The 57,671-nt window shown below is 47.2% G+C and carries 46 protein-coding genes (1 of these 46 running past the window's edge); 22 read left to right on the top strand and 24 right to left on the bottom strand.

The annotated features are described in order from the left end of the window. Positions 1-682: the 5' portion of an AraC family transcriptional regulator gene (locus QUA25_RS11080; RefSeq protein ID WP_333037550.1), read on the bottom strand. It extends 212 nt beyond the left edge of the window; 682 of the gene's 894 nt are visible here — the first part of the coding sequence; its start codon is at positions 680-682; its stop codon lies off the left edge, out of view. A gap of 649 nt (positions 683-1,331) precedes the next feature. Here QUA25_RS11080 and QUA25_RS11075 point away from each other — a divergent pair. Beyond that, positions 1,332-3,476, top strand: a complete 2,145-nt coding sequence (locus tag QUA25_RS11075; protein WP_333037548.1) for a peptidase domain-containing ABC transporter — start codon at positions 1,332-1,334, stop codon at positions 3,474-3,476. 17 nt (positions 3,477-3,493) lie between these two features. Continuing rightward, entirely contained in the window at positions 3,494-3,769 is a 276-nt protein-coding gene (locus QUA25_RS11070) for a hypothetical protein (RefSeq protein ID WP_333037546.1), read from the top strand. On the opposite strand, the gene QUA25_RS11065 is transcribed toward QUA25_RS11070, so the two are convergent. After that, complete coding sequence (locus tag QUA25_RS11065; RefSeq protein ID WP_333037544.1) at positions 3,755-4,342, bottom strand: Uma2 family endonuclease; 588 nt, start codon at positions 4,340-4,342, stop codon at positions 3,755-3,757. The genes QUA25_RS11070 and QUA25_RS11065 overlap by 15 nt on opposite strands. Before the next feature lie 101 nt (positions 4,343-4,443). Here QUA25_RS11065 and QUA25_RS11060 point away from each other — a divergent pair, with 101 nt between their 5' ends. Continuing rightward, positions 4,444-5,766 (top strand): 3-isopropylmalate dehydratase large subunit, encoded by a 1,323-nt coding sequence (locus QUA25_RS11060; protein ID WP_333037542.1) that lies wholly within the window; start codon positions 4,444-4,446, stop codon positions 5,764-5,766. A gap of 213 nt (positions 5,767-5,979) precedes the next feature. Here the strand turns inward: QUA25_RS11060 and QUA25_RS11055 are convergent, their stop codons facing one another. Beyond that, positions 5,980-6,378 (bottom strand): transcriptional regulator, encoded by a 399-nt coding sequence (locus QUA25_RS11055; protein WP_333037540.1) that lies wholly within the window; start codon positions 6,376-6,378, stop codon positions 5,980-5,982. Next, positions 6,362-6,661, bottom strand: coding sequence for a type II toxin-antitoxin system HigB family toxin (locus tag QUA25_RS11050; RefSeq protein WP_333037538.1), 300 nt, complete (start codon positions 6,659-6,661; stop codon positions 6,362-6,364). Before QUA25_RS11050 ends, QUA25_RS11055 begins: the two co-directional genes overlap by 17 nt. Before the next feature lie 546 nt (positions 6,662-7,207). Between QUA25_RS11050 and QUA25_RS11045 the strand changes: the two genes are divergently transcribed. The 3 genes from QUA25_RS11045 (at position 7,208) to QUA25_RS11035 (ending at position 9,630) form a co-directional block, all read left to right on the top strand. After that, positions 7,208-7,969 (top strand): DNA-binding protein, encoded by a 762-nt coding sequence (locus QUA25_RS11045; protein WP_333037536.1) that lies wholly within the window; start codon positions 7,208-7,210, stop codon positions 7,967-7,969. Between the two features lie 345 nt (positions 7,970-8,314). After that, the gene (gene aqpZ / locus QUA25_RS11040) at positions 8,315-9,013 is read left to right on the top strand and encodes an aquaporin Z (protein WP_333037534.1); all 699 of its coding nucleotides are present in this window, start codon (positions 8,315-8,317) and stop codon (positions 9,011-9,013) included. A gap of 128 nt (positions 9,014-9,141) precedes the next feature. Then, the gene (locus QUA25_RS11035; RefSeq protein WP_333037532.1) at positions 9,142-9,630 is read left to right on the top strand and encodes a gluconokinase; all 489 of its coding nucleotides are present in this window, start codon (positions 9,142-9,144) and stop codon (positions 9,628-9,630) included. A 324-nt stretch (positions 9,631-9,954) separates the two neighbouring features. Here QUA25_RS11035 and QUA25_RS11030 read toward each other — a convergent pair whose 3' ends face one another. Then, positions 9,955-10,932, bottom strand: coding sequence for a carbohydrate kinase (locus tag QUA25_RS11030; protein ID WP_333037530.1), 978 nt, complete (start codon positions 10,930-10,932; stop codon positions 9,955-9,957). A 443-nt stretch (positions 10,933-11,375) separates the two neighbouring features. Between QUA25_RS11030 and QUA25_RS11025 the strand changes: the two genes are divergently transcribed. From QUA25_RS11025 to QUA25_RS10990, 8 genes are all read left to right on the top strand, one after another. Continuing rightward, positions 11,376-11,651: a photosynthetic electron transport-dependent transcriptional regulator PedR gene (locus QUA25_RS11025; RefSeq protein ID WP_006633901.1), complete on the top strand. Its 276-nt coding sequence runs from the start codon at positions 11,376-11,378 to the stop codon at positions 11,649-11,651. Positions 11,652-11,685: 34 nt separating this feature from the next. Further along, entirely contained in the window at positions 11,686-11,967 is a 282-nt protein-coding gene (locus QUA25_RS11020; protein WP_333037663.1) for a hypothetical protein, read from the top strand. A 130-nt stretch (positions 11,968-12,097) separates the two neighbouring features. Further along, the gene (hisS, locus tag QUA25_RS11015; protein ID WP_333037527.1) at positions 12,098-13,375 is read left to right on the top strand and encodes a histidine--tRNA ligase; all 1,278 of its coding nucleotides are present in this window, start codon (positions 12,098-12,100) and stop codon (positions 13,373-13,375) included. A gap of 273 nt (positions 13,376-13,648) precedes the next feature. Next, positions 13,649-14,398, top strand: coding sequence for a Uma2 family endonuclease (locus QUA25_RS11010; RefSeq protein ID WP_333037526.1), 750 nt, complete (start codon positions 13,649-13,651; stop codon positions 14,396-14,398). Between the two features lie 96 nt (positions 14,399-14,494). Further along, the gene (locus tag QUA25_RS11005) at positions 14,495-15,595 is read left to right on the top strand and encodes a DNA cytosine methyltransferase (RefSeq protein WP_333037525.1); all 1,101 of its coding nucleotides are present in this window, start codon (positions 14,495-14,497) and stop codon (positions 15,593-15,595) included. Between the two features lie 141 nt (positions 15,596-15,736). Then, entirely contained in the window at positions 15,737-16,267 is a 531-nt protein-coding gene (locus QUA25_RS11000; RefSeq protein WP_333037524.1) for a deaminase domain-containing protein, read from the top strand. Positions 16,268-16,407: 140 nt separating this feature from the next. After that, a complete protein-coding gene (locus tag QUA25_RS10995) occupies positions 16,408-17,055 on the top strand; it encodes a hypothetical protein (RefSeq protein ID WP_333037522.1) in 648 nt (215 codons plus the stop codon). A gap of 117 nt (positions 17,056-17,172) precedes the next feature. Further along, on the top strand, positions 17,173-17,364 hold the full coding sequence (locus tag QUA25_RS10990) for a DUF433 domain-containing protein (RefSeq protein WP_333037520.1): 192 nt from the start codon (positions 17,173-17,175) through the stop codon (positions 17,362-17,364). Between the two features lie 146 nt (positions 17,365-17,510). Here the strand turns inward: QUA25_RS10990 and QUA25_RS10985 are convergent, their stop codons facing one another. Both QUA25_RS10985 and QUA25_RS10980 read right to left on the bottom strand, forming a co-directional pair. Continuing rightward, a complete protein-coding gene (locus QUA25_RS10985; RefSeq protein ID WP_333037519.1) occupies positions 17,511-18,725 on the bottom strand; it encodes a class I SAM-dependent methyltransferase in 1,215 nt (404 codons plus the stop codon). A 240-nt stretch (positions 18,726-18,965) separates the two neighbouring features. Next, on the bottom strand, positions 18,966-20,150 hold the full coding sequence (locus QUA25_RS10980) for an NAD(P)H-quinone oxidoreductase subunit H (RefSeq protein ID WP_333037518.1): 1,185 nt from the start codon (positions 20,148-20,150) through the stop codon (positions 18,966-18,968). Positions 20,151-20,207: 57 nt separating this feature from the next. Between QUA25_RS10980 and rsmH the strand changes: the two genes are divergently transcribed. The 3 genes from rsmH (at position 20,208) to QUA25_RS10965 (ending at position 24,265) form a co-directional block, all read left to right on the top strand. Then, the gene (gene rsmH, locus QUA25_RS10975) at positions 20,208-21,110 is read left to right on the top strand and encodes a 16S rRNA (cytosine(1402)-N(4))-methyltransferase RsmH (protein ID WP_333037517.1); all 903 of its coding nucleotides are present in this window, start codon (positions 20,208-20,210) and stop codon (positions 21,108-21,110) included. A 562-nt stretch (positions 21,111-21,672) separates the two neighbouring features. Further along, positions 21,673-23,346 carry a SpoIIE family protein phosphatase gene (locus QUA25_RS10970; protein ID WP_333037515.1) on the top strand — a complete coding sequence of 558 codons (1,674 nt, stop codon included), beginning with the start codon at positions 21,673-21,675 and terminating at the stop codon, positions 23,344-23,346. 496 nt (positions 23,347-23,842) lie between these two features. Then, entirely contained in the window at positions 23,843-24,265 is a 423-nt protein-coding gene (locus tag QUA25_RS10965) for an ATP-binding protein (protein WP_006633914.1), read from the top strand. Between the two features lie 347 nt (positions 24,266-24,612). Here QUA25_RS10965 and QUA25_RS10960 read toward each other — a convergent pair whose 3' ends face one another. After that, a complete protein-coding gene (locus tag QUA25_RS10960) occupies positions 24,613-25,047 on the bottom strand; it encodes a nuclear transport factor 2 family protein (protein ID WP_333037513.1) in 435 nt (144 codons plus the stop codon). A gap of 17 nt (positions 25,048-25,064) precedes the next feature. On the opposite strand from QUA25_RS10960, the gene QUA25_RS10955 reads away from it, so the two are divergent. After that, positions 25,065-25,292, top strand: a complete 228-nt coding sequence (locus QUA25_RS10955; protein WP_333037512.1) for a hypothetical protein — start codon at positions 25,065-25,067, stop codon at positions 25,290-25,292. Between the two features lie 102 nt (positions 25,293-25,394). Here the strand turns inward: QUA25_RS10955 and QUA25_RS10950 are convergent, their stop codons facing one another. After that, positions 25,395-26,357 (bottom strand): orange carotenoid protein N-terminal domain-containing protein, encoded by a 963-nt coding sequence (locus tag QUA25_RS10950; RefSeq protein WP_333037511.1) that lies wholly within the window; start codon positions 26,355-26,357, stop codon positions 25,395-25,397. A 209-nt stretch (positions 26,358-26,566) separates the two neighbouring features. On the opposite strand from QUA25_RS10950, the gene queG reads away from it, so the two are divergent. Beyond that, positions 26,567-27,532 (top strand): tRNA epoxyqueuosine(34) reductase QueG, encoded by a 966-nt coding sequence (gene queG / locus QUA25_RS10945; protein WP_333037510.1) that lies wholly within the window; start codon positions 26,567-26,569, stop codon positions 27,530-27,532. Positions 27,533-27,703: 171 nt separating this feature from the next. Beyond that, positions 27,704-28,342: an HAD-IA family hydrolase gene (locus QUA25_RS10940; protein WP_333037509.1), complete on the top strand. Its 639-nt coding sequence runs from the start codon at positions 27,704-27,706 to the stop codon at positions 28,340-28,342. A gap of 150 nt (positions 28,343-28,492) precedes the next feature. Here QUA25_RS10940 and QUA25_RS10935 read toward each other — a convergent pair whose 3' ends face one another. The 3 genes from QUA25_RS10935 to QUA25_RS10925 all read right to left on the bottom strand — a co-directional run bounded on the left by QUA25_RS10935 (position 28,493) and on the right by QUA25_RS10925 (position 33,330). Then, complete coding sequence (locus QUA25_RS10935) at positions 28,493-29,320, bottom strand: SWIM zinc finger family protein (protein WP_333037507.1); 828 nt, start codon at positions 29,318-29,320, stop codon at positions 28,493-28,495. Positions 29,321-29,562: 242 nt separating this feature from the next. Then, positions 29,563-32,943 carry a DEAD/DEAH box helicase gene (locus QUA25_RS10930; RefSeq protein ID WP_333037506.1) on the bottom strand — a complete coding sequence of 1,127 codons (3,381 nt, stop codon included), beginning with the start codon at positions 32,941-32,943 and terminating at the stop codon, positions 29,563-29,565. A gap of 177 nt (positions 32,944-33,120) precedes the next feature. Beyond that, on the bottom strand, positions 33,121-33,330 hold the full coding sequence (locus QUA25_RS10925) for a hypothetical protein (protein WP_333037505.1): 210 nt from the start codon (positions 33,328-33,330) through the stop codon (positions 33,121-33,123). Positions 33,331-33,391: 61 nt separating this feature from the next. Here QUA25_RS10925 and QUA25_RS10920 point away from each other — a divergent pair, with 61 nt between their 5' ends. Then, on the top strand, positions 33,392-35,545 hold the full coding sequence (locus tag QUA25_RS10920) for a polyribonucleotide nucleotidyltransferase (RefSeq protein ID WP_333037503.1): 2,154 nt from the start codon (positions 33,392-33,394) through the stop codon (positions 35,543-35,545). Between the two features lie 359 nt (positions 35,546-35,904). Here QUA25_RS10920 and QUA25_RS10915 read toward each other — a convergent pair whose 3' ends face one another. From QUA25_RS10915 to QUA25_RS10880, 8 genes are all read right to left on the bottom strand, one after another. Next, positions 35,905-37,158, bottom strand: a complete 1,254-nt coding sequence (locus QUA25_RS10915) for a Rid family detoxifying hydrolase (RefSeq protein WP_333037502.1) — start codon at positions 37,156-37,158, stop codon at positions 35,905-35,907. Between the two features lie 267 nt (positions 37,159-37,425). Next, on the bottom strand, positions 37,426-42,738 hold the full coding sequence (locus tag QUA25_RS10910) for a response regulator (protein ID WP_333037501.1): 5,313 nt from the start codon (positions 42,736-42,738) through the stop codon (positions 37,426-37,428). 51 nt (positions 42,739-42,789) lie between these two features. Then, a complete protein-coding gene (locus tag QUA25_RS10905) occupies positions 42,790-43,728 on the bottom strand; it encodes an HNH endonuclease (protein WP_333037499.1) in 939 nt (312 codons plus the stop codon). 11 nt (positions 43,729-43,739) lie between these two features. Further along, entirely contained in the window at positions 43,740-46,835 is a 3,096-nt protein-coding gene (locus QUA25_RS10900) for a methyl-accepting chemotaxis protein (protein ID WP_333037498.1), read from the bottom strand. Positions 46,836-46,982: 147 nt separating this feature from the next. Then, on the bottom strand, positions 46,983-47,516 hold the full coding sequence (locus QUA25_RS10895; RefSeq protein WP_039887356.1) for a chemotaxis protein CheW: 534 nt from the start codon (positions 47,514-47,516) through the stop codon (positions 46,983-46,985). Then, the gene (locus QUA25_RS10890) at positions 47,516-47,698 is read right to left on the bottom strand and encodes a hypothetical protein (RefSeq protein WP_333037497.1); all 183 of its coding nucleotides are present in this window, start codon (positions 47,696-47,698) and stop codon (positions 47,516-47,518) included. The genes QUA25_RS10895 and QUA25_RS10890 overlap by 1 nt, the downstream gene beginning before the upstream one ends. Positions 47,699-48,214: 516 nt before the next feature. Continuing rightward, positions 48,215-49,453 (bottom strand): response regulator, encoded by a 1,239-nt coding sequence (locus QUA25_RS10885; RefSeq protein WP_333037496.1) that lies wholly within the window; start codon positions 49,451-49,453, stop codon positions 48,215-48,217. A 220-nt stretch (positions 49,454-49,673) separates the two neighbouring features. After that, complete coding sequence (locus QUA25_RS10880; RefSeq protein WP_333037494.1) at positions 49,674-49,964, bottom strand: hypothetical protein; 291 nt, start codon at positions 49,962-49,964, stop codon at positions 49,674-49,676. A 1,116-nt stretch (positions 49,965-51,080) separates the two neighbouring features. Between QUA25_RS10880 and hmpF the strand changes: the two genes are divergently transcribed. Further along, entirely contained in the window at positions 51,081-52,826 is a 1,746-nt protein-coding gene (gene hmpF, locus QUA25_RS10875; RefSeq protein ID WP_333037493.1) for a pilus motility taxis protein HmpF, read from the top strand. Here hmpF and tilS read toward each other — a convergent pair. The 4 genes from tilS to QUA25_RS10855 form a co-directional block, all read right to left on the bottom strand. After that, entirely contained in the window at positions 52,823-53,968 is a 1,146-nt protein-coding gene (tilS, locus tag QUA25_RS10870; protein ID WP_333037491.1) for a tRNA lysidine(34) synthetase TilS, read from the bottom strand. The genes hmpF and tilS overlap by 4 nt on opposite strands. 127 nt (positions 53,969-54,095) lie before the next feature. Beyond that, positions 54,096-54,521: a KGK domain-containing protein gene (locus tag QUA25_RS10865; protein ID WP_333037490.1), complete on the bottom strand. Its 426-nt coding sequence runs from the start codon at positions 54,519-54,521 to the stop codon at positions 54,096-54,098. Between the two features lie 282 nt (positions 54,522-54,803). Continuing rightward, entirely contained in the window at positions 54,804-55,874 is a 1,071-nt protein-coding gene (ccsB, locus tag QUA25_RS10860; RefSeq protein WP_333037489.1) for a c-type cytochrome biogenesis protein CcsB, read from the bottom strand. A gap of 144 nt (positions 55,875-56,018) precedes the next feature. After that, the coding region (locus QUA25_RS10855) for a CHAT domain-containing protein (protein WP_333037486.1) at positions 56,019-57,671 on the bottom strand (1,653 nt) is incomplete at its 5' end.

Here is a 57,671-nt window from a genome sequence, read left to right as displayed (position 1 = left end):
GGTAGGGACTGAGTTGGGCGAGCGCTGCCAGTTCATCTAAATGAAATTCCCGTTCCAAATAATCGTTGATATAGTCTTGAACCCACCTCAATTTGTGTGGACACATTCCCCCTTTGCACTCGAAGTTTCGAGTTCCTTGCGTCGAATAATAGCGCAATAAATGTACGGCAAGGGCATTAGCCATTGTCTCTGCATAAAGCCGGCTGCCCCCGCCATCTGATTGCGCTTCTGCCTTGAGTGCCAGTCCAATTTGCTGGATTAACGGATCTTGAAATGCCATCGGCCACAATAACTCAACTTGCTCGGTATTGAATAACTCCAGTGCGCTGCGAACTAAGAATTCGTGTTCGAGATTGAGAGAGAGCAAATTCATTTCACTATGCCAGCGAAGTTCGTGAGATAGATTGAACGGACAAAGACCGATCGCACCTGGCAATACTTGCGATGTTTCCCACCTGCGGTCAATCTTTCGTTCCAATTGGAAACTCTGTCCGAGGTTGATGGCGATCATGTGAGAACCGATCGCATATTCAGTAGTTTCAAAGGGTGGCTGGCGGTGGTATTCTAAACTGATACCAGTCCAAATTGTGCGATCGCTCTTGATGATGGGGAACTGAGGAAATATCTCGGAGAAGTGGTTTTCTTGATTTGAATCGACAAAAAGAACTTTACCTTCAGACATGATTTTATCTCCCGCGCTACAAAACAATCTTTCTCTTGAAAAGTTTGGATGTAAGGATTCATGTAGCTGAAACGTAGTCACAGAAAAAATTCTAGGTTTTAAGCATTCGTTAAATCAACAGCTTAATTCTCAATAGGTACGAAACTAAAAGCTTTCATGGTTTCTTAATAAGAATGAATGTTTGATAATCATTCCATTAAATGGTTACACCGTATAGGTTTTACTGCTTTTCACATGACCTGAATCCTTACGTTTTGATTTACGCAAAAACAGCCTTTCCCGACTATTGGTAGCGGTAAGGTGCGGTGTGTTTCACCCTACAGAGAGAGTTCGTGCGTAAGTCCTAATAGTGCAACTTTACGGTTTTTTAAATTTTACGTTTGATAAGGCAACCAACCACTAAAATTTCTGAATAGACGATAGAAGTGAAAAGCCAGTCAAGGGCCGACAGAATGACTAACCCCATTGGTGTCAACTTAAGCCTAAAACCTTTGATAAATCTCGCTTATAGCCGAGTCTAGCTCCCCCTCGCATCCCCCTTAAGAAGGGGAACTTTGATAAAACTCTTGTCCCCCCAACCGTTCTAGCAGAAGGCCCAGAGAAACGAAAAATCAACAGAGGAAATCAGCCTGTAAGCTTCAAACTTGTTATGAAATATCCGATCGTTCTCCAACACAGCGAAGAAGACTGCGGTGCCGCCTGTCTGGCCACCGTTGCCAAATCCTGCGGGCGCACGTTGGCCATCAACCGCGTCCGCGAAGCGGTCGGCACCGGACAATTGGGCACAACGCTGCTGGGATTGCGCCGCGGGGCAGAAGCTTTGGGATTTAACGCCCGTTCCGTCAAAGCCACGCCCGAATTGATCGATCGCCTCAACGAAGCCCCGCTGCCCGCCATCATTCACTGGAAAGGCTATCACTGGGTTGTCCTCTACGGCCGCCGGGGCAAAAAGTATGTGGTTGCCGATCCCGGTGCAGGCCTGCGCTACCTCACCCGCGAGGCACTCACAGAGTCTTGGAACAATGGAGTGATGCTGCTGCTAGTGCCGGACGAAAACCGTTTTTACGCACTGCCAAATGACCGAATCGGGGGATTTGGGCGCTTTTTGCAGCGCGTCTGGCACTACCGCGCCTTAGTTGCGGAAGTTTTGCCGTTGAACATGGCGATCGGCCTGCTTTCTCTGGCATTCCCCCTGCTGATTCAGGTACTCACCGACGACGTATTGGTGAGGAGAGACACGGAACTGCTAATTACGATCGCGATCGCCACCGCCGCCACACTCCTCTTCACCAGCCTGCTAAGCCTAGTTCAGGCGAATCTAGTAGCTCACTTAGCTCAACGTTTGGAACTAGGACTCGCACTCGAATTCGGTCGCCAAATCCTGCGCCTTCCCCTCAGCTACTACGAATCGCACCGCAGCGGCGAAATTGTCAGCCGCCTGCGGGACATCCGGGAAATCAATCTGCTAGTCTCCCAGGTAGTAACCAGCCTGCCTAGCCAATTCTTCATCGCCCTAGTATCCCTGGGATTTATGCTGGTCTATAGCTGGAAACTGACTGTCGCTGCCGTCGCCGTCTCGTTTTTCACAACTCTGTCAGCCCTAATTTTCCTGCCAGCCCTGCAACAGAAAACCCGCGACGTTTTGGTCACAGATGCGGAAAACCAAGGCATCCTAGTTGAGAATTTCAAAGGCGCCTTGACTTTAAAAACCAACAATGCCGCGCCTCAAGCTTGGGAAGAAGTGCAAAGTCGCTTCGGTCATCTGGCAAACGCCACATTCGGCTTGTTACAAATCAGCATCCTCAACAGCGTCTTCTCTACTCTGGCCTCCGGCGTCGGTTCCCTTGCCGTCCTCTGTTTTGGCAGCATTCTGGTAATTCGCCAAGAACTCACCGTCGGTCAACTGCTGGCATTCAACGGCATGAACCGCAACTTTACTGCCCTAATTAGCAGCGCCATCAACTTGACGGACGAGTTCGCCCGCGCTCAAACTGCTACCCAGCGTCTCGGCGACATCATCGACACCGCGCCAGAAATGGGGGACAACGCCCCGCGCGATCGTGCCGAGATTCCCGCTGATGCCGATATTACTTGCAAAAACCTCAACTTCCACCACATCGGCCGCGTGGATTTGCTGAAAGACTTTTCTCTAACGATTCCCGGCGGCAAGGTGACAGCTTTGATTGGCAAATCCGGCTGCGGCAAAAGTACGCTGGCAAAACTGCTTGCCGGTTTGTATGCGCTGCAATCCGGCAATATCCGCTTCGGACAGTACAATCAATCCGATTTGTCCCTAGAATGCCTGCGCGAACAAGTCGTGCTCGTGCCGCAGGAAGCTCACTTTTGGAGCCGATCGATTGTCGAGAATTTCCGCTTTTGTTACCCTAGCGCGACTTTAGAACAAATAGTAAAAGCTTGCCAAATTGCCGGTGCCGACGATTTTGTCAGCGGACTTCCCGACACGTATCAGACTGTTTTGGGCGAGTTTGGCGCGAATCTTTCTGGCGGACAAAGGCAAAGATTGGCGATCGCCCGCGCCCTTGTCACCGACCCGCCCGTCTTGATTTTAGATGAATCTACTGGAGCCCTCGATCCCGCAACTGAAACCGAAGTGCTCGATCGATTATTAGCCGATCGTCAGGGCAAAACGACAATTTTAATCAGCCACCGTCCCCGAGTCATTCAGCGCGCCGATTTGATTGTACTGCTCGATCGGGGCGAACTAAAACTAACTGGAACTCCCGAAGAGTTGAGCCAAATTCCTGGAGAACATTTAGATTTTTTGCATCCATAATTATAGCATCCGACTTCGTGTCTTCGCGGTTCGTTATAACACCCAAGCGCGATCGGCAATCGGGTCTGGTAAAACTATCATTTAACCAAGAGCGATCGCCTCTTAATTTTGACGACCAACAATCCCAATCCTGCAACAATCATGGCAGCAATGCTGCTGGGTTTTGGCACTGCTTGGGCAATCATGAAAGAATTTATCCCCAAAGCGCGAGATCGCTGAGAACTGCTATAGACGAGCCGCCAAATGTTGGCAACATCACTGCGATCGCCTCTTATAGTTCAATCGGTAAATAATGGAACTTCCAGCACAAATCCAGGTAAAACATCTTCTCCAGAAAGTTGTGTGGGTAAAGAGCGAACCTCTTTTGTTTGTCCCTGTCGGTAAATTTCTACTTGCTGATTTTGTGGATTAAACAACCAACCCAATCGCACCCCACTTTGCAGGTATTCCAGCATTTTATCTTGTAAAGTTTGCAGATTATCCGATCGCGATCGCAGTTCAATGACAAAATCCGGCGCTATGGGGGGAAATTTCTGCCGTTGTTCTGGAGTGAGTGCTTCCCAGCGAGACAATTCCACCCATGCTACATCAGGAGAACGAGATCCTCCACCGGGCAATTTGAATAGCGTGGAAGAACTAAAGACCTTACCTAGTTGGGTTTGGCGATTCCAAATATAAACTTCACCACCGAGCTCCATCTCGCGACTACCGCTATCGCCGCCAACTGGAGACATCACAATTAACCTTCCTTCAGCATCGCGCTCGATGGTTAATTCAGGATTACTGAGACAGAGTTGATAAAACTGCTCATCGGTAAATTGAACGCGATCGAGATTAACTTTTAGGGGTAACGTCAGCAAGGTCATCGTCATTACTCCCGATTTTTGAGACCTGATAATTTCAATTTTAATAGAATGTTTCGCTTACAATACACTTGTAGCATCTAATAAAAAAGAGCGATCGCACTATGGGAATGACTCTGACCGAAAAAATATTAGCCAAAGCATCAGGGCGCACTAAAGTCGAGCCCGGAGAAAATATCTGGGTAGAAACAGATGTGTTGATGACCCACGATGTCTGCGGGCCCGGTACCATCGGCGTTTTCAAACGCGAATTCGGTGAGAATGCTAAAGTCTGGAACCCAGACAAAATCGTCCTCATTCCCGACCACTACATTTTCACCAACGACGAACGCGCTAACCGCAACGTCGATATTCTCCGCGATTTTGCCCAAGAACAAGGGATAAAATACTTTTACGACATCACGGATCGATCGGACTTCAAAGCAAATCCCGACTACAAAGGAGTTTGCCACATCGCCCTAGCACAAGAAGGTCACACCAGACCGGGCGAAGTGCTCTTCGGCACCGATTCCCACACCTGCAATGCCGGCGCTTTCGGACAATTCGCCACCGGTATCGGCAATACAGACGCGGCTTTTATCATGGGAACCGGCAAACTGTTAATCAAAGTTCCCGCAACCATGCGCTTTGTGTTCAACGGTGAACTGCCGGATTATTTGTTAGCAAAAGACCTAATTTTGCAGATTATTGGTGATATTAGCGTGGCTGGTGCTAACTACCGGACGATGGAATTTGCCGGCGATACAGTTGAGCGTTTGACGATGGAAGAACGGATGACGCTGTGCAATATGGTGATTGAAGCTGGCGGCAAAAACGGCACGGTTGCACCCGACAAAACTACGTTGGATTACGTTACTTCGCGGACTGACAAACCCTTCGATTCATTTTACAGCGATGGGGATGCTAAATTTTATAGCGATCGCACCTACGATGTCACCCAATTAGAACCAGTCGTCGCCAAACCGCACTCTCCCGACAACCGCGACTTAGCCCGCAACTGCCGCGATGTCAAGATCGATCGAGTTTACATCGGTTCCTGCACCGGCGGCAAAACCTCCGACTTTCTGAATGCCGCCCGCATTCTCAAAGGAAATCAAGTCAAAGTTCCGACTTATTTAGTACCAGCAACTCAGAAAGTTTACGAAGATTTGTTTGTCACAAAATACGATGGTCAAACGCTTTCGGAAATCTTCTTAGCTGCCGGCTGCATCGAACCCGCTGCGCCTTCTTGCGCCGCTTGTTTGGGCGGCCCGAAAGACACTTTTGGGCGGATGAACGAACCGGAAATTTGCGTGTCTACAACTAACCGCAATTTCCCCGGCCGGATGGGGAATAAAGAAGCGCAAGTTTATCTAGCTTCGCCTTATACGGCGGCGGCTTCTGCGCTGACTGGGTATGTCACCGATCCGCGCGAATTCCTGTGTTAGAGAGTTGCTTTTACCAGTTGTAGGGTGCGTCAGACTTTCACTCTAGAATTAATCGACGGTTTCGGATATGACGCACCTTATATTATGTTCGATCGATTAGTCTCGATCGGGGCGGGGCGGGTTTATTGTATTGTCGATTCTAGGCGATTATTGTCGCCCAAGCCGCCCCTACAAGACATGGAATTAGATTGTAACCAATCGATTCATCTTAAATTAAATGAACAAGCTAGGTGAGATTTGAAAATAATCGCCGAGTGCCTTAGCTTGTGCTTTGCTAATGGATCGCTTGCCGTTCACAACTTCAGATACTACGCCGCTAGATCCAATGATACCTACCAAGTCTGCTTGGCGGGTGTCGCTGGATTCCATGATATGTTGCAAAATCTCATGAGGTTCGGATGTGTCTATGGGATAGTTTGCTGTCTCGTAAACTTCTATCAAAGTGACTAACAACTTGTATAAAACTTTCTCCTCTGGAGTGAGGTTTTTAGTAAATGTTAGCCTTTCTGCAACTGCCAGGAGGCGATCGTATTCTTCTTCAGTTTCGATCGCCTTGGGAGCAATTTCTGCCAGCAAGTTGCTGTAAGTCGTTCGGTCAAAAGTAAGGGTCATTTTTCCATTTTTCTTTGTCGTATTCAGAGTGGCTTAGGAAATATTTGTATAAAACAGTTTGGTTCTCATAGTTAATCCCAACAATCAGGCGATAGTCGTTGCCTTTGATATTAAAGACGGTAAAGTTTCCTACTGCTTCGGCATCCCGATAAATTTTGCGAACATCCTCCAAATTCTGCCATGCCGCTTTGTTGACAGTTTCTTTCCAAATCTCAATTTTATTTTTGACATCCGGGTATTTAGCAGCATCATCACGGAGGTTGCGGATCGAAATTAGGTGCATTTGTTTTTAGCTTTTTGGTGTTTTTGTATTGCATCTCTTTCGCTTCCCTAACGTGGCTTATTCCATCACTTTATACAGGACTTACTCACAGATTTTATCTATAGCAATCCTTGCAAGAGTCATCAACTTTTTACCCCACCCCAACCCTCAGACCGGGTTCGGGGAGGGAGTAAGAAATTCACAAATGATGCGAGGATTGCTATATAGAGCGATCGCTGTCCACCAGAACTCTACAGGTGATGTCAAAGTTCAGTTATGCAGCGTTATACCAAATCCGGGTTAGGCATCCCCTTTATTGTCATTGCGAGGGAAGCAAATCAATCGCAGAGACGCAAGCGATTGCTTCGCTTCCCTCGCAATGACGGAATATTTATAACAGGGGTGGTAAACTCGGATTTGGTATAAGTCCTGCTGGTATACTTATACTCTCATTTTGAGAGGAAAGTGTCAAGGGTCGATCGGGTAAACATTTTTTAAGCCACGTAGGTGAGTTGTGTTTGTGCAGTACGCACTGTGCACCCTACTTGAATTGACAGGAGATTTACTTTGAAAACACTATTTTTGGCTTGGCAAAGCCCGGACAGCGGTTCTTGGTTTCCGATTGGTCGATTGACATTTAACGGTAAAGAATACCAGTTCAATTATACAAATGGTGTTTTAGAGGCGAAACTTAAGTGCGGGTTTCTGCCTTTGCCATCTTTCCCGGATTTCAATAATGTTTACACTTCACAGAAACTGTTTGCGTTGTTTTCTAATCGAGTGATGGCGCGATCGCGCCCTGACTACCCTGAATTTGTACAATGGTTGAATATCCCTGAACACGAATATGACCCAATTGCTTTATTGGCGCGCAGCGGAGGCAAACGGGCAACGGATAAATTTGAGGTGTTCCCTTGTCCCGAACCAGATGAAAATGGACGTTACTTTATCCATTTTTTTGCAGATGGACTGCGATACCTTTCAAAGTCGGCAATTGAACGGATTAATCGGCTTCAAGTGGGCGAACTTTTGTATTTAGCCCACGAATTTCAAAATTCGCGCGCTTCCCGTTTGCTTTTGTGTACTAAAGATCACTGGATTGTCGGCTATTGTCAGCGCTATCTTGTGGATGATATTTTTGAAATTATTTCGCAGCATCCAGAATTGGTTTGCGTAGAAGTCGATCGCGTCAATCAACCCCCAACGCCGCTACAGTTCCGCTTGCTGTGTAAGATGACTGCCGATTGCCAGCAAGGCTTTCGCCCCTTCAAAAGCCCGATGTACCAGCCGATTAGCAGTGATATTTTAGCTGCAAGTGCGATCGGATAATCAGCAACAATAAGTAAAATTACAATTGCATAATTAGGGAAGAACTCAAGTTAATTATTGTGAATTGAATACAGATTGAATACAGAAAATTGCACCATTTAGACGAATAATTAGCTAAGTGTTGACATTTTTTACATAATAGAGTATGTTTGAGCTAATTTATCGATTCCCAATTTCGCATTCTCAGTTAAGCTCATACAATTTATCAAAATTAGAGCTATATGTTGCTAATGATTTTGATTAGTATTGTTGCGCTTAGTGAAACAAATTCGATTTCTAATTTTTATAAATAGAACTCGTATGGGTGTGAAATTGACCGATTAGAAACTTGAGATAATTGTGAGTATGAACAAAAAAATAAAGATTGGGGTTGCTGAAGCTTTTGGTACTTTTGTGTTGGTATTAGGTGGATGTGGCAGTGCGGTTTTAGCTGGAGACAAAATCGGCTTTTTGGGAGTTTCGATCGCTTTTGGTCTATCCCTCTTAATCATGGTTTATACGATCGGCCCTATCTCTGGATGCCATATTAATCCGGCGGTAAGCATCGGTTTAGTAGTTGCCAAACTGATCGATGCTGTTTTGCTTCCTTATTATATAGGCGGTCAGATTGTAGGGGGAATTTTAGGCGGTCTTGTTTTGTATATGATAGCATCAGGAAAACCAGGCTTTGATGCGGCGGCTTCTGGATTTGCATCTAACGGTTTTGCAGAACATTCTCCCACTGGTTACGGACTTTTGGCAGCAGCTTTGACGGAAATTGTACTGACTGCTTTTCTGTTATTTACAATCATGGGTACTACCCATCCCAAATATCCCGTCGGTTTGGGCGGAATTCCGATCGGCTTAATGCTGGTGTTGATTCACTTAATCGGAATTCCCGTAACAAATACTTCAGTTAACCCAGCTAGAAGTATCGGTGTCGCACTTTTTCAAGGCGGATGGGCAATCCAACAGTTATGGGCGTTTATTGTATTCCCAGTGATCGGTGGAGTTATCGGCGTTTTGGCTTATAATTTCATTAAACCCACTATGGAAGAAATTTGATCTAGAACCAAAAATAAACCGGGTTTATTGAAATTTTTAGGGTGGTAGAATTCATCCGGCAACTTAAGAAACCCGGTTTGTCGATCGCACAACTTGATAAAATTGCAAGTATTCGGTAAATAAGTGCCATGATTACGATCGTGATGGGAGTCTCAGGTTCTGGCAAAACTACTGTTGGTAAGTTGCTGGCGCAATCTCTCAACTGGGATTTCAGCGATGCTGACGATTTTCACCCATCAGCTAATATCGATAAAATGAGTCGGGGCATTCCTTTAGAAGATGCGGATCGCCTTCCTTGGCTATTACAATTGCAAGCCGCAATAGACAGGTGGCTGTTAGAAAATAAAAATGTGGTTTTGGCTTGTTCTGCTTTAAAAGCATCCTACCGCGAAATGCTCTACCGAGACCAAAAGCGAATGAAGATAGTTTATCTCAAATGTTCTTTTCAGCTATTAGCCACAAGGTTAAAAAATCGCGAAAATCACTACATGAAAGCAGACTTGCTGTTAAGTCAGTTAGACAGTCTCGAAGAACCTGAAGATGCAATTATCATAGATGCTTCGCAGCCGTTAGAGTTAATCTTGCGCCAAATTAGAATTCATCTGATGTGCGGTTAATTGCCCACAATAAAACCTCTGATACCAAATCTGGCTTCAATACCCCTTGATTTCTTAGTTTCTCTCAGCTAGAAGGAGAGTTTGTATAGCAATCCTCGCATCATTTGTGAATTTCTTAATCCCGAGCGAGCTGGTTCGGGGAGGGTTGCGCGGGGGTAAAAAATTTACGACTCCTGCAAGGATTGCTATAGAGTATGGATTTCAAACAGCCGGATTGAGGTTTTTTAAGGCGGATTTAGTATAAAAGTTATTTTTTTCTGATAAACCGAGTTTCTGAACCAAATTTAGCCCCCTCTCCGTTTCCATGCTGATAGGTTTGCGGCCTTAATTTTTGTACAAATATAAGAAAGCTTCTACTTCAGCCGCAGTAGGTTGAGATCTAATTGCGCCCGGTTTCATCGCTGTCATGGCACCTACCGCACTGGCATAAGTTACAATTGTTTGGGCTATTTTGGGATCGGCTAAATTCTTAATTCCCTGCTTGCACAACTGTCGCACAAAACCAGCCAGAAATGCGTCGCCTGCCCCTGTTGTATCCTCAACATCTACTGTAAATGCAGGAATTTTTCCTTCATTTTCCGAGATACAATAAGCGCAACCTTTTTCGCCCGCAGTCACCAAAACGCCTTCTACAGAATCGAGACGGTAGGTAATAGCTCCAGCATCGGTAGTGTCAAACAACCATTCGGCTTCTTCCTCAGATAACTTGACAAAATCAACTTTTTTTAAAATTTTTCTAATGCGCGCTTTTGCTTCGTCTGGATTTGGCCAAAACACGGGACGCCAATTGATGTCAAGTATAATTTTAACGTCATACTGTTCTGCTAGTTCGATCGCTCGGACGATCGCCTCTCGACTTTCAGGATAAGCTAATTCTAAAGTACCTAGCACTAAATATTCGGCATTTTCAAACAACACTTCGGGTAGTTGTGCAGCAAGGAGGCGGGTGTCTGCAAAATCCGCAGTATCAAATTCGCCAAAACCGGCAAAATTTCGATCGCCCGCTTCATTCCGCAAGACATAAACTTGCCGCGTCGGCGCACTTGGATGTCGCTGCACTCCAGCGATATCAACCCCTACTTCTTGCAATACCTGCACTAGGGAATTCCCCAATTCATCCGCACCTACAGCACCGATAAATCCCGCCGCCGTCCCCAATTTAACCAAAGCACAGGCAACATTAGCAGGAGCACCGCCGGGATATGCCGTCCAAGATTCTACCTCTTCGAGAGATACTCCTGGTTTGTCTGCTAAACAATCAAATAAAACTTCACCCAGACACAGAACGCGAGGATAAGTCATAGAAATTTGAGATTTTAGATTTGAGATTTTAGACCAGCAGTAGACAGGTCAATAATGATTTTTAACCCATCCCAGAAAAATTGCAAGCTATTTTTTTATGGCTGCTCCTATAATATCAGACTTACTGATATTGGCAGTTACTCCCTAAAGGCTGAAATATAGTGCGGTCTTATAAGTTAGTTGTTTTACGCGCAAACATCTGCAGGTTGGGCCCGGATGTCAGATGCGCGTAGGTAAAGGCAGCATCTGCCACCCGACGCACAAGCAGTGGTGGCTGCGCGTCTTGCCGTGTGCGCGCTGGGTTTGCACTCCTGGCCATTCTACAAGCGAGTTTGTGCTTCGGGCCCGAAAGAGTAGCACAGCAAATTTAATTTTCTCTTCATACTCGATCCCTCATCCTTTAGAATTGTAGATAGGTAAATATGCAGACATAGGAAAAATTTATGAGTGGGATTGTCTCTGGGACCCCTGTCACCCTGTCGGACAGAGAATTGCAAGTGGTAGAGTTAGTAGCGGCCGGATTGACTAATGAGAAAATCGCCGAAAAGTTAGAGATTAGCAAGCGTACAGTTGACAACCACATTAGCAATATCTTGAACAAGACGCGCGCTGACAATCGAGTTACGCTTGTACGCTGGGCGTTGCAGTGGGGAAAGGTATGTTTGGACAATATTAACTGCTGTCCTCTACCGCGGCCGATCGATAAAGAAGTATCTTAAGTAGGGATTTTGGTTGGGGACAGGCAAAGAAATGATGCAAACGGCACAAGAAAAACAACTCCGCTATCAAATTCAATGCCCTGGATTGCCACTGGCGGTGTATCGCGAAGTGGCGATCCATTTGCGTCAAGTTGAAGGGGTGGAAACCGGTTTAATTCCGCAGCAGTCGCAGCGGTTTGATTACTACGAGAGCCAAGTTGGGGGTTTGTGGATACAGTATCCTGAAGGGTTCGATTTGGCAGGTCGCGAGCGGGTCGATCGCATTTTGGCTTATTATGGCGATCGTTACGGAGCGTGGGAATTATTAAGTCATTAGTTATTGGGAATTGTTAGTTGTTGACTGTTGACTGTTAACTGTTAACTGTTAACTCTTGACTAATAACTAATGACTAATGACTAATTACTAATCACAACTGACTACTGCCAACTGACTACTGACTAACAAAATGAGTGCAATTAAAACTTTACCGGGAACGCGGGATATTTTGCCCGCTGAAATTCAATATTGGCAAAATATAGAAGAAGTCGCTAGAACAATTTTGAAAAAAGCGGCTTATCGAGAAATTCGGACGCCAATTTTTGAACAGACATCTTTATTTGAACGCGGCATCGGCGAAGCTACCGATGTCGTAGGCAAAGAAATGTACACTTTTAAGGATAAGGGCGATCGATCGACTACTTTGCGCCCAGAAGGCACCGCCGGGGTAGTCCGAGCTTTTATTCAAAACAGTTTGTACGCGGCGGGAGACGTGCAGCGTCTGTGGTATGCGGGGCCGATGTTTCGCTACGAACGCGCGCAAGAGGGAAGACAGCGGCAGTTCAATCAAATTGGCGTGGAAGTCTTGGGGAGTGCGAATCCTCGTGCGGATGTCGAAGTAATTGCGATCGCCTGCGACATCCTGCAAACTCTCGGTTTAAAAAATTTGCGACTAGATATTAACTCTGTCGGAAATAAGGAAGACAGACAAAATTATCGGCAAGCATTAATAGATTATTTTACACCGTACAAAGACGAATTAGACGCCGATTCCCAAGACCGCTTGACTCGAAACCCGCTGCGGATTTTGGACAGCAAAAATCAGCGTACTCAAGAAATTGTAGCTGGTGCGCCGAGTATTTTAGAATATTTGGGAGAGGAATCGCGATCGCACTTCGAGCAAGTGCAGCTTATGCTCACAAATTTAGGAATTAGCTATCAGTTAAATCCTCGATTAGTGCGCGGTTTAGATTACTATACCTACACCGCCTTTGAAATTATCTCCGACGATTTGGGAGCGCAAGCCACAGTTTGCGGAGGCGGCCGCTACGACGGTTTAGTAAAGGAATTGGGCGGCCCAGATACGGCGGCAGTCGGTTGGGCAATGGGTATCGAAAGGTTGATTATCCTGCTGCAAAAGTTGCAACCTTTGCCCGCGCCCAAGTTAGATTTCTATTTGGTATCCAGGGGCGAAAAAGCAGAACAGCAATCAGTATTGTTAGCTCAAAAATTGCGAAGTGCCGGGTTTAGTGTAGAGATAGATTTGAGTGCTAGTGCTTTCGGCAAACAGTTTAAAAGAGCCGATAGAAGCGGTGCAGTTGCGTGTTTAGTTTTGGGAGATGCGGAAGCTGAAAACGAGACGGTACAATTGAAGTGGTTGGCGAGTGGTGAACAAAGTGCGATCGCACAATCAGAACTGCTAGCAATGACCACCGAACTAAAGCAGAAGATCGTAGCTGCATATTAAGTCCGACAGGGAATGAATTCCCTGCCTCAAAGCGAAAGTCCTCGCTATGAGGACTAATTATTTTAACAGTCTTCTTCTCAGTCCTCTTAAGAGGACTTTCGCTATTAGCCAGGGGTTTCAACCCCTGGCGGACGGTCGGCTTAAGTCGTTACTAATTGGCTCTGCCCGGTAACGCATACCCAGAGGCTCTGCCTCGTCATTAAGCCATTAACATTAATCCCAAAAACCAAGAGATATAATTTAAGCATTAAAACATTTAACCTCTGATAAACTATGTCGGTAGGAACTAAAAACCTAGAAACAAAACTCACAATCACCTGGCCGCTACTACCAGAAGATTTTCAACTACCAGACGACCCCGTGGAAGACGAAAGCCAACCATTATTAGCCGCCGCTTTGCGCCAGCCGCTAACAGCATTTCCAGAATTAATGCAGGATGCCTTAATTGTTTCCAACTTTGCCTTGTGTGCAGGCCTAAGTTTCCCAGGTTCAAGCAGCGACGAACAGCGCATTATCTGCAAAGCACCCGATTGGATGTACGTGAAACCCGTCAATCCAAAAAATGTCTCTCAAGTACGCCGCAGTTACACGCCACACACAGAAGGAACCATCCCCCAAATCGTGATGGAATTTCTTTCAGAAACCTATGGAGAAGAATACTCCGTTGAATTTACCTCGCGGGTGGGAAAGTGGTATTTTTACGAGCAAGTAATCAAAGTCCCCAGATACGTCATATTCCAAGCAAAAACAGCTCATTTAGAAGTTTACGATTTAGAATCAGAGCACTACAACTTGCAAAAACCAGATGAAAATGGACGTTATTGGATACCGGGATTAAACTTGTTTTTAGGAGTTTGGGAAGGAACCCACGAAGGAAGGACAGGCTGTTGGTTGAGGTGGTGGGATGCAGAAGGCGAGTTATTGCTGTGGTCGGAAGAAAGAGCCGATCGCGAACGACTCCGCGCTGAAAGATTGACCGAAAAATTGCGTCAAGCGGGGATCGAGTTAGATGATGAAGAGTGAAATATCAATTGATGAGTCGAGTTCGATCGGGTTTTGGTATGATGACACTCTTGTGGTGCGGGCATCCAGCCCGCCCTTGGCTAACTTTACACTCCTATGTTAATCGAACGTCTCCAGCCGATCGCCTGGACAAAAAAACCGCGACTCATCTCCTTATTTTCTGGTTGCGGCGGCATGGATTTGCCATTCCACCAAGCCGGATTTGAGGTAGTTTGGGCGATCGACTCCAATCAATACGCCTGCAAAACATTCAGCAGAAACATTGCTGATGTCATCGTCAACGACAGCATAGAAAATATAGACATTGCACAAGTGCCCGAAGCAGAAATATGTATAGGAGGGTTCCCCTGTCAAGATTTCTCCCTAATTTGGAAACGTCCGGGACTTGAAGGAACCAGAGGCAATTTATATACATACTTTCTCGATTTTGTCAATAAAAAAAAGCCGAAAGCTTTTGTAGCAGAAAATGTCAAAGGCTTATTAAGTGCGAATAATTATCAAGCAATAAAACAAATAATTTCTGACTTTGAAAGTATCGCTCCAGGCTACTTAGTTAAACCTAAACTCTACAACTTTGCTGATTACGGAGTTCCGCAATTTCGCCAAAGAGTGTTATTAGTTGGCATTCGGATGGATACAGGATTTAACTTTGTGCATCCTCAGCCCGAATACGGTCAAAATCGCAAAAATCCTTATCGAACTGCGGGCGAAGCACTCAAAAATGTGGAAGCAGTTCTTGACAATAACAAACATCATAAAATTCAAGCCCGCACCGTTGAAATTTTAAATCGAATTAAACCGGGAGGCAATTTCTCTGATATTCCCAAGGATAGTCCATACTATGTTAAAGGCATGATCAGTCACGTTTATCGGCGAATTCATCCAGATAGACCATCCTCGACAATCATTGCTGGTGGAGGTGGCGGGACTTGGGGTTATCATTATTTAGAACCGCGTTCTTTAACAAACCGTGAAAGGGCAAGATTGCAAACATTTCCCGATGATTTTGTTTTTGAAGGTTCTACTACTGAAGTGCGGCGGCAAATTGGCAATGCAGTGCCGCCGCAGGGAATCGCGGCTGTTGTTGAGTCTTTGATTCCGCTATTTAAGGGGGATTATCCGCAAGTGGATTTATATGAAATGAGTAAAAAGTTGCAGGGGATGTCTATTCAACAACGATTAAAATGGGCTGAATAAGAGGGGTACGAGCAGAGTTTTCCGTTAATTTAAAAGTGTGGTATAATCAAAATACCTGAGTCAGACGAAGCTTAAATCTTATATCTAAGTCAGGTTATATATTTTTATTTATCGGTGTGTGCAAAATGAATCATTACTCGCGTGAACAAAAACTTAAATACAGGAAATCCCTCTAGAAACACACCTCATTACGAGTATCCCGAAGGCATACCTGAGTGCCATGCGGACATCGTAGAGGAACTACAGACGAAAGTTCAAGATATTCGGTTGATCCATATCCAAAAAGGAGATTCAAATAAAAAAAATCGTTCTGGCAATGCTGCTGTTGTCAAGTTGGAGATCCCGACAGGCAAAGTCTATAACCTAGAAGCTACCAGCAAGCGAGATCCTCTGAATATTCCAGGTGAAGAGGATGGGCCAAAGCAGTTTTTTGTACCGAGGTTTGATAGAGCAAGAGGCTGTTTGAATGAGTGTGACGCTGAGTATAAGCTTTTTAATGCACTCGCACAAGACTTGGAAAGAGATGATGTTTCCTTGGATGTAGAAGGAATACTCTACCTCTACACTGAGAAAGATATGTGTTCTGGCTGTAACATTACTTGTGATGAGGACTTTAAAATGAGATTTCCGAATATTCAAGTGATTATCTTCTACAACCAGCCATATCCGTAGAAGTACAGGATAGAAAGTCAGTAGAGCTTACCAGGGCTTTACTGGCTTTTCTGGGTAAGGTAGAATGGAGGTGATATGAAGCTTAATATTACCTGGCTCCTAGTTTACGATTAAGAAAAATACATAAGGAGGGAAAGTCAATGATACAGTTTGACATAGGTCATTACACCGATTTCAAGTTGCCCAACAATTCAGATATTCCAGAGCAATTACAACTAACACTTCACACAGTTTGGGACAGAAAGTATCGCGATTTATACGAAAGAGGCGGAAACAGCGATGTAGAAGAAGCCTTTGTAGAAGTAATGACATCCTTTGGGATGCCTAATAATCAAATATCCCATCAGCGATACGTCTATATGGCTTATGGAATAGCATTAGCAGCTAAACCGACGATTAAACATTACTTTCCTGAAGAAGACAAGGCTGATAGAGTTCAAAAAATTGTATCTTGTTGGCTGAAGGATGGTTGTGAAATTCCCGAAACTTGTGCAGATACCTTGTTTCCTAATATCAACAAAATTGGAAAATATCAAGCTACTGACGAAGCTTATAATATCTTCTATGGCTTGCTGCAAACACTCAATACAAAAACAGCCTATAATGCCATCTTAGATATTCTGTATGATGCCATTACCGGCGATGCTATTTCTGGTTTTGCTGTGGCCAAACGAGATATGTTTAATTGGTGGTTGATTGAGGTGATTCCGGCTGCCTATTGTTTAAAGCTGCCATCTACTTTATATTCAGGAAAATGGGAATTTCCGCCACTGAGTCAGTGCGCTTAAGTAATGACCAAAGCAATTATTACAGCTTAATTATTTAATAATCATGGGAATCCAGTTATTGACAATTACGAGCGCTCTCATTCATACTATAACTAAGCGTTGTAGGAGCTAACTTTAATGTCGGATCTATTCGCAAGAATCACTGTTAATCCTAGACAGTGCGACAGTCGCCCTTGCATTCGCGGCATGAGAATTCGGGTATCCGACGTACTGGACTTATTTGTGGCTGGTTTCAGTGAGGAACAAATACTAGAAGAAATGCCCGATCTTGAAGCTGACGATCTGAAAGCATCTCTTTTGTATGCTTAGCGCAAACTCAATCATCCGGTATTGGTTGTATGACAATAATTTGGGTAGATACAGAATCAATCAAAATTACATCAGCGTTAATCAGCGTTCATCTGCGGTTCCAAAAATCTCAACTATTAAATTAGTTAATCATCAATCTGGAATTATCAATCAGGCACCATCAAGCCCTTCAATATTCTCCCCTTTTCCTCCTCCCTCAACCCCTTACACTGCACCAAAACCCCAAAACCCCCCAAACCCATCGGATCGATCAATTGATGCAAAGCCTCCCGTCTGCGCAAAAACGTTGCCACATCCAATACTTCCGCATCATTTGTAGACAGAGAAGCAAGGCGATCGCCCAAACCCAACGCCATCAAAAACAAAGCCTGCTGAGTAAACCCTACCAAATCCAAACCGCACAATTCACCCTGCCTTTCCAGCGCCGTAAAATTAACATGAGCCGTTAAATCCTGCCGCCCCACATTAATATAAGGATTATTGTGATATCGGTGCAGATAATAACACTGTAGTGTCCCCTCCCTGCGCCTCGGATTGTAATAGCGGTGCGCCGGATAACCGTAATCAATAGTTAACAAATATCCCCGTTGCAACTTTTGAGCAACTGTACTCATCCAGTCCAAAGCCGCCAAATTCACCTCACTGCGATAACCATTCCCATAAACACTCGCCGACAAATCGAGTCCCACAAAATCAAAATATTCAGCAATTTTAGGCGTAGAAACTTCGCCAAATATTTCAACAAATTTTATTTCTTCTTGCTCATTATTTGGTGTTTTTGCGGCAATATAAATCTCCCTAACTTGCCCTTTTTCCAGAATGAATTGATGCACGGGCAAAGCATCCACTAACTCATTAGAAAAGAAACAACCGATTATTGAATTATTAACTATCTCATCCCAATTGCACCACTTAACACACTTGATATCACCTAACTTTTGGCGTTGTTCCGCTTGAAGTATTGGCGAAATTTCAACAATTATGTATGTTAAATTTTTAAATAAGTCGGGATGTTGCCGTTGCAGATATTTCAGTAAATTTTCGGCAAAAATTCCCCGCCCAGCGCCCATTTCTACGATCGCGAAATTGAAAGGGCGATCGAGCAATTCCCACATTTCCACAAACTGCTCTGCCAAAACCTCCGCAAAATCAGCCCCCCAATGAGACGACGTGATAAAATCGCCTTGTTTGCCGATCGACGGGCGATCGCTATTGTAATAACCGTGCTGCGGATGATATAGTGTTAAATCCATATATTCAGCAAAAGTAATTCGCTGCTGGGGACTGGCGGCAATTCTTTCGCAGATTAAAGCACAGAGCTCCGGATTGCTGTCATTGATATCTGGTTGCTGGACTTTCATAATTTATCGAATCAAAGTTGATGTTATTTCATTTGTGAAGGAGAGATTTTTTTTATAAACCGCAGAGGGCGCAGAGGGCGCAGAGGGTACAGAGGAAGAGAGAAGAGAGAAATCAGGTATATTTTAGCTACCTTAACAGCAAAATTAATCGATATCTATCCGCGTTTATCTGGGGTTCAAAAAAATCAACCCGGTTCCATAAAAAACCGGGTTAATTTCTTAGATAAAAACCGACAAAACCTACCTGTCAACCGAGCCCATAATAATGTCGATACTACCCAAAATTGCAACCAAATCCGCAATCTTCACGCCGCGTACAATGTGAGGCAAAATCTGCAAATTATTAAAATCTGCAGCCCGAATCTTCCAGCGCCAAGGAAACACACTATCATCCCCGATAATATAAATCCCCAACTCACCCTTGCCGCTTTCAACGCGGACATAATGTTCGCCCTTGGGAATCTTAAAAGTCGGCGCTACTTTTTTGCCAATAAACTGATAGTCAAAACCATTCCATTCAGATTTGGGACCGCTTTCGAGTCGCTTCGCTTCCAAATTCTCGTAAGAGCCGCCGGGGAGTCCTTTCAAGGCTTGATAGATAATCTTAACAGACTCGCGCATCTCCCGAATCCGTACTAAATACCGGGCTAAACAATCGCCAGCAGCTTCGGTACAAACTTCCCAGTCGAAGTCGTCATAACATTCGTAATGGTCAACTTTCCGCAAATCCCAATTTACGCCGGAACCGCGCAACATAGGGCCGGATAGTCCCCAGTTAATCGCTTCTTCGCGAGAAATAGTACCCAGGCCTTCAATCCGGCGGCGGAAGATTGGATTGTTGGTAATTAAACGTTCGTACTCGTCAATTTTGGGAATGAAGTAATCGCAGAAATCTTCGCACTTATCTACCCAACCGTAGGGCAAATCTGCGGCGACTCCGCCAATGCGGAAATAGTTATTATTCACCATGCGATAACCTGTGGCTGCTTCCCACAAGTCTAGAATTGGTTCGCGATCGCGCATAGTATAGAAAAAAGGAGTTTGCGCGCCCACGTCCGCCAAAAACGGCCCTACCCACATCAAGTGGTTAGCAATCCGGTTCAACTCCAGCATAATTACCCGAATATAACTAGCCCGTTTCGGGACAGCAATATTTGCCAACTTTTCCGGTGCATTCACTGTCACCGCTTCGTTAAACATCCCCGCAGCGTAGTCCCAGCGGCTCACGTAGGGCACGTACATCACGTTGGTGCGATTTTCGGCAATTTTTTCCATCCCCCGGTGCAGATAGCCCAAAACAGGCTCGCAGTCCACCACATCTTCCCCGTCCAGGGTGACAATTAACCGGAGTACCCCGTGCATGGATGGGTGGTGCGGCCCCATGTTGAGCACCATCGGTTCGGTTCTAGTCTCAATTCTTGACATAATTAAATGAATTAATGATTACTGACTATTGTTGATTTTTGTTTCGCTTTATAGATTATGAAGGATATCGAGCTCTCTGAGAAGGATACCCCTGGATCAGATGTCAGTATTGACACCTATCACGTTCCAGTTTTGGGTCAAGAATTAATTGCGGGTTTGGCTGTGCGTCCAGGCGGACACTATTTGGATGCGACACTTGGGGGCGGCGGACACACGAGTTTGATTTTAGCGGCGGCGCCAGATGTTACAGTGGTGGCGATCGACCGCGATGAACAAGCCATCCGTTTTTGCCAAGCCCGATTTGCCAACTCTCCCGTTGAGTTTTGGCACGGCAACTTTGCTGAATATCAGTCCCCAGAGGCCGAATTTGATGGTATCATAGCAGACTTGGGCGTCAGCTCTGCTCAGTTCGATACACCGGAACGAGGATTTAGTTTTCGCCACCCAGCTCAACTAGATATGCGTATGAACCAGCAGCAATCTTTGACGGCAGAAGAGATTATCAACCACTGGGAAGAAGTTAAACTAGCAGATATTATTTACAAGTACGGCGAGGAGCGACTGTCGCGGCGCATCGCAAGGCGGATTGTGCAAGGGCGTCCTTTTCAAACTACAACAGAACTTGCAGGCGCGATCGCCTCCAGCTTCCCCCCCAAGCAGCGCAACGGCAGAATCCATCCGGCCACCCGTACTTTCCAAGCTTTAAGGATAGCTGTCAACTCCGAACTCGCTTCTTTAGAAACTTTCCTCAACCAAGCCCCAAGGTGGTTAAAACCCGGTGGGAGAATCGGAATCATTACATTTCACAGTCTCGAAGACCGACCAGTCAAGCACCAACTCAGAGGAACACCCAATTTGCAGGTACTGACAAAAAAGCCGATCGGGCCACAATCCGAAGAAGTCGCTAGAAATCCCCGCTCTCGTTCTGCTAAGCTCAGACTGGCAGAAAGAATAACTTGATTCGGCAGTAGTAATATGCTTGCTGCAAAAAGTTCAGAGATTGGGGAGACTTGCATGCAGCAATCAAGTACGATGCGGCAAAGATGTAGGGAATAGCGCCAACAACCCACCACTAACCCTCCGGGTACAGTGGGGCTTGAAATACAGCCAGTGTTGACCAGACTTAGGTAGCAATACCTGCGTTAGTAGTAAGTGTTAAAATTCACACCGAGGACAGTGCCGAGCTAGTTAAGAACTCTGCAATCAGAGCATTAATTAGCAGTTTTGAATGCTGGTGTGTTTAGAAAAGTACCGACTGCTAACAAGGTCATTGCTCGTATCACAGCGTGAAAGCTGACTCGGGAATTTTCCCTATTGAAGCGGCCTACCGAGGCGGGTTACAGTATCGAAAGCCTCTCATCTGTGCGAACAGATGGTGCGAAAGGAATGCTCACCTTGAGGTAAAACGGGTTTCTTTAACTCAACTTGACGTAACTGATATGTTGCATATATCCAGCCCCCCTTTTCCTCCCGCCACCTTGCTGATTACAGCTATGGTGGGGGTTTTCAAGGGGGAAGAAAGATGAGTCGGGGAGATGGAAGCAAGCTGAAACTGATGGTAGTCGATGACGAACCCGACAACTTGGATTTATTGTACCGGACGTTTCGACGCGACTTTCAGGTTTACAAAGCAGATAGCGCCCTCAGCGCCCTGGAAGTTCTAGACGAACAGGGTGAGATGGCGGTGATTATATCTGACCAGCGGATGCCAGAAATGAATGGCACCGAGTTTTTGGGGAAAACAGTCGAGCGATTTCCCGATACGATTCGGATTCTGCTAACGGGATACACCGATGTTGAAGATTTGGTTGAGGCCATCAACTCAGGTCAAGTTTTCAAATACATCACCAAACCGTGGAATCCAGAAGAACTCAAATTGGTGATCAATCAAGCCTCAGATACTTACAAATACTACAAGCAGCGCAGCGTTGCATTGCGCCGCGCTTTACGCAAGGAATCTCTGTTCAATGAGGTAATGAGCGTCATTCGCGGGTCGCTAGATTACTCTAGTATGGTACAAACTATTGTTCAAACCGTAGGTCAAACTTTTGAGGCCAACTATTGTATGCTGCGGCCGGTAGAGAGCGATCGACTATTGCCGAGTACCTTCCCCTACCAAGCCCAAACCGACGATGCCAGTAGCTTTTCTTTTGATGAAAATTTGCTGGTTCAAGCTGTAGCCACCCGCCAAACTCAAGTGAACTCAAACAGTGGGGGGAATGGTAACTCGGTTGAGATTGCCGTGCCCCTGACTTACCAGCAAGAATTGCTGGCGGTACTGGCTTTGTCCCAGATTGGCGGCACTAACCCTTGGTCGGCAGAAGATATAGAGTTAATAGAAGGTGTAGCAGCTCAAGCTGCTCTCGCCCTGTCTCAAGCTAAGCTCTACCAGCGCACTCTGGATTTAGCCAAGCAGATGCAAAACGAGTTGGAAGTGGCTCGCCAAATCCAAACAAACTTGTTGCGCCAAAGTTGGCCGGATTTTGAAACTGTCAGAGTGCAAGCTTGCTGCTATCCCGCGCGGGAAGTTGGTGGCGACTTTTTTGAAGTCTACGTCCACTCCCAAGGAGATATTTGGATAGCGGTGGGAGATGTTTCGGGTAAGGGAGTTCCGGCTGCTCTATTTATGGCGAGCGCGATTTCGGTGATGAGGCGGGAACTTTCCCAAGAAGTTTCTCCAGAACCCGCTCAAGTTATGCAGAACATGAATAGCAGTATGTCTGACGACCTGATCGGGAACAACCATTTTATTACAATGGTTGTAGCTCGTTACACTCCGTCAACGGGACACCTCGCCTTTGCTAATGCCGGTCACATTTACCCGATTGTTTGGTCTCACTCGGAGGTGAAAGCTCAAGCCGCTAGCGGTAAAACGCCAGCCGAGCCGAATTTCCTGAAAGCTCGTGGCATTCCCTTGGGGATACTACCAGTTTGGAGAGGCAAAGCAGGTACGATCGAATTAAAGTCAGGAGATGTATTTCTGCTGACGAGTGACGGAATTACTGAAGCTAGCGTGACCACTGAAGCGGTCGCAGGGGGTGTACCAACCCGTTCTATGCTACAACAAGAAGGGCTTTGGCAACTATTGATTCAGGAACCTGGTTCTTTCAACTTGGACAATTTGTTGGCTCACATCCGAGCCGATAATCCCGTTCAGGAAGACGACCAAACCATACTCTCTCTGGAGGTTCTTTGAATCTGTCAGCGACTCCCGACCCATAGTCGGGGGTGAGAGCCGAAAAAACTTAAGCCCTGCTGGTTGACGGTTCACAGAGTAGTCCTGCAAAGGACGGCGTTATCGTCAACAGTAAAAAACCTAGCCGGCGATGGCGCAGCTAGTTTCCTGAATCGCTTTCCTGGGGGATTAAACACCTGTAAAAGGTTAAGGTAGAAGGCATTGGTCAGAAAAAACCAAAGCTTAAAAGCCAGGGATTGAAACAAAGATTTTTTATACCTCGCTGCTTGCAGTCTCGGTATAATTATCAATTGTTAATGGGCTTTAGACCCATAACTAAAGTTTTCAACTATACTCTTAACTTCTGCCTTCTACCGAATCATGAATGCCTGATTTTTCAACAGAAAAGGCTAGTATCCCCCAAGTAGCGACAAGTATTGAGGCCGAATCCATTCGGCGCGTCGTGTTTCATACCTGGTGTGAATACACAGGGTTTTCAAACTTACGGGATTTTTTTATGAATACTGAGCTTCATGTGCCAAGCGACTTGCGGTTTTTAACAATTGTTGAAAATTGGTTGCTGAGCAGTTTGGAAGTAGAGCTAGGAGAGCACGTCGATTGGCCGCGTCAGTCGAATCGTTTGCGCTTGGTGTTAGCAGAAGCCTATTCTAACGTGATCCGCCATGCTCACAAAGATCAACCCAATTTGCCCGTGTTAATTCGCTTGAATTTAAAAAATAGGGATATTGGTTTAGAAATTTGGGATTACGGTAAAGGTTACGAAATGGATACTTACAATCCCCCGAGGCCGGAAGCTAAACAGGAAAGCGGCTACGGCTGGCTGATTATGAGTAGACTTATGGATCGGGTGGACTACACTTTGCAAATAGACGGTCGCAACTGTCTAAAGTTGGAAGCGAGTTTGCCGGAAAAATCTTAATTAGTCGTTAGTCATTAGTCATTAGTCATTAATGATTGGCAATGCACTTTTAGACTCGCTTTGGCTGTCTGTCGCACGCGCTGCGGTGACAGCCAATTTTCCGTGCAGTAGCGTCAGCCCAAGGCGAGACTGTAAGATTGTAGGGGTAAAGTTCCGATCGCACAAATACCAAACAAACGGGATTTTTATACCGTGAGTGGCACTTCACCAAAGATTTGGATCAAAACCCGGTTTCTGCCTTATTCTGGCGATAAAAAGCCGATTAACCTGTCGATCGCACGACTTTAGCTATTACGTGCGATCGACAGGTCAAACCAAAATAGAGAATTTAAATCTGAAACAGCTTATTAAGCATCAAATTTTTTCTGTGACCGCAGACTTAGCAATTCTTGGGGAGAAGCTAACAGTTTGACGGTGACAGAAAGGATTTTTTGGTCAGAATTGAGCAAGAATAGCCATCCGACATTAACACCAAATGCGGAAGTTTGCACTCGACCGCTGACCTGAACTTCTACTTTGCCATCTTCTAAAATTTGGCTGACACCTTTCTGGGGTTCTAGCTGCATTCCTCGTGCTTCTTTTTTTAGATAAGTGGCGATCGAGATGCTGCCGATAATTGGATCTTCAAACGGCGCGTGCAGAACCCCGTCATCGGCAAATAAATTAGCCGTCGCTTCAAAATCGCCCGCGTTTAAAGTTTCAAAATATTGCACTATCCCTGGCATTGTGATGCCTGCAATCTTTATAGAGGTAGTTAAAATAGGTCGAGTTGTTGCGGTCATAAAACAAGTGATTTCAAATGAATGAGTATACTGTAATCATTCTCTTTGTCGCAGCAAATCCCTCAAAAGATATAAGTAGGGGTAGGAAAATAATTCTCCGAAAAAAGGAGGAATCGGGAACCGCAGAGCGTCGATCGCCGCTTTCAGAGCGATCGACCAACATCAATATTACTTTCAAAAAATGTAAGTGTAGCCAACCTGCAAACCCTGATACCATCAGTCATTTCCCATCCTTCAATTCTTGAATCTAAAATTTAAAATCTAAAATCTAAAATGATAGAAACCCAGACACCTAAAGGCATCTGGGTTTCTGGCTAAGTCTGTTTGACTGACCGAACCAGAATATTCTATTTACGCATCAAATTGAGCAATTCTTTAGGAGATGCCAACAAGTCGATCGCCACAAAGAAAATTTGACCTTGGGGATCGAGCAAAAACCGCCACGCGATGTTCATACCCACATTCGATCCGAACCAGGGAGTTTCGACTTTGCCAGTGACTTTCACTTGGCGGTAGCCATCTTCTGCGGGTTCCGATACGCCTCGCTCGGGCATCATTTTCAGTCCGACGCACTCTTCCCGCATATAGTTGAGGATAGCGTCGCGACCGACGATCGGCTTTTGGAAAGGTGGTTGCAGGGCACCTTCTTCAGCAAATAAACCGACGGCGGGGGTGAAGTCGAAGGCGTTCATGTAGTCGATGTAGTTGAGGACAGTCTGCTCACTGATACCCTCAATTTGGGTTTTCACCCGCTCTTCTGGAGCGGTGGGAGTGCTGCGGGGGGCCGAGCGTTTGCCGTACTCTTGGTTAAAAGCAGGGTCATAGCCCATGTTAACTACGGTATTCCGAAGTACGGTAATTTGCTGGCCTGGATCGAGTTTCTTGATGGTTTCGAGAACTGCGGTGGCTTCGGGAGACATTTGATAGCCAGCGGGGATCGGAGCGACAAGGCCCTGTTTCATCAACTGCCCCAACTCGTACCAGAAACCGAGTTTGGTGTTGACGCGCAAGGAAGTGTAAATCCGACCAATCGTTGTGTCGGCGTTGCTGGCTAGGTCAAACATGGTTTTGCTTTGAGCAGCAGGCGACATTTGCTTGATTTCGCTCAGAATGCCTTCGACAAGCGCCATGCTGGCTACTCCCGGTGCTGCTGCGGTAATGGAAACGCCCATTTCGGTGTAGGCATACCAGAGCAGTGCGAGTTGGTCTTCAACGCTGAGTTTGTAGAACGCTTCCGTGGTAGCCGGAACAACGCTAGCAATCTCGGTGTTGGAAAAAATAGATTGAGCTGATTGAATACTAACTGCCATGTGTATGCTGTGGGATTCGCTGTCGGTTTTACTTGCGTACTTGAATTAGCGAATCGAATTCTCCCTAAATTAAATTATGTAACATTTTTGACATTTTGGAGTTCAAATTTATAAATATAAAGATTGTCAAAGTATTATCAATACTGTCCCAAAAATACTCTTAAAGTTACTAGACTTATGGCACAAATTGTGCGGTGGTTTCTTACGTGATGAAAAAATCAATTAATAGCGATCGCATTAAGCAAAAAGCCATTGAGTTGGGCTTTCACAAAGTCGGTATCGCCTCAAAAGACACGGATTTCGATCTAGAAAAACAAAGATTGCAAGCTTGGCTGGACAAGGGTTATCAGGCGGATATGGCATGGATGGCAAACCCGAAACGGCAGGATATTCGATTAATAATGCCAGAGGTGCAGTCGTTAATATGTGTCGCCATCAACTACTACACACCTCACCAACGCCCCTCAAATCCCCCTTGTGAGGGGGGGGTCAAGGCAGGGATCGAATATGCTAAAATCTCTCGCTACGGTTGGGGGCGGGATTACCATAGAATTTTGCACAAAAAACTGAAGGTTTTGGCAAATTGGGTGCGATCGCAAGGCGAGGGAATTGAAGCGCGGTATTATGCTGATACCGGGCCGATTCAGGATAAAATGTGGGCGCAACGTGCCGGGATTGGCTGGATTGCCAAAAATGGTAATGTAATTTCGCGCGAATACGGTTCTTGGGTGTTTTTGGGAGAAATCTTGACTAATTTGGAGTTAGCGCCCGATGCACCCCATACGGAACATTGCGGTACTTGCACTCGCTGCATTGAGGCGTGTCCGACGGGGGCAATTACTGAGCCTTTTGTGGTGAATGCCGATCGATGTATAGCCTATCACACGATCGAGAATCGAGCCGAAAAATTGCCCGACGAAATTGGATCTAATTTACAAGGTTGGGTAGCAGGTTGCGACATTTGTCAGGATGTTTGCCCTTGGAATCAGCGATTTGCTAAACCAACTGATGTGCCAGAGTTTGAGCCTTATCCTGAAAACATAGCCCCGACACTTGCAGAATTAGCCGACATTTCCGACGAGGAATGGAATCGCAGATTTACAGCTTCGGCGCTGCGACGCATTAAACCCGAAATGCTGCGGCGAAATGCGAAAGCCAATCAAATTAACGATTAAAAGTTGAGATGTTCGCGCTCAGGGTGCTTAGGGGCACCTTACCCTATAGATAATAACCATAGGGTATGTACGCCTCGCCAAGCGTCAATACATTATGCAGTAAGTCATTCCCAATCTCAAATCTAAAATCTAAAATTGTATGCTTCCCCGTTCCTTATTTGCTATTGTCCAATGACCAAAGTAATTATTTTTGATTTTGACGGTACTTTAGCAGATACAATCGATATTCTTCTAAGCATCACCAACCGTTTGTCAGCAGAATTGGGCTTTAAGTCTGCGACCAAAGAGCAAATAGCTCAACTGAGCAATTTAACTTCTTGGCAACTCCTTCAGTATTCGGGCATTTCTATCTTCAAATTCCCACTGTTGATTAGAATGTTGAAAGCAGAGTTACGCAGCGAAATTCCCAACATTCAATTATTTCCTGGAATTAAAGAAGTTTTACAGGAGTTAAAAAAACTAGGATTTCAACTGGGCATTATCACATCTAATTCCCGAGAAAACGTCTTGGCATCGCTGGAAAAAAATGGTTTGCAAGACACTTTCACCTTTATTTACTCTGGGTCAACTTTTGGTAAACATAAAGTTATTAATAGCTGGTTAAAAAGAGAACATATAGATCCTAAACAAGTCGTTTATGTGGGAGATGAGATTAGAGATATAGAAGCTGCTAGAAAAACAGGAATTAAAGTAATGGCTGTAGCTTGGGGTTTTAATTCTCAGGAGGCTTTGGCTGCACACAATCCAGATTTTTTGATTAAACGCCCCCAGGAATTGATAGAGATTATGAGTAATTTGCGGGAAGTGTAAACTGAAATTGCCAAAAGTAAGACTCGTCGGTTGAAATCTATTCTAAACAAACTCTCGTTCCAGCAGAGAGGGACTCAAGAATAAAATGGGTATTAAAGCCTGATTTTTATCCGCCATATTCCCTAGTATCATCTCTGCGAATAAATTATGTTAATCTCCTTCGCTCCGTTTCAGTGCTGCTAAAACTGCTTGCTGGCTAACTGCTTGGTAGATTTTGCTAAAATGCTGCTTGAGTGCGTCAGATGCAGGGGAGGATTTGCTAGCGGTTCCTTTTCCGTCGGTTGCGATGGGAATTGGGCCTAAGATATCTAATACTGTTTCGCTGCTGGGCGGCGGTACAATAACTACTAAAGATGATTCTAGCTGTTGGTTATATTCCCAAAAGCGATCGACCTTTGGCACTTTAGAATTGGCTGTGGGGGAATTTTCGCCGGAGTTGAGTTGGGAATTTTCCTCTCCTTGCGTACCTCGTCTTTGACGAAGTGCTGTCAAAATTTGCTCTTTGGTTCGGCCCCGCAATTGAAAGAGTACGAAAGGGTCTTCGCTGAAGCGATCGCCCAATAAGTAGTATACTGCACTGATGTGTTTGCAAGGGTTTTTGGGGTCAGGACAGCTACAGCGCGATCGAATATCAGATAAGCTTAACGGAAATAGCGTTTTGCCTGCTGCTGCAAATACATCTTCAATATTGTGCGGCATTTCTCCTGCTAAGAGTTTAGCTGAAAAAACTGCTCTTTGCGACATATTTTCAATCACATAATCCCAATCTTCATCGCTTAACGTATCAAGTCCTAAAGAAACTTGATAGGGTTTTGGATCTGTTCCCTGAACTATGGCAATTACTTCTTGATTGGGAAATTTAATGCTGAGAACTTTACCTTCGCGCGCATACTGCCAGCCACGTTCTAAGCGCTTTTTGAAGCGGTAGGTATTGATTAAATCTAACCACTGTTGTGTCCACCATTCTCTGTCAATCATAAGCCCAAGGAAGAAGGAAGTTCGGCAACGGATTCTGTAACGGATGTAACGGATGTCAGGAAGAAGGAAGAAGGAAGAAAGCTTTAGTTATCTAGGAGAGTCAGAAACCGAGTCTTTTAGTAAAAAACTGGACTATAACCTTTAATCCTGGTAGAAAACCCGGTTTCTTTGGTCAGAGTGTGTAATTACTCTGATTTTTGACAACTAAAGTCCTCACTAGAAACCGAAGAAAATTCAACACATTATTCTTCTTCTGTTTCTATAATAGCATTGCGATCGAGGATTAGTAAATTGCGAAGTTGGTCTGTATCGAGTTCGGTGAGCCAGTTTTCGCCGGCGCTGACTACTTGTTCGGCTAGAGCTTTCTTACTTTCGATCATATCGTGTATTTTCTCCTCTAACGTACCCGTACAGACAAATTTGTGGACTTGCACGTTGCGAGTTTGACCGATGCGAAATACGCGGTCAGTTGCCTGATTTTCTACTGCGGGATTCCACCATCTGTCATAGTGGAAAACGTGGGTTGCTCTGGTTAAGTTCAAACCTGTGCCGCCTGCTTTTAAAGATAAAATCATAATCGGCGGGCCTTGGGGGTCGTGCTGGAAGCGATCGATCATTTCTTCCCGCTGCTGTTGCCGAATTCCTCCGTACAAGAACAAAACTTCTCGCCCTAAATGCTGTTCTAGATGCGGTTTCAGGAGTTTTCCCCATTCGGCAAATTGAGTAAAAATTAAAGCCCGATCGCCCTCAGCGAGCACCTCTTCTAACATTTCCACCAACCGCTGCAATTTCCCCGATTCCTGACTCTTAATCTCCAATTCTTTCGGCTTAGCTTCTGCTTTCACAAGAGCCGGATGGTTGCAAAGCTGCTTGAGTTTTACCAGCAAAGCCAGAATCATTCCCCGGCGCTGAATGCCTTCTGCTGATTCTAATTCCGCTATTGACTCTTCGACTATTTTCTGATATAATACCGCCTGTTGAGCCGCGAGGCCACAAAATACAGTCATCTCCTGTTTTTCGGGCAAATCTTGGATGATTTCTTTGTCAGTTTTCAGGCGGCGGAGGATGAAAGGCCGAACGAGCGATCGCAAAGTCTGCAATGATTCCCTATCTCCGTATTTCTCGATCGGAATTGCAAATCGGCGTTGAAAGAAATTGCGCGGCCCCAAATAGCCAGGATTGAGAAACTCCAAAATAGACCACAATTCTTGCAGTCTATTTTCCACCGGAGTTCCCGTCAGCGCAATTCTAAAAGATGCCTCGATTTGCCGCACCGCTTGCGACTGCTTCGCCTCGGAATTTTTAATATTTTGCGCTTCATCTAAAACCAATCCTTGCCATTTAATGCCTTGAAATTCCTTCGCATCGCGAAAAACCAGGGCGTAACTGGTAATTATTAAATCTTTTCCCTTAATTTCAGAGGCAAATGCTTTGCCTTTAGCGCGTTTGTCTCCGTGGTGAACTAACACTTTTAGCGTCGGGCCAAATTTCTTGACTTCGCGCTCCCAATTGCCCAATACCGATGTCGGACAAACCAGTAAGGTTGGCGCTTCTAGAGAATCTTGTTCCTGTAAGTGCACGAGGAAAGCAATTAGCTCGATGGTCTTGCCCAATCCCATATCGTCCGCGAGACAAGCACCCAAACCCCAGCGTTCTAAGAATGCTAACCAGCCTGCTCCTAGGGCTTGATAAGGTCGCAATTGTCCTCGGAAACTAGCCGGAGTTGCGATCGCACTTACCGCTTGATTATCGCTCAAAGTATTCAACAATTCCTGAAGTTGACCCGTGGCCTCAAAATTCACCACAGGCAATTTTTCGATCATCTGAGTATCGCCCGACGCCAAACGCAAAGCATCCTCCAAAGAAAGAGTCATTTGTTCTTTGCGGCTGGCAAAAAAAGTTTGAGCCGCTTTCACATCAGGCGCGCGCAACTCCACCCACTCGCCGTTAATTTCCACCAAAGGCGAATTCAACGCGGTCAATCTATCAAATTCTGCCTTAGAAATGCGCTGTCCGCCGATCGTCAATTCCCACTTAAAATTTAGCAGACTTTGCAATCCCAACCCGCCTTTTGCCGGAGTCACTTTCGGAGTTTCCGCTTGAATGCTCAAACCCAAACGGCTCGCCCAACCATCTGTCTTTGTCAAACTCGGCGGCAAAACTACGCCCAACCCGCTATCAGCAAACCGCCAAGCTACAGACTTAATAAACTCGTAAGCTTGCAGCGGATTTAATTGGCAAGATTGAGGCCGCTGTGCTTGCAAACTCGGTTCAATTAACGGATAAAGTTTCGAGGCTAAACCCAAGCCGCTAAGCAAAGTTTCTTGAGGCAATTCTATTGTCCGCCCTGCATAAGCCAAACGCTCGACAGAGTTGTTCCAAACAGTTGTCGCGTCCACCAAAAAGTCGGTTTCATCTGCTGCTTGCAAGCAATAATTTAAATTCCAGTTGGCTTTACCGGGCGCTGGCGGTATGAGTTGAAAGCAAGTGCGAAATTGACTTTGTTGAGATAATTGGTTTTGCAGCGGTGCAGTCCAAGCACTCAGCTTGGTTGCCAAGTTTTCCAATGCTGCTGTTTCTACTTGGACAATCCCAGATTCCTGCTGCAAAGCTTGCAGCCAGTCGCGCACAGGAGAAACTGCTTTGATGTCTAAAGTAGAGCTACCAGCCGATCGCACTTGACTATCTACAATACTACTCAAAAAGCCTAACACCAATTCCTCCGCCCCCATCGGCAAATCCACCGCTAAAGGCAATTGACTGCATTCTTCTTCCTTTTCCCCTCTTCCTTCTTCCTTCTTCCTTCTTCCTCCTTCCTTCTTCCTGACATCCGTTACATCCGTTACATCCGTTACATCCGTTACATCCGTTACAGAATCCGTTGCCGAACTTCCTTCTTCCTTCGATTGATATGTTCTGCAAGCCGTCGGCATTTGCTTGACAAAAGTGGCAAGGCGGAGTGTATCTGTAGAACTATCTAACAACGGTTGCCATTTGGCAATAGCAGAACCGTCGGACTGTTTCTCCAATCCCGGCAAAAATTTGCATCTTGCCAACAAATCCAAACTCCACCTAGCAATATGAGACCAAAAACGCAAATCTGAGCCGACAAAAGAGTCGGGTTCCGTACTGTTAAGCGGTAGTGATTGCAAGAAAACAAAAGCTGCTTGAGGGTTGAGACAAAAACCCTCGACTTGCCAGGGATAAAGGTAAATATCCTCGGTTTTAGCGGGTTCCTCAAGTGCTGCGGCTGAGTGCTGCGGCATCAGATTTGCGTTCGCTTCTGAGATTTGGGTGGGAAGTGCGATCGCCCGAATTTCCCTTTTAATTGAGGAGTTTGGGGCGGTAATTTCTGCGTTGGGAGTTTTGGACGATCTCCTAGTTTTTTTACTTTTTTCCGGTAGAGTTTCTGCGGTTTCCGGTAATTGCCAATCCAGTTTTCCCGACTGCCGCAAGGAATTTAGGAAAGTCTTAAATTCCGATTCGGTCATTGCTAAGGGATGCGGTAGATTTATCCCCGATTCTATGGTTTCAATTGCCCCTATTTTTCGCCAAGTTTCTCCCCAAATAAATAAGCAACTTTTTTCATTCTCTAGGAGCCAACTGCCGTGTAAAATAGCCATATTTTTTTAGCCTGATTTTATATTTAAGTGCGAGGTTGACTAGAGCATTTATATGGGATTTATGAAAAATTTATTTAAAACAAACCGAGGAAATTTTAAGCCAGATAGGAATTAGGTAGAACCTGTATATTTAGGTACTTATGGCACACCTTACGGCTTATTCCCTGACTTAGATAACTAAATCCCTGTTCCTTCTTCCTTCCAAGTCCCAATTCCCAAACGAAAATTCATCGTACCATCTATGGAAGGCGTTTGGCGGGCGATCGACCAGAGAACCGACCCCAGACTGCAAAAAATAATTATCGAGTATAAATGCTTACAATCGAGACACAGACAGTCGATCGCGAGGCGATTATCCCTGTCTTTTGGCGTCGGACTCTCAAACATCCTGTGGTAATGTTACGATCCCGACAGAGAAAGAATGTGGTAGATAAGGAAGCAGTGCTACATGGTAGAGATAGACAAGTCAATATCCTTCGATGGACGGGATATTAGACTGAAGATTGGTTTACTAGCGCCTCAAGCAGGCGGTGCAGTTTTGATTCAGTCGGGTGACACGGCGGTTTTGGTGACAGCGACTCGATCGCAGGGGAGAGAAGGAATTGATTTCCTGCCCTTGTTGGTGGATTACGAAGAGAGACTCTACGCTGGCGGTAAAATTCCCGGTGGATTTTTGCGGAGGGAAGGGCGTCCCCCAGAAAAAGTGACTTTGACTGGCCGTTTGATCGATCGACCGCTGCGTCCGCTATTTCCAAGCTGGCTGCGAGATGACATCCAAGTTGTAGCCACAACGGTTTCGATGGACGAACAAGTGCCACCGGACGTTTTGGCGGTGACGGGGGCTTCCGTAGCGATTCTGCTGGCGAAAATGCCGTTTTACGGGCCGATGGCCGCGGTACGAGTCGGTTTGGTAGGAGATGATTTCATCATCAACCCCACCTACAGCGAAATCAAAGAAGGCGAGTTGGATCTCGTGGTAGCTGGTTCTCCTGACGGAGTAATCATGGTAGAAGCCGGCGCCAACCAATTGCCGGAACAGGATATCATTGAGGCGATCGACTTCGGCTATGAAGCAGCCTGTGACTTGATTCAAGCCCAGCGCGAAATTATGGCGGAATTGGGCATCGATTTGGTGGTAGAGGAACGGCCATCGCAAGATTCGGCCCTGGAAACCTTCATTCGCGATCGCGCCCAAGAACCCATCCGCATCATTTTGTCAAGATTTGAAAAAGACAAAACAATACGGAATGCAGCATTGGACGAAGTTAAGGCAAATGAAGTCGAAGCTGCGATCGCCGAACTCCCGGAAGAGGACCCGGTAAAAGTAGCGGCCACCGCCAACAGCAAGGCGATCGGCAACGTTTTCAAAGACGTTACCAAAAAAATGATGCGGAAGCAGATCCTCGAAGATGGCATCCGCGTAGACGGTCGCAAGCTAGACGAGGTGCGACCCGTTTCTTGTCGCGTAGGCGTGCTGCCGTCGCGAGTACACGGCTGTGCGTTGTTTAATCGAGGCTTGACTCAAGTCTTGTCTGCAGCTACCCTGGGAACCCCAGGCGACGCCCAAGACTTAGGAGACGACTTGCACCCGCAGCAAGACAAACGCTACTTGCATCACTACAATTTCCCGCCGTTTTCGGTAGGAGAAACCAAGCCGATGCGATCGCCCGGACGCCGAGAAATCGGTCACGGAGCCCTCGCAGAACGCGCTTTACTGCCGGTTTTGCCATCCAAAGAAGATTTCCCCTACGTGATTCGCGTAGTTTCAGAAATCCTTTCTTCCGACGGTTCGACCTCAATGGGTTCAGTTTGCGCCTCAACGCTAGCATTAATGGATGCAGGCGTTCCCCTTTCCCAACCCGTCAGCGGCGCGGCAATGGGCTTAATTAAAGAAGGCGATGAAGTCCGAATTTTGACTGACATTCAGGCAATTGAAGACTTTTTAGGCGACATGGACTTCAAAGTAGCCGGTACCGACACCGGGATTACTGCTTTGCAGATGGACATGAAAATCAAAGGTTTACCCTTAGATGTGATTGCTACCGCCATCCGCCAAGCCAAACCAGCCAGACTGCACATTTTAGAAAGAATGCTGGCAACCATCGACACTCCCCGCAAGGAAATGTCGCCGTTTGCACCACGTTTGCTAACCCTGAAAATCGATCCAGAATTTATCGGTTTGGTAATTGGGCCTGGTGGCAAAACGATCAAAGCCATCACCGAAGAAACCGGTGTCAAAATTGACATCGAAGACGACGGAACCGTGACAATTGCTGGCAACGACAGCGAAAAAGCTCAGCGGGCTTACAACATTGTCCAAGGCATGACGCGCAAGTTGAATGCAGGAGACGTGTATGTCGGCCGCGTAACTCGAATTATTCCGATCGGCGCTTTTGTGGAAATTTTGCCCGGAAAAGAAGGAATGATTCACATTTCCCAGTTAGCGGACTACCGCGTTGGAAAAGTGGAAGACGAGTTAGCTGTGAACGATGAAGTGATTGTCAAAGTGCGAGAAATTGACAATAAAGGTCGAATTAATTTGACCCGCTTGAATATTCATCCCGACGAAGCGGTAGCCGCCCGCGAAGCGCTGAATAAATAGTTTACGGTTGGTAATTGGTAATTACTTGTAGAGTAATTGCTAATTGCTAATTGCTAACTGGTGATTAGTAATTGCTAATTGCTAATTGAGATTAAATCTGATTGTTTCAGATTGATTTGGGAGTAGGTGCGCGACAGCGACAGATCGACAAAAGTGCGATCGGCTGTAGAAGTTAATAAAGTCGCGCACTTTACCCTCGGCGGTTGCTATAAATAAACTTTCAAATTATTCATCTCTCTCCCCTCTTTCTCAGCGCCCTCTGCGCCCTCTGCGGTTAAATCACTCATAAATATTAAAAAAAACAAACTATCCAGAAACCAGACTTATTTAAAAAGCCTGGTTTCTCAAAGAAGCTCAAATCAAATCACAGCAATGCAGTCAATTTCAACTAACACATCTTTCGGCAAACGCGAAACCTCCACACAAGCGCGCGCCGGTGCTGTTTCCGCATCAAAATATTTCGCATAAACCGCATTCACAGCGGCAAAATCATTCATATCTTTGAGGAAAACCGTAGTTTTTACGACATCCAACCAAGTAGCGCCGGCTTCTGTGAGAATGGCTTCGAGATTTGCCATAACTTGTTCGGTTTGTTTTGCCACGTCGTCGGTGTAGACAATATCGTTTAGTCTAATGTCGATCGCAATTTGGCCAGCTACAAACAGCATAGTGCCCGTAGCGGCAATGGCTTGATTGTAAGGGCCCACGGGTGCGGGTGCTTTGTCAGTACGAATAATTTTGCGCGTCATAGATATTACTGTTTGGGATAATTTTTCCAAAGTTTCGGGCTGGTAGATTTCTGCGTCAGAGGTTTCTGGCTCGTAGATTTCTCCATCGGGCATTATAGCACCAGTTAAGTCGGCATTTTCAATATTCCAGCCATAGGTTATTGCGTCAGTTAAGTCGGTTCTTTTCAAGTTAGCTCTACTTAAATCTGCTCTACTTAAATTTGCTCCTCGTAGATTAGCTCTTTCTAGATTCGATCCTTGCAAACAAGCTTTTTTAAGGTTAGCTTTTGCCAAGTTTGCCACACTTAAATCTACATTTATCAACTTCATTCCTGACAAATTCTTTTCGGGCAATTTGACTGCCCTAAGTTTAGAACCGTTGATATTTTTTGCCTCTAAGAGTTTTACACCACTTAAAATTGCAGAAGTTAAATCTGCTTGAATTATGTTGGCTTCAGTCAGATTAGCGTTAGTCAAGTCCGCTCTATTTAAGTCTGCGTGAAACAAGGAGGCTCTACTTAAGTTAGTAGCGGTTAGATTTGCACCACTCAGATTTGCCTTGTCAAGATTAGCATTAGTCAAGTTGGAACTACTCAGATTTGCTTTACTCAAATTTGCACCGTTGAGTTCTGCTAAACTTAGATTAGCTGAATCACAACGTATTCCACTCATGTTTGCACTTGTCAAGGATGCCCGACTCAAATTAACAGCGTAAAAAATCGCATTTGTTAGGTTTGTGCCACTCAAATCAGCCCCAGTCAAATCAGCACTTTGTAGGTCTATCCCACTCAGGTCAGCACCTTTAAGGTCTACCCCACTTAACTTTGCATTCGGAAATTTACGTTCGCCTTTAGCGTATCTTTCTAAAAGTTCTTTAGCATCCATAAATCACCTCGATCGCCCTTCCGCTAAACCCCACTTTCCCAGCCTACCACCAAAACCGAAAGCGCGATCGAACATCTGCGTCAATCCGCGTTAATCCATTTTCATCTGCGGTTCGAGAAATTCCCTTTTTTAACCGCAGATACAGGCAGATAAACACAGATTGACGCAGATAAATTAGAGATTATCTGCGTCAATCCGCGTCAATCCATTTTCATCTGCGGTTAACAAATTACCTTTTTTAACCGCAGATAAACACAGATTTACACATTACACACCAACCGGGGCACCAACAACCTCACCTTTCAACATCCGAGAAGCAGCATCGAGCAATTGCTCCTCCAAATAAGGCTTAGTGAAATAACCTTTCGCGCCCAAACTGTAAGCCATTTGGCGGTGTCTGTCAGCACCGCGAGAAGTCAACATCGCGATCGGCAATTCACACAAAACGGCATCCTTCTGCATCCGAGAAAGTAGTTCCAAACCGTCCATTCTCGGCATTTCAATATCGCAGAAAACGATATCGCAAGGCAGACCAGATTTCATCTTTTCCCAAGCTTCCTTACCGTCGCGAGCTTCTTCCACACGATAGCCAGACTTCTCGAAAGTAATCGACAAGAGCGATCGCACCGTAATCGAGTCATCGACAATCAGCACAGTCGGCTCAGTCTTCTCGATTTCCGCCTCCGCAGCAGCCCGATCGCCCTCATCCCAAAGCGTACCGCCAGTGTCCTTCCGCAGCCTTCCCGTAGCCAAATCGATCAGCTCCAGAACGTCCGCAATCGCCACGATCCGACCGTCCCCGAGCACGGTGGCCCCAGCAATCCCGATCGGCTTCGGCACCGGCCCTTCCAACGGCTTGATCACAATTTCCTGTTCCGTCGAAACCTGATCCACCTGCACCGCCAAGAAATTGCCAGCAGACCGCAGCACGATCACCGAAATCATGTCATCGTCAGTATTAAACCCGTAAACACTGCCCCGACCCAAATGGCGGCTGTAAGCCAGCAGATCCCGCAGCGGCCGGAACGGCAAGCTTTGACCCCGCCACTCAATGCAAGGCAAACCATCCGCCCCCGTCGTCACCTGATCGCGAGGCACATCGATCATATCCTCGACCCCATCCATCGGGAAAGCAATGCGAGCGCGATCGCTAATGCAAGTCAGAGCCTTAGAAATACTCAACACCAGAGGCAAACGGATGGTAAACACAGTCCCCTTGCCGATGGTTGAATCGATCGACACAGTGCCCCGAATTTCCTGCAACGAAGTCTGCACAACATTCATACCGACCCCCCGGCCGGCGTACTCCGTCGCCTGTTCCTGAGTGCTGAAACCCGGCATAAACAGCAAATCGTAAACTTCCGAGCGAGACATCCTCTGAGCCTGAGCCGCCGTCAGCATACCCTGCTTAATCGCCTTCGCCTTCACCCGTTGCGGGTCAATCCCCGCCCCGTCATCAGAAACCGAAACCACGGTTTGGTTCCCTTGGTGGAAAGCGCGAATCGTAATCCTGCCGACAGCAGGCTTCCCAGCCGCCAGACGCACCTCCGGCGGTTCGATCCCGTGAGTAATCGCATTGTTCACCAAATGAGTCATCGGGTCATATAGCTGATCCACAATCATCTTGTCGATCAAAATATCCTTACCCTCAACCTGCAACTGAGCCTGCTTGCCGCACTTAATCGCGATTTCCCGCACTGCCCGGAACAGCCTGTCCGTCGTCTCCGCAAACGGCTTCATCCGGGCGCGAGTCAAACCTTCTTGCAGTTGAGTAGTAACTTGTCGCAGTTGGCGAGTCACCTGATCCGCCTCATCCACCAAAAACTCAATGTCCGCCGCCGACTCCCGCACCCGCACGATCAGCTCAATAATCTCTTGAGCCAAACTGTGGAAAGGAGTAAACCTGTCCATTTCCTCCGGTCTCCAGGCACTTTCCCGGGTGTGGGCCGAATCCTCAGAGCGCCAGGCTGATCGGTGTCCCTGCCGGTTTGCCAGCAAAGCAATCTCCAAAAGACTCCGCTCGTAGAAATCCTGAGTCCGCTGGCTCACATCGCTCAGCAGCGCAACCTGGTGCAGCAAATTGTCCAAAAACTGCCGCATCCGTTCTTGGTCTTGCTCCAAACTGTTGCGGTTTACCACCAGTTCCCCCATCAAATTGCTGAGGTTGTCCAGTTGCTTGACCGGCACCCGCATCGTCTGGTCGCCGAACCCGCCCGCGCGGGCATTCCGCCTGGGTCTGTTGAGCGCCGACTGCCCCATATTGCCTTCCCCTTGGCGGCCGCTGTCCTTTGGATCTTCCAGCAGTTTTTCCAAATCGCCAAATTCGTCGTCGCTCTCATCGGCAGCAGTGCGCGGAGCTTTACTAGCAGTGGTCGCCGGTAGCCCGTGAATTTCCGGCATAGTTGCGCTCTCGCTAAGGAGTTCTTCGAGATCCGAGAAAACTTCTGTATTTACCGGACTCTGATTTGTGCTTCCAGAAGCTGCTATGACAGCTCCAGCACCCCCTGCAATTAACAGTGCTTCTAAATCGTCAAAATTGCCTTCGGCATCCTCATCGCCTGATTCGCCCTCGGCAAAAAAGTCTGCCAGCGACCCCTCTTCCAACTCCGAGGAATCGGCCTCGCCCGACTCGTCCTCAGCGTCCCAAAAGCCCGTCGTCAGTTCCGAAGTCACCAGAACCTCAGCATCGATCGAATCCAACAAATCATCAAAACCCTCCAACTCTTCGTTGTTGAGAGTAGCCCCGGTTTCCATCGCCGAGAGCAAGTCAGCATCGCCCTCAAACATACCATCGAGAGATTCTGCTGGCAGTGGCTCTAAATCCGCACTTAAAAAATCCGTTTCCAGGGCATTAAACAAATCATCTTCGCCCTCAGACTCCCCGGCGGCATCTGTTGCGGCTCGATCGAACAAATCCGCACTCGCCTCGTCGAACAAACCATCGGCAGGTTGGGCAGACAACTCCTTCACATCCGCAGCGCCGTCATCTGGCGCCGATCCAGCATCGCCTGGGTGCACCATGCCTTCCCCAAACATATCCTCCAAGAAATCGAAAGCTGCGCCCTCATCAGATTCGACATTGGAAATTTCCGACTCAGGACGATCGTCGGACAAAGCCCCAAGTTCAACCTCTGCCGAATTTGTCAAGTCTTGGTCGGAAACAGCCGCACCATTGTTCTCGAACAAACTCCCCAAATCGCCCTCCTCAACTCCCACATCCGCACTCAGCAATTCTGAATCCCCATCCTTCAGCCAAGCCCCACGGGCTTGCCCCGAAGCTTCTCCGTCATACTCAGTACCCGTAGGTACAGAACCGAAAAGCTCAGCCAAATCGGCAGCTTCTCGGGAGGTAGCCACTCCTTGCCGATCCCGCACAGTCTGTTCATCCTCAGAAATCGCGTCTGAGGTCATATCCCCAAACAGCGCATCTAAATCCGTATCGTCCAGCTCCAGGTTGAGCGATTGCACAGACTCGTCTTCCATGCCGAAAGCATCTTCTAGCCAGTTTTCATCTGCAGAGATATCTAAATCAGAATTTGATGTCATGTTAAGAACGTTGCCCATTTCCTCATTTTGTGCGGTGCCTGCAGCTTGATCTCGATCGCCCCCGTTCTCCCCACCTTCGTCTTCTGAAGAAAGGAAATTAGAAGTAATCCCCATCAGCTCGCTCAAATCCGAATCCTCGCCAAGCTCAGAGAACAAATCAAAATCATCCATTTCAGGCAGAGCAAGCGCTTCGGCATCCGCTGAATCATTATTGCCCCCCCCTGCTGCAGGCTCCTTCGATTCTCCGTCTAAAGCCTCAGACTTCAGGGAATACTCCGAAGAGACTGCCGGCCCACCTGTTGCCTCAGATAAGCCTAAATCACCGAACAAGTTCTCGAAATCAGCATTGTCCGTACTACCAGCAGAAGTTTGGGCAGCCACTTCGTCCAAAAGCGTACCGAGAGCATCTTCGTCCCCTTGTCCCCTGGCTGGGGCCACCGTGTCCTCTCGCCGCTCCAAACCGCCCCTACCGTTACCCGTTTTAACCTGTTTGCGAGTTAACCGCTGGCTCGAACCCCCATTTTTCTGACCGGCAGCTAATGCCGATCCCTCTGCCTCTTCTCCAAACAGCAAATCCTCCCCAAACAAACTCGTCAGGTCATCAATCGGAGGCTTCGTGTTCGTTTCGGAACTTTCGGCATCGTATTCGTCAAACAACAAATCAGTAAAATCGCCGGAATTGTCATCGTCTGACCCCAGCATTCCCGCCGCCGATATCCCAGAAGACTGTGCATAGTCGAGGTCTTCTTCTTCTTCCCAAGCGCCGTCGAGCTCCGGGGACTCGCCGTCAAACAAGTCAGCTAAAGTGTTGAGTTCTGCCGCGCCCACTTCCGGGCCGGTGCGGGTCGAGCCTCTAAAAGCACCCGTCTCCATATCCGATTCTGCGAAGGCGGAATCCTCGTCGAACTGGGACGATCGAATGCCACTGTCATCGTTGCTGTCGCCGCTGTCGAGTTGGTCGAACAGCTCGTCTATACTCAGCCCAGAAATAGTCGGCAGCAACTTGTTCAATCCATCCGTGGCATCGCCCGATCCCACCAGATCCCAGGCCTCATCCTCAACAGAAACCACATTTGTCCCGGATTTACTCGGTTGAGCGAAGGCCAGCAAATCTTCAAAATCCGTTTCTGGAACCTGAACAGTCGGCTGCAGCGACAGAAGTTTTGCGCTTGGTGCGATCGACGATTCTAGACCAGAAATTACCAGTTCTTGCGCTTGTTTGATGTCTTTGATCACCGTTGGGGCTAAGGTGCGGTAGGTATTTTCTGGGTTGGCGATCGCCTTGGATACAGCTTGGATCAATTCTATCCAGCAGGGCAGTTCAAATTCTTCCCCTGCCCTGAGCAAGTTCCGACAAATGTTCTTGAGTTGCCGCCTGCTTTCTGGCCCCTCGGGCTGTTTGAACTCTTGCAGGAGTTCGCGCATCCTCGCCGGCACGTCCGAGTCAAATACTAGCTGCAGCGCGCTGTCTTCTGTTGCTCTGGCATCAGGTGCGTAAACTGACCGCGAATCTGGAAAACTCCTTGATGAGGCAAACGTCCCCACTCCCACCCCCGCCATAACTTGTTCGGGTACTGGCATCGCGTAGCTATCGTCTGCATGGTATTCTCCGTGTCCGACGAGTCCCCCCAAGTGCCCGTTGAGCTCTTCAAATACTGGTTCTAATTCTCGAACCATTTGTTCTCCCAATTCTTCTGTCAGTCCAAAAGGCCCCGACAGTTGCTCTAACAGCCCTTGCAATGTGTCAAAAATTCGCAGAAAAAGGGACTCTAGCTGTTGGTCTACTTTAACGCTGCACTCTTTTAAAACTTTAAAACTATCTTCTAGTCGGTGAGCTGTTTGCTGAATGCTCGTCAGCCCCAGCATTGCTGCTCCTCCTTTGACAGAGTGAGCGGCCCTAAATACTTCGTTGACCAGTTCTGGGTCTTCGATCGTGGTTTGCAGATTCAGCAACCCTTGTTCGATCGTATTGAGGTGGTCTTTTGCCTCCTCAATAAAGTAGCCCATTATCCTCTGTTGTTGCTCCGGCAGCATAGTTTTATTCCTGATTTTAAGCGTTATTGTATTGGGTCTATGTTAGTAGTTCTAGAGAAGCTCTTTGTATATCTCGCCCCTTGCCAAGAGAATAATCTGACTGCGAGATATCGCAAATGTCCTGGCTATTTTTGTTTTCGATATGCCCTCACTTAAAAGATAGCGAATCTCCCGCACTTGTTCGGGTTTAAGTTTGCGCTTGACAGGTGGAAGGAAAGGAAAGCGGTTTTTTTCTATAGCATCGCGGGAGTTATCGGCGGGGGTTCCTTCCCAAAAATGGTCGGGATTGACACAACCGCGATCGTCGCAACTGTGACACGCAAAATAACCGGGTTTAACAGGCCTTCCCAGTTTGTGTTCCAGTACCAGCCTGTGAGCGTAGAAACTTTTTGTTTGGCCATTAATTTTAGTACCCTTAATGGCGTAACCATCACTTCTTTTAGCCAACGTACAAATCATGCAGCCGTTGGCCTGTATTTGGGCACGAATACCTGGAATTATTTCTTGGCCTCGCAGTTGTTTTTTAGGTTTCGGCGCCGATGTACTTCCTACATCTTTAATTCGTCCTTTCTTAAACCTGTATTGAGAATTTTCCAGTCGAGAACCTTCCCATAAATGGTTTGGATTAATGCAATTCCTAACATCGCAAGTATGGCAAGCAAAGTATTCCGGTCTAATCGGACGACCTAAAATATTTTCTAATACTAAACGGTGGACATTAAAAGTTTTCCATTCACCGTTAATGCGAAGTCTCTTGTTTGCATAGCCACTACTAGATTTAGCGAGAGTAGAGATAATACAGCCCGTCGGCTGAATTTCACCAAAAATGCAAGGAATTACCTCTACTATGTTATCGTCCATCTGTGCAACTCCTACTTTGTTTAGGTGTTGAATTAGCAGCCCCGCAGCGGTTTCAAGACTGCGAGGTTGCTTTTTCTCTGCCATCCTTGCCACACTAATGTGCTGGTAAATCAGCCGATAAAAAAGCATTAGACACTTAATTATTGTCTTTCTGCTGTTTCTACTCGGAATCTTTCCACCGATGTCAAAAGGTCGCGAGCAACGCCCACCAAGTTTTGCAAAGCACCGGAAACTCGCTGCGCTTCTTGGGATGTTTCCTGAGCAGTTAATTCCACCGCTTGCATCACACTGGCGACCGCGCGAGCTGTTTCGTTTTGCTCTACAGTGTCGGCAGTAATCGATCGCACTAACACGTCAATTCGGTTAGTTACTTGAATGATATCTTCAAGCGATCGCTTCGCCTGTTCTGCCAATCTTGTCCCCTCAATAACCTGCTGCGTCCCTTCTTCCATCGCCGTCATTACCGCGCCGGTTTCGCTTTGAATTTGCATCACGATCTGTTCGATTTCTTTCAAAGACTTAGCCGATCGGTCTGCCAATTGTCGCACCTCGTCTGCCACGATCGCAAAACCCCTGCCCGCTTCCCCAGCTCTCGCCGCCTCAATACTGGCGTTGAGGGCCAACAAATTCGTCCGGGAGGCGATCGTCGCAATTAAAGCCACAATCTTAGAAATTTCTTGAGAAGCTTCCGCCAACCTCTTGACTTTTCTCGTGGTTTCTGCTACGGTTTCTCGAATTTCCAAAATCCCGGCCACCGTCCGCTCCACAGCCTCGCCTCCTTTCAGAGCCGTTGCCGCCGCGCCCCGGGCCACTTCTTCCGCCTCTCTAGCGCTCTCTGCGACCCGCTGAATCGCATCGGTGAGGACTTGCACCGAATTGAGCGTTGCCGCCAGTTCCTCAGCTTGCCGGAGCGCGTCGGAAGACAAATCGCCCGCAAACTTAGCACTATCCGTAGCGCCTTTGCTGACCTCCCTAGCCGCCTGCTTCACCTGATGGACAATTTCGCGCAGATTTTGAATTGTCAAGTTAAACGAGTCAGCAACAGCACCCAAAACGTCTGCGGTCACTTCCGCAGTCACCGTCAAGTCACCCCGGGCCGCTCCTTCCACGTCGTCTAGCAAGCGAATCACTTGGCGCTGTAAGTCTTCTTTTGCCTGTTCCTGCTCGTCAGACTTGCGCCTGGTATCGCTAATCGTGGTTTGGATAACCTTCGCCATGTGGTTGAATTTAGCAGCCATTTTGCCAAATTCATCTTCCGAGTAAACCGTAGCGCGAGCGTCCAAAGTTCCTTGAGATACTGCATCGAACTGAGCTTGCAAATTGTCCGACGACTTGCGTACCTGCTTGGCGATCAACTGGCCGATGCCCCAAGAAGTTAAAAAGCTGGTAAAGCCTGCGGCTGCGGTCATTACCCAGCCTGTTTGGCGCAGGTAAACGATCGCCTCGGGTTTGTCTTGCCGCAGAGCTTGATAGGAGGCAATGTTGGTGACGAAAGCCACAGCTACCAGAGAAACCAGTCCCGCCCCGATAGCCGTGTACAACTGTTTTGTAAACAAAGGGGCATTTTCCAAGAAAGCCAGTCCCCCCTGTTCTACTGTTACCGAAGTATCGACCGCTTCTGTTTCGGTGGGAGAAAAATTCGACACAGACGCATCAGCCGGGCCGCTTATGCTAAATATTTCGTCATCCCGAATTGCTGAGCCATCGCTGTTGTCAAAGTCCAGGCTGCTGCCGGTCGTTCCCATCATGCCACTGGTCGAGTTGCCGAAATTGGTGTTACCTCTAGTCAAGATCGAACTGGTGGCATCTTCTGAGATATCAAAGTCCGGCAAATTCCCCAAATCGTCAAATTCGTCAAATTCGTCTAAAAAGTCGCTGTGTTCTTGAGCGTTCCCAGTTTTTGACGACCAGGCGCTGTCGTTCTTGTCGGACGCCCCGAAAGCTGTCGCTTGTTCGTTTTCGTCGAAAGAGAAAGAATCGCTAAAAGCGTCGTCTTCAAAAGCATCTAACTCGAAGTTGTCTCTAGAGCTAAATGCTGGGGGTTCCGAGTCGCTGTAACCGTTGCTGTTGGCGGAAGAGCGATCGACTGAATTAAATTGTCCCCGGCTCGACCTTTGACTTTGAGAGTTAGGGACAGCACCTCCCATCAACAGCGTTTCGTCTTCCGCCAGCGAATAGTTTGATGAGTAGTCCGACCCGTTATTCGGCTGCTTGTTTTGAGGCCGAGAAGACCCGAAACCCGACGAGGGCATCGCCTCGGCAAACGGGTCTTCCTCTTCGGCCAGAGGTGCGTTATTACCGTAATTTTGGCCGCTCTGGGGCGGGGCTTGGAAATCGTAGTCGGAGTTCTCGTCGAATTCGTCTGGCAAATCGAGCCCAGCAAAAGGTTCGCCAAAATTGTCCGAGGGCCCGAGGGGGGAGTCTAGTTGGTTCGAGTCGAAGGAATTCCCGGTTTCTGAAGAGGCAAAACTTTGACCGTTGAGCATCTGAGTCGGAGCTTCTGAAAACGAATCTCCTGAGTAAGGTGCGCTTGAACCAGACACTTTGCTGCTAGACACGTCAGCAGCATCAAACCCTCCATCATCTAAGGCAAAAGGGTCTCCAAAGTCCGAGTCGGCAAACTCGTCTATGTCGTCTAGCGAGTCGGAGGTCTCAGCATAAGCTGCCATTCCGCCGCTGTCGCCACCAAACGGGTTAGAATGTGAGGCTAAATCTGGGACTGAGCCGACGCCATCGTCGTCTTCTGCTTCCCACCCCAAGCCACTCATGCCCAAGTCTGCCAAGTCCTCGTTTTCCAGGTCGTCTGAGGATTGACTTCTATAGGAAAGGGATGGGGAATTGCCTTGGAAAAGTCCCAAATCCGGGTCTTCTAACCCTTCATCAAGAGATAAGTCTGGGTAGAATTCTAATTCAGTTTCAGCAGACAAAGCCTCGAAATTTTCCGTTTGCAGCTCTCCAGATAAAAATTGGTCTGTGTAGGTAATTCCGTTGTGAGCGTGTTCCACCAAACTCGGGTCGTCACTCAGGCCTAGCACAACTGTGTACTGTTCCCGCGCCACCTCATACTGTTGCAGCCCGTAGCAGTAAATGTGTCCGCACAGCAGGCGAGCGCTGGGGTCTTCGGGAAAATCTTCTACTAATTGATAAACTAGGGCTGCGGCTTCTGAATAATTGCCATCCATGTAGGCCGCTTCTGCCCGTTGGTAGTCCTGCTGAAAGTTGGTACTTGTTGCCATTTGCCGCCCTCTTTGGATTTTAGATTTTAGATTTGAGATTTTTGATTTTTATCTTGAATTGAATGTTTAGATGCGCGCCTCAAGTCGTGTGACTGTTGATGGTTAGACCTCAATCGAAAATCGCAAATCGCAAATCTAAAATCGATTTCACGCTGCCCACCGCGCCGAGCGCAGAATTTTCACTTGATCTAGCAGTCGGAGCACTTTCTGAGCTGGTGCACCTAACATCCATTCTCCCCTCAGAAATGGAATCATGCCGTCTGGTGCATTGTTCTGAGAGTGCAGTTGCTCTACGTCGAGCCAGTCCATCCCCACAATTCGATCGACTGCCAGCCCCAAAATCGTGTCTTGGTCTTCCACAGCCACGATCGGGATTTCGGGTCTATCTGTGTTCAGAGGTGTTTGGTCTCCCAGAAATTGGCCGAGGTCTGCCACCCAAATCACTCGTCCTCTCATATTTAGCGTACCTAAAAGCAAAGAGGAAACGTTGGGGATCGGTGTCATTCGGTCTGGGGAAGGGGATAGTACCTCTCTAATCCCTGTCGCCGGCAGTGCGAACTCGTTCCCCGAAGGAACGTAGAACCGCAGGTGCAGCTCGCCTTCGGGAGTTTCTAGTTCTTGGAATTCCGGAGCCGGATCTACGCCTAGTCCTGGTAATATAAAGTCTGGGCTACCGCTAATCATAATTCTGACACCTGCATTTCTAGCAAATTGTTGAGGTTTCCCGCCAAGAAGAACTCGATGGAAACTTCGATGGTCGAAACTTGACACAGCCAAGCTTGACACAGCCCAGGGGTGAATGGCGCGACTTCCGGAGGTCCTTGGCAATAAATTTGCTCCGTCAATAATTGACTGCCATCCATAAATTCGCGCGACCAATGCTGACAAATTAGCTCAAATCGACTACGAACAATTAATTTGAAACCCCTAAAGCTTCACTTTGTACTCCCACCGCCGTCTCAATTGGTAAAACTCTGGGTAATTTCTGCGATGAATGCTAAACCGATACTCGGATTAGCGAGGAGTTGTTGACATGGCTGGTGTCGCGACAATCATGAACGGAGTCACTTAAGAGTGAGAATTGGACTCTCTGACTTTGTACAGAAATACCTAGCAATAAGTAGCTCTGTACATCAGTTTTTCGGAGCGGCTGCAAGTGGAGAACAAGTATATTATATTTGCACTTTGAGCGTGTTAGACCCACTTGGGCCTAGAAATTGAACAGAGTTTTACCGACGCCCTTATGCCAGCGCGCGGATTAATACATTCTAGTTTATGGTGCGATCGCCAATAGTACCCCCAGCTTTCTCTTTGTGGCGGCCGAGATTTGATTTAACCGCAGGTACAAAAAAGCTCCCATCAAGGCATGGGTGCAAAATTTATTTTTCTTCTAATTGGTCTTCTAGCGAGCGGTCTAATAATCTTTCCGAGAGATTGAGCCGAGGGTAGCCCGGGCCCACATATTTTTCTACCAGCATCAATAACTCGCTTTCACCAAAAGGTTTCGTGTAAAAGTCTGTAGCTCCAGCCATGCGGGCTTTAACGCGATCGATAAATCCGTCGATGCCCGTCAGCATCACGATCGGCGTCTGCCGGAAAGCGCTAGAACTACGCAGCATAGCGCAAATTTCGTAGCCGTCGAGTTCCGGCATGGCGATGTCACACAGAATTAAATCGGGTTTGAGTGGAAACACCAAACTCAGGGCTTGGAGGGGATTGCCGATCGTAGTAGCTTCGTAACCGTGTTCATTTAAAATTGACTCGACTGTTTTGCGAATAGTATTGTCGTCGTCAATACAGACAACTCTAGGAACCTTGGTTTCTGGGGACGACCATTCTTTTTTGTTGTTGGTGGGGGCAACAGAGGGTTCGTAAAATACTTGCACCAATCCCTGCTGCACAAAGGGGTAAATCGCCTTAGCGACAGTGAGCACGTCTCGGTTAAGGTAGCGCGCCATTTGGCGGATCGAAGTGTGCCCGTCGGCCCAGCGTCTGAGAGTATTAAAGGTATTGACAGGCAGCGCGACTCGCAGCTCGGAGGGGTCGGAAATCACCGGGCATTGGTTGGGCGACTGAATGTGAGGGTGAAACTGCTTCCACTGCTGCACCTGTTTGACAATCTTGGCCAGCAGCGAGCTAATTTCTAAGCTGGTCAATTGAGGAGCCAAAGCTGGGCCCATTTCAAAAGTGAAGGAACCCTGGTGGAGACTGAGTAAGTCAAATAGGGTTTCGTGGATCATGCTCTGGATGATGTTGCGCCCTTGAGCTGGGGTGAGAATGTGGTTTTCTAGCAGGGCCCATAGGTAGCCGTATTCTGGGGCATTGGTAGATGCCATATAGGGAACTTGGATTTTGTCGAGGGCGGTATCTGCTTTGTAGCGGCGCAGGTAGTCGCGCAAGCGAAACAAACTGCCCGCACTCTGGGTAGCGTAAATAATCTGACCGTTGAAGCAGAAGACATACCAGGATTGTCCTGCAAGGGAGCGCAGGGTAGGTTGAGTACCCGTGCTGCTGCCGGTGGAGGTGTAGGCCTCTACGAACAGTTCTCCGGTTCGCTGACCTAACTCAATCAATTGCAGGATGCTGCGGATGTCTATTTCACTCAAATTTCCCTGCATGCAGCTAAAGTATCCTCCTTAAAACCGTTGGCGTCTGAGCTCGGAAAGACTGTGTGCTGGCGAAAAGATTGACTTTTGTTTCCGTCAATAATTTACGCGCTGATGCCGATCTCACAATTGGGAATTGACGAAAGGGCGATACTTGCTGTCGCTCCTCGGCCGGGCTACCAGTCCACAAGCTGAAACCGCGAAACTCGCGGCATTCTCTAAGTGTAGAGTTTCACCTTGTATTCCCACGGCGTTGCCTAAACTCGTAGAATCCACACCGCACGATTGCACGGGTTCTTCGAGTGTGCAACGCTGGCATTCCCGACTGGTTCAAGTCTTCGATGGCTAAAGTTTTGAAGTTTTTGGCTGAGTATGCCGTCAGTTTATCCAACACATCTTGGCGTAGGTCAACTTCAAAATAGCGAGGATTCTCTGGTTTTACCGCTGCTACCAGCAGCAAGTGCCGAGCGAGGCCCGATGGCAACTTGAGGCTAGTCTGTTGGGTTGGATGAGTTGCGATCAAGGTTTTTTTGGGTTTGCCACAGCCCTAAAATCAGGTGCAGTCAAAATGAACCTTTGTTGGCAATTGTCAGGAAAACCCTCAGTGCCGATCGACCTTTTTGCTCGCCTGCAGCGAGCGTCATAGGCTCGCGTCATTACCCTATTCTAAGGCAGCGCGGCTCAAATCCCTAGTCCGCCGGAGGAGGGCGCCGGCTTGGGGGCAGCGAGGGCTTTTGTGGCGATCGACCCCTAACTAAGTTGTGAAATCAATAGAAAGTTTTTTATCGAAACGCCAGAGACCAGCCCTGGGCTAAGGACATGGGGATTTAGGCCTGGGGCTTAGTTGGTAGGGACTTTTAAGTCTCGTGAAACGATTGTGTTGCTAAAACCAGAGTGGTATAATCGGCACAGAGCAATTCGCCAGAGTAAGAATAATTTTCAAGCCATTGAAATATCCTAGAGGGCGAGCAACCCCGGTAACGCACTAATCCGATTAATTCGGAATAGTTAAAGGGCAAATAATTGCAGCATAGGTCACGTTCAACCTTAAAAATATGAAGGACTCAGCAAGTATGCGCTCCGGGATAAGTAAAGTTCTTTGAGTCAGTAGAGGGATATTTGAATGTCCCGTTGTCGTCTTAAAGGTGGGCAAGAATCCCCGGCTTTAGATGTGGGGAGGTTCAAGGACTGACCTTTTTCAGGTTTGGCCTATGGCAGTCTCCGCAGTGAGAGCTAGTCTTTAATCAAGCGGCATGGGTACTGCTGTCTCATTCCTCCAGACAACTGGCGGCGGCCGTACTTTATGGAAATTCTCCCGTGAGAACGTGCTATGCGTGAGTGCTGCTAAAGTTAGAAAAAAATGCTATCCCCCGATTGGGCAAACGATACCAAAAAGTAAGACTTAAGTGGCAAAAAGTTATCCTTACTTGCCTATACTTGTTTACTTTAGGTAAGTTGACTAAAAATCACACGCAGTGTTATCTTTAGTCAAGAACCTTTGGCTTAAGGGGGATAGCCTACTTATGTTGGAATTAGCCGTCTACCCAACAGCGTAGGAAGTAAACACCACTTATCTTTTAGGCCTTTAAGTAACTTAAAGTAAGTTGGGATAGGTTTTACGAAGCAGAGGACTATTAGTGTGCTGTATCTAGCGGAAGTACAAAAACAGAGAAGCGGCTTTGGTCTCGGTGGCGGTAAGGCTGAGCTGAAACTGCTAGCTTGTCAGCGAGGCGAACATAACTGGAGCGCCGTACCAGGCGATGACGCGATCCCAGTTGAGGAAGCTAATAAGTTTAACGACGGCACGCTGGTGCTGGTTGAGTTGAGCGCTAGCAAGCAAGTGCAGCGGATTCAGGAGGCGGCCCGCCAGTTGGTGAGCATTCTGCAAAATTTCTCGCGATTGCAGGATAAGTTTAAGGATAAGGAAGAGGAAATTGAACAGTGGAAGGCTTCTCTGACGTTTTCGAGTCAAGAACTCAATCGCCGGGAAATGGAAATGCAAGCCCGCGAAGAGCAGTTGGCTCAAATGGAAGAGGAGTTGGAGCGACTGGAGGCTCAGCGCTCAGAAATTGAAAATACTCGAGATGAAGCTAACCGACTGCGAGAAGAAGTCGATCGCAGTCGTGTGGAAATTGAGACGGCTTGGGAACAGTTGCGGGGCGAGCAGCAACGGGTGGCCCAGCAGCAGTCTGAGGTTCCGCAGGGGGCAGTAGTTGATGAGCAGCAGACCCAGAGGATTCAGGAGTTGATGCAGAAGCTGGGAGGGGCAATTGCTTCTGCCCAAGGGGTGCGGGAACAACTCAATCAGTCTTTTAGTGCCGTGGGCGCCCAACAGGCAATTCTGGATCAGCACTGGCAGCAGTTGGAGCAAAAACAAAGCATAGCTCAACAGCAACAAGAAGAGGTCGATCAACAAAATCAGAGCCTCCAAAACCGCTGGCAAGAGTGGTACCAATCTCAAGATGCTTTGGCCGGGGCTCGGGCGGAGCTTAAAGGGCAGCAAAGTACCCTCAGCGCTAAGCAGGACCAGGCTCAGTCCGTGTCTTTGCAGGTGCGGGCTGTTGAGGAGCTTTACCAGCAAGTTTCCAGGCTCGCATCTGCTTCGGGTGCTGCAGGTACGGAGCAGAAAGTAGATGTGTCAGCTTTGGAGAAGATGCCTGTTGATGAGTTACAGGGGCTGGTGCAACACCTGCAACAGGATTTGGAAAAGGTGTTCCGGTTTGTTAACGATCAAGAGGAAGAGTTGACTCTGCAGCGGGAGACAATCGAGGAACTGCAAGGGAAAATTCAAGCTGCTAGCGAGTACGATCGCATGGCTTTGGAAAATGAAATGGCAGATGAACTCGAAAGTTATCAGATGTTAAACGAAACTCTGGTGGGACAGCGCCTCCGGTTGCAGGAACGGGAAGATGTTTTAAAGCAGCATCAGGCGGTGCTGTGGCGGCGGCTGGGTACTGCTAATGCTCCAAAACAAGAGCGAGGAGATATTGATTTGGGACCGATTGTCGCACAGCTCAATACTCAGCGCCAGCAGCAAAGCCAAGAATTGCAAAGATTGGAAAACGAAATTCAGCAGGTGCGGGAAGGCATATCCCAAATTGAGGCAAATGTCAACCGCCAAAATGGGGAAAGTGAGGCGAAACGCTACGAACTCAAGCAGTTAGAGCAGAATTTGTTCAACCAGAAAGGTGCAGTGGCGCAACTCTGGGGCAGGCTGAATGTTTATCAAGAAATGTTGCAGCCGGTGCAGGACAATTTGAATGCGCTACGGCAAAAGCTGGAAGCGGTGGCGGGGGAACTCGATCGCGTGCAGCAGACAGGAGAGGAGCAAGATCGGGTAGTTTCCGAGTTGCGGCAAGTCCTTTCGGGTTTAATAACAGCTTAAAATTTAATATCTAAAATTATCGAAGGGTGTTCGACTCGACCGATCGCTCCTCCAGGAAATGGATCGGTTTGCGATCGGTTGGGCGCTACGATTAAGCTGGTTAGTTTTTCTACGCTTTCAAAACTGGGCGCCGAGGGCAATATTTGTTGCAGTAGTTGCCGCATTGCCCGTCGCTGCAAGGCCAGGGGTGCTTCCCGCAAAACCGGGCGATTTATCTTGACGGGAAGTTGAAAATTCACCTGCGGGGTGTCTGAAATTGGAGACATTGCTCGCTGTAGCAAGTCGCTGGCTGCAAGTTCGAGATATTCTACGTCGGCGCGGAGGAGTTCGGCTGTTTGAGCTAGCGCTTGTTGGGCTTTTGGGTTGAAATGAGTTTCCAAATAAGGCAATAATTCTGATCGAATGCGGTTGCGACTATATTGCAAGTCTTGATTTGTGGAATCTTCCCAAATTGGTAGTTTTTGCTCTTGACAAAATTGACCTGTTTGCGACCGAGTTATTTCGAGCAAGGGACGAACTAAATAGATTTTAGATTTTAGATTTTGGATTTTCGATTGGGAATTTTCATCCAGATTTTCCCATCTAAAATCGGCAGATATTTGGGAGTTGGGATTTTCGCCGGAATTCCCCAATCTAAAATCGGCAATCGGCAATCTAAAATCGAGCAGGGGCCGTTTCCAGGTGAGGGCAGAAAGTCCGTCCGCCCCACTGCCGCGAATCAGGTTGTAGAGAAGTGTTTCGGCGCGATCGCTGGCTGTGTGGCCTGTAACAATGTAGGGGTAGTTGTGGGCGATCGCAATTTCGGTTAAAGCTTGATATCGCCACTGTCTGGCCGCTGCTTCTGTTTTGGAAATCTCCGAGGCTGTTTCCAAATAGTAGGATATTCCCCAGTTTTTAGCTAATTGTTCTACATGATTGGCTGACGCTTGCGAGTCAGAACGCCAACGGTGATCGCAATGAGCAATCCCTAGATTCCACCCCCATTTGGGCTGCAAATCTAGCAGTAATTTAATTAAACACAGAGAATCTTGGCCGCCGGATACTGCTACTAGCAAGCGCTGATTTGATGGCAATATTTGTCGGTACAGCAGCGTCCTGTGAACTTGAGCGTGCAGGTGCGTCCAATTGGAAGATTCAGCCATGAGAGCAGTTTTTCATTAAGCAAAAAAAAGGAAGTTAGACAACGAGCCGTGTACGGAATTTAACCGATGGATTTTGAGCAAAGAAGGGGAAGCATCCCCCTCTCCCAATCTCTCAGTCTTTGCCTTCCTAGCTCCACATTCCTATACTTTGGGGGTCGCGGTCTGGATACCTAGAAATAGGAAAATGATTACTTATTTCTGTTGAGTCACATTGATTTAATGGCTCATCTATATCGGTTTGATTTGAGCTATCTACGGCGTAGTTTTGCACGGTGTCTGATCTTTCAGCAGCGGCAGGAAGGGCTTTTTGTTCTTTGATTGCAGGTTCGAGCGGAATAAACTCCAGACGCATTCTAAGTTTGCCTTTTGTCCAGTCCTTACCAGCACTTAATAGCTCGCAATCCAGACCGTCTGAAAATAATTTTTCGTCTACCAATTTTGCCTGCATAATTGCCATAAATTCGCTGACTTTAAATGTACATTGATACATCAAAGCGCTGGTAGGGGCAGACACAACATCGTCTTCTTTGGGAAATATTGGCGATTCGTCCATATTAATTGTCGTTATTTTAATGAAGGAAGTTCGGCAACGGATTTTGTAACGGATGCAACGGATGTAACGGATGTGAGGAAGACCGAAGCTATAAGAAGGAAGAAAGAAAGGTCTTCGGCGAAGCTGAGCGGGTAAAAAAAAGGGAAGAAGGAAGAGGGAGTTAATTATTAGAATCTCGCTGGTTGAGTAAGGTGGGAATTGCCCACCCTACAACCGGAGATGATATTAATCCCGATTCTTTGACTTATCCTGTTCTTCTCTGGCCCATTGGTGGATCGGGAATTAGAAAAACCAACCGTAGGAATGTAAACCTTTGCCTAACAGATTAACGCCTAGATAGCAAATCCAAACTACCACAAAACCTGTGGCTGCTAAAATTGCTGGGCGTCTTCCCTGCCAGCCACGAGTAATGCGGGCGTGCAGGTAGGCAGCAAATACCAACCAAGTAATTAGCGCCCAAGTTTCTTTCGGGTCCCAACTCCAGTACGATCCCCAAGCTTCGTTAGCCCAAACCGCACCGGCAATAATGCCAACTGTCAGTAAGGGGAATCCTAAACCGATGATTCGATAGCTAATGTTATCAAGAGTTTCTGCTAGATTCAATCGCTGGGGCGAGAGAAGTTCTGCGGTTTGAGTTGGGGAGGTTGATGCGGTTTGAACGGTGGCTAATTCGAGCACTGCGGTGGTGCCCAAACCGTTATTGTTGGAGTTGAAAGAGGGTTCGCTGAAAGCTAATGCGCTGTCGGCGCTGGTTTCTGCATTTTGAGGTTCGGGGTTTTGAGGGCGTTGGAGGCGGTAGTTGCTGTTGCGATTGCTGTTGGTGCCGAAGGAACTACCGGTGAGTTCGATTTTTTGGCCGCGGGTGACGATTAAAAAGGCGATCGCCAGTAGCGCTCCTACCATTAAAGTTGAGTAACTGAGCATCATGACGCTAACGTGCATCATCAGCCAGTTGGATTTGAGGGCGGGTACTAGGGGCTCTGCAGATTGCATGGTGGCGGGCAGAGTCAGGGCTGCAAAGGCGGATATTGCCATTGCTACGGGGGATGTGGCTACTCCTACTAAGCGGGAACGACTCATGTTTTCCGCGACTAGGTGGATGGCGGTGATTCCCCAAACTAGGAAAAATAGGGATTCGTAGAGATTGCTTAAGGGGAAGTAACCGGCTTCTATCCATCGAGAACCGAGTAAAGCGGCGATGGATAGGTTGGCGACGGCCATTCCTGCGGTTCCTAGCGCTGACAGGTAGGGAATGCCGGGGAATGCTGCGCCAACCCAGTAAATGAGCATTGTGGAGAACAAAACGGCAAAGGAGATGTTGTCCAGCCAGTTCTGGAGTACGACCAGATCCATAAAAATTACTCCGGTAGTGTTTTTACTTATTTTTGCTAACTAGATCGATCGTACTGGGGTTGGGCAGTTTTGGGTTTGGGATTTTGAATTTTTGTGGCAATTATGAGTGATTGGCGGTTGTTGAGATGCGGGCGGGCGATCGAGTTACCAAGGATTGCCAATCATTCTAAAAGCAGACCAATAATAAGGATGAGAGAAATTCTGACTCCCCACGTTTGCCAATTCCGGTGGTAACGGCAGATTGCCAACAGAAGTGTGCAGCATCCCCCCTTCAATTCGCACCTCTTGGCGCAACATCGCTAATTGCGCTTGCCGCAGTGCTTCTGCTTTAATCGGAGCAGTTTTTAACTGCCCGTAAAACTCCGCCATCAACCCCAAACTGCCCTCGTCGCTGACATACCAAAGAGTCGCCATAGCCGATTTAACTCCGGCTTGCACGGCTAACCCGCCAAAGCCCAACTCGGCCTCTCGATCGCCCACAGCAGTCCTGCAAGCACTCAAAACTAACATTTCAACTTGCGGGCTGTGCCATCCCATTTGTCGTAACTGATCCAAACGCAATTTAGTATCCCACAACTGAATAAAGGATTGGCTAGGGTCTCCCGATCGAAATTCCGCGTGAGTAGCCAAGTGAATCATCCCAAAAGGCTGCTGCTGGCGCTGCGATTTCAAATTGGCCAGGGTGAAAGCTTCATTCAAGAAAGACTTACCCGGCCACTGCTGCGGCGTGATTGTCGATACTTCTATTTCGACCGCAGGCAAAGGACTCATCTCTGGAAATTGCGACGCCCCCATTGCCAGAACTTGGGTATTTTTGAAATTGGCCGCGCTGGTATCTGTCAAACTCAGACTCGGCATCGCTCCAAGACTGTAACGCTCTACCAGAAAGCCTTTGCCGTCGTGCAGGGCGCCCATAGGTATCGATCGCAACCCTATATCTGAGATAAAAGATAAATTCTCAATGCCTTTGGCTTGCAGTTCTGCTTCGAGCGGCGCTACCATCCACTGGTAGAGTTGCTGAGCCAAGGGCAAATAACTTTTAGTGTTGCGCTTTACCGGATTAGTCAGTTCATCGCGAAATTTCCGAACAGCTTCCATTACCTGGGCGCGAGAGGTTCCAGGGATGCGCTGGCGAACGGGCACACCTTCCGGGGTAATCACCATCATTTCCAGTTCGTCAGAGGCTTGAATTTGCTGTTCTACACGCAAGATGGACGAACTGCTGTAGGGCCGATCGACTGTAGAACCCCTGGGTACAAAGCTGATATAAATGAGAGCTGGTTTGATGCCTGTGGCTTGTTGGACACTGCGAAGGGTATTTTGGGCATCTTCTAGGGTGGCGATCGCATTTGTTGATGGCAAATTTAGGTAATCGGCAAACTCCCTGGTAAATCTCTCCTCCACGGGAAAAATAACGGCATCGACGTTAGTTGGCAAATTGGAAGCGTCAAGATTCGCAGACGCGGGAGGTGAAATGCGCTGTTGCAAGGAATTAGATATCTGGTTTTGCTCTTGCAAGCTGGGAGAAAATAAACGATTTGTGCTGGGTGGCTGGTTGGCTGCGAGCTCCGGTGTCGGTATCGGTGCGAGATTTATGGGCGCAGCAGCAGGCGCAACCACTGGATTTTGAGTAATGGTCGGTGCTGGTGGCAAATTTGAGACTGGCGCTGGATTTTGAGTAATGGTCGGTGCTGGTGGCAAATTTGAGACTGGCGCTGGGTTTTGAGTAATGGTCGGTGCTGGTGGCAAATTTGAGACTGGCGCTGGGTTTTGAGTAATGGTCGGTGCTGGTGGCAA

The organism is Microcoleus sp. Pol17C6 (genome assembly GCF_036701145.1).
In the GTDB taxonomy this organism is placed as follows: domain Bacteria; phylum Cyanobacteriota; class Cyanobacteriia; order Cyanobacteriales; family Microcoleaceae; genus Microcoleus.
The sequence above is the reverse complement of the archived record's forward strand: the minus strand, read 5'-3'. Positions and strand labels throughout refer to the sequence as shown.

What these genes read in the sequence shown, in the direction of transcription:
- QUA25_RS11075 (WP_333037548.1), top strand. Translation starts at nt 1,332, where the DNA reads ATGAAATATCCGATCGTTCTCCAACACAGCGAAGAAGACTGCGGTGCC.
- QUA25_RS11065 (WP_333037544.1), bottom strand. Translation starts at nt 4,342, where the DNA reads ATGACCTTGCTGACGTTACCCCTAAAAGTTAATCTCGATCGCGTTCAA.
- QUA25_RS11060 (WP_333037542.1), top strand. Translation starts at nt 4,444, where the DNA reads ATGGGAATGACTCTGACCGAAAAAATATTAGCCAAAGCATCAGGGCGC.
- QUA25_RS11055 (WP_333037540.1), bottom strand. Translation starts at nt 6,378, where the DNA reads ATGACCCTTACTTTTGACCGAACGACTTACAGCAACTTGCTGGCAGAA.
- QUA25_RS11050 (WP_333037538.1), bottom strand. Translation starts at nt 6,661, where the DNA reads ATGCACCTAATTTCGATCCGCAACCTCCGTGATGATGCTGCTAAATAC.
- aqpZ (WP_333037534.1), top strand. Translation starts at nt 8,315, where the DNA reads ATGAACAAAAAAATAAAGATTGGGGTTGCTGAAGCTTTTGGTACTTTT.
- QUA25_RS11035 (WP_333037532.1), top strand. Translation starts at nt 9,142, where the DNA reads ATGATTACGATCGTGATGGGAGTCTCAGGTTCTGGCAAAACTACTGTT.
- QUA25_RS11030 (WP_333037530.1), bottom strand. Translation starts at nt 10,932, where the DNA reads ATGACTTATCCTCGCGTTCTGTGTCTGGGTGAAGTTTTATTTGATTGT.
- QUA25_RS11025 (WP_006633901.1), top strand. Translation starts at nt 11,376, where the DNA reads ATGAGTGGGATTGTCTCTGGGACCCCTGTCACCCTGTCGGACAGAGAA.
- QUA25_RS11020 (WP_333037663.1), top strand. Translation starts at nt 11,686, where the DNA reads ATGCAAACGGCACAAGAAAAACAACTCCGCTATCAAATTCAATGCCCT.
- hisS (WP_333037527.1), top strand. Translation starts at nt 12,098, where the DNA reads ATGAGTGCAATTAAAACTTTACCGGGAACGCGGGATATTTTGCCCGCT.
- QUA25_RS11010 (WP_333037526.1), top strand. Translation starts at nt 13,649, where the DNA reads ATGTCGGTAGGAACTAAAAACCTAGAAACAAAACTCACAATCACCTGG.
- QUA25_RS11005 (WP_333037525.1), top strand. Translation starts at nt 14,495, where the DNA reads ATGTTAATCGAACGTCTCCAGCCGATCGCCTGGACAAAAAAACCGCGA.
- QUA25_RS10995 (WP_333037522.1), top strand. Translation starts at nt 16,408, where the DNA reads ATGATACAGTTTGACATAGGTCATTACACCGATTTCAAGTTGCCCAAC.
- QUA25_RS10990 (WP_333037520.1), top strand. Translation starts at nt 17,173, where the DNA reads ATGTCGGATCTATTCGCAAGAATCACTGTTAATCCTAGACAGTGCGAC.
- QUA25_RS10985 (WP_333037519.1), bottom strand. Translation starts at nt 18,725, where the DNA reads ATGAAAGTCCAGCAACCAGATATCAATGACAGCAATCCGGAGCTCTGT.
- QUA25_RS10980 (WP_333037518.1), bottom strand. Translation starts at nt 20,150, where the DNA reads ATGTCAAGAATTGAGACTAGAACCGAACCGATGGTGCTCAACATGGGG.
- rsmH (WP_333037517.1), top strand. Translation starts at nt 20,208, where the DNA reads ATGAAGGATATCGAGCTCTCTGAGAAGGATACCCCTGGATCAGATGTC.
- QUA25_RS10970 (WP_333037515.1), top strand. Translation starts at nt 21,673, where the DNA reads ATGAGTCGGGGAGATGGAAGCAAGCTGAAACTGATGGTAGTCGATGAC.
- QUA25_RS10965 (WP_006633914.1), top strand. Translation starts at nt 23,843, where the DNA reads ATGAATACTGAGCTTCATGTGCCAAGCGACTTGCGGTTTTTAACAATT.
- QUA25_RS10960 (WP_333037513.1), bottom strand. Translation starts at nt 25,047, where the DNA reads ATGACCGCAACAACTCGACCTATTTTAACTACCTCTATAAAGATTGCA.
- QUA25_RS10955 (WP_333037512.1), top strand. Translation starts at nt 25,065, where the DNA reads ATGAATGAGTATACTGTAATCATTCTCTTTGTCGCAGCAAATCCCTCA.
- QUA25_RS10950 (WP_333037511.1), bottom strand. Translation starts at nt 26,357, where the DNA reads ATGGCAGTTAGTATTCAATCAGCTCAATCTATTTTTTCCAACACCGAG.
- queG (WP_333037510.1), top strand. Translation starts at nt 26,567, where the DNA reads ATGAAAAAATCAATTAATAGCGATCGCATTAAGCAAAAAGCCATTGAG.
- QUA25_RS10940 (WP_333037509.1), top strand. Translation starts at nt 27,704, where the DNA reads ATGACCAAAGTAATTATTTTTGATTTTGACGGTACTTTAGCAGATACA.
- QUA25_RS10935 (WP_333037507.1), bottom strand. Translation starts at nt 29,320, where the DNA reads ATGATTGACAGAGAATGGTGGACACAACAGTGGTTAGATTTAATCAAT.
- QUA25_RS10930 (WP_333037506.1), bottom strand. Translation starts at nt 32,943, where the DNA reads ATGGCTATTTTACACGGCAGTTGGCTCCTAGAGAATGAAAAAAGTTGC.
- QUA25_RS10925 (WP_333037505.1), bottom strand. Translation starts at nt 33,330, where the DNA reads ATGTTTGAGAGTCCGACGCCAAAAGACAGGGATAATCGCCTCGCGATC.
- QUA25_RS10920 (WP_333037503.1), top strand. Translation starts at nt 33,392, where the DNA reads ATGGTAGAGATAGACAAGTCAATATCCTTCGATGGACGGGATATTAGA.
- QUA25_RS10915 (WP_333037502.1), bottom strand. Translation starts at nt 37,158, where the DNA reads ATGGATGCTAAAGAACTTTTAGAAAGATACGCTAAAGGCGAACGTAAA.
- QUA25_RS10910 (WP_333037501.1), bottom strand. Translation starts at nt 42,738, where the DNA reads ATGCTGCCGGAGCAACAACAGAGGATAATGGGCTACTTTATTGAGGAG.
- QUA25_RS10905 (WP_333037499.1), bottom strand. Translation starts at nt 43,728, where the DNA reads ATGCTTTTTTATCGGCTGATTTACCAGCACATTAGTGTGGCAAGGATG.
- QUA25_RS10900 (WP_333037498.1), bottom strand. Translation starts at nt 46,835, where the DNA reads ATGGCAACAAGTACCAACTTTCAGCAGGACTACCAACGGGCAGAAGCG.
- QUA25_RS10890 (WP_333037497.1), bottom strand. Translation starts at nt 47,698, where the DNA reads ATGGATGGCAGTCAATTATTGACGGAGCAAATTTATTGCCAAGGACCT.
- QUA25_RS10885 (WP_333037496.1), bottom strand. Translation starts at nt 49,453, where the DNA reads ATGCAGGGAAATTTGAGTGAAATAGACATCCGCAGCATCCTGCAATTG.
- tilS (WP_333037491.1), bottom strand. Translation starts at nt 53,968, where the DNA reads ATGGCTGAATCTTCCAATTGGACGCACCTGCACGCTCAAGTTCACAGG.
- QUA25_RS10865 (WP_333037490.1), bottom strand. Translation starts at nt 54,521, where the DNA reads ATGGACGAATCGCCAATATTTCCCAAAGAAGACGATGTTGTGTCTGCC.
- ccsB (WP_333037489.1), bottom strand. Translation starts at nt 55,874, where the DNA reads ATGGATCTGGTCGTACTCCAGAACTGGCTGGACAACATCTCCTTTGCC.